This window comes from Endozoicomonas sp. ALB032 (genome assembly GCF_049310125.1).
GTDB lineage: Bacteria > Pseudomonadota > Gammaproteobacteria > Pseudomonadales > Endozoicomonadaceae > Endozoicomonas_A.
Genome location: NZ_JBLYNW010000001.1, coordinates 4,012,844 through 4,070,514, shown reverse-complemented (window position 1 = coordinate 4,070,514; position 57,671 = coordinate 4,012,844). Strand labels below are relative to the sequence as shown.

At 46.7% G+C, this 57,671-nt stretch carries 53 protein-coding genes and 2 pseudogenes (2 of these 55 running past the window's edge); 32 read left to right on the top strand and 23 right to left on the bottom strand.

Going from position 1 to position 57,671, the window contains the following annotated elements; translation table 11 throughout:
- Nucleotides 1-67 carry the beginning of a hypothetical protein gene (locus ACO6VG_RS15630; RefSeq protein ID WP_422410597.1) on the bottom strand. It extends 329 nt beyond the left edge of the window, so only the first 67 of its 396 coding nucleotides appear in the window; its start codon is at nucleotides 65-67; its stop codon lies beyond the left edge, outside the window.
- A 209-nt stretch (nucleotides 68-276) separates the two neighbouring features.
- Nucleotides 277-705 (bottom strand): hypothetical protein, encoded by a 429-nt coding sequence (locus ACO6VG_RS15625; protein ID WP_422410599.1) that lies wholly within the window; start codon nucleotides 703-705, stop codon nucleotides 277-279.
- A 308-nt stretch (nucleotides 706-1,013) separates the two neighbouring features.
- Here ACO6VG_RS15625 and napA point away from each other — a divergent pair.
- The 4 genes and pseudogenes from napA to ACO6VG_RS15605 all read left to right on the top strand — a co-directional run bounded on the left by napA (nucleotide 1,014) and on the right by ACO6VG_RS15605 (nucleotide 6,986).
- Nucleotides 1,014-3,158 (top strand): annotated as a pseudogene (napA, locus tag ACO6VG_RS15620) (nitrate reductase catalytic subunit NapA).
- Nucleotides 3,159-3,461: 303 nt separating this feature from the next.
- Nucleotides 3,462-4,352, top strand: a complete 891-nt coding sequence (locus ACO6VG_RS15615) for a hypothetical protein (RefSeq protein WP_422133147.1) — start codon at nucleotides 3,462-3,464, stop codon at nucleotides 4,350-4,352.
- A gap of 21 nt (nucleotides 4,353-4,373) precedes the next feature.
- Complete coding sequence (locus ACO6VG_RS15610; protein ID WP_422137087.1) at nucleotides 4,374-4,721, top strand: NapC/NirT family cytochrome c; 348 nt, start codon at nucleotides 4,374-4,376, stop codon at nucleotides 4,719-4,721.
- Nucleotides 4,722-4,988: 267 nt separating this feature from the next.
- Nucleotides 4,989-6,986, top strand: coding sequence for a hypothetical protein (locus tag ACO6VG_RS15605; RefSeq protein WP_422474638.1), 1,998 nt, complete (start codon nucleotides 4,989-4,991; stop codon nucleotides 6,984-6,986).
- 85 nt (nucleotides 6,987-7,071) lie between these two features.
- On the opposite strand, the gene ACO6VG_RS15600 is transcribed toward ACO6VG_RS15605, so the two are convergent.
- The 4 genes from ACO6VG_RS15600 to ACO6VG_RS15585 all read right to left on the bottom strand — a co-directional run bounded on the left by ACO6VG_RS15600 (nucleotide 7,072) and on the right by ACO6VG_RS15585 (nucleotide 11,588).
- Nucleotides 7,072-7,509, bottom strand: a complete 438-nt coding sequence (locus tag ACO6VG_RS15600) for a rhodanese-like domain-containing protein (protein ID WP_422137564.1) — start codon at nucleotides 7,507-7,509, stop codon at nucleotides 7,072-7,074.
- Nucleotides 7,510-7,857: 348 nt separating this feature from the next.
- Complete coding sequence (locus tag ACO6VG_RS15595) at nucleotides 7,858-8,604, bottom strand: RNA polymerase sigma factor FliA (protein WP_422133144.1); 747 nt, start codon at nucleotides 8,602-8,604, stop codon at nucleotides 7,858-7,860.
- Between the two features lie 2 nt (nucleotides 8,605-8,606).
- On the bottom strand, nucleotides 8,607-9,416 hold the full coding sequence (locus tag ACO6VG_RS15590) for a MinD/ParA family ATP-binding protein (RefSeq protein ID WP_422133143.1): 810 nt from the start codon (nucleotides 9,414-9,416) through the stop codon (nucleotides 8,607-8,609).
- Between the two features lie 714 nt (nucleotides 9,417-10,130).
- The gene (locus tag ACO6VG_RS15585) at nucleotides 10,131-11,588 is read right to left on the bottom strand and encodes a sigma-54 dependent transcriptional regulator (protein WP_422133141.1); all 1,458 of its coding nucleotides are present in this window, start codon (nucleotides 11,586-11,588) and stop codon (nucleotides 10,131-10,133) included.
- 365 nt (nucleotides 11,589-11,953) lie between these two features.
- On the opposite strand from ACO6VG_RS15585, the gene ACO6VG_RS15580 reads away from it, so the two are divergent.
- Complete coding sequence (locus ACO6VG_RS15580) at nucleotides 11,954-13,051, top strand: helix-turn-helix domain-containing protein (protein WP_422133140.1); 1,098 nt, start codon at nucleotides 11,954-11,956, stop codon at nucleotides 13,049-13,051.
- Between the two features lie 173 nt (nucleotides 13,052-13,224).
- Here ACO6VG_RS15580 and ACO6VG_RS15575 read toward each other — a convergent pair whose 3' ends face one another.
- Nucleotides 13,225-14,427 carry an OprO/OprP family phosphate-selective porin gene (locus ACO6VG_RS15575; RefSeq protein WP_422133139.1) on the bottom strand — a complete coding sequence of 401 codons (1,203 nt, stop codon included), beginning with the start codon at nucleotides 14,425-14,427 and terminating at the stop codon, nucleotides 13,225-13,227.
- Between the two features lie 287 nt (nucleotides 14,428-14,714).
- The gene (locus ACO6VG_RS15570; RefSeq protein WP_422474635.1) at nucleotides 14,715-15,491 is read right to left on the bottom strand and encodes a hypothetical protein; all 777 of its coding nucleotides are present in this window, start codon (nucleotides 15,489-15,491) and stop codon (nucleotides 14,715-14,717) included.
- Between the two features lie 614 nt (nucleotides 15,492-16,105).
- Between ACO6VG_RS15570 and ACO6VG_RS15565 the strand changes: the two genes are divergently transcribed.
- Nucleotides 16,106-17,275, top strand: coding sequence for a hypothetical protein (locus tag ACO6VG_RS15565; protein ID WP_422133137.1), 1,170 nt, complete (start codon nucleotides 16,106-16,108; stop codon nucleotides 17,273-17,275).
- Nucleotides 17,276-17,433: 158 nt separating this feature from the next.
- Nucleotides 17,434-18,573 (top strand): hypothetical protein, encoded by a 1,140-nt coding sequence (locus tag ACO6VG_RS15560; RefSeq protein ID WP_422474633.1) that lies wholly within the window; start codon nucleotides 17,434-17,436, stop codon nucleotides 18,571-18,573.
- A 37-nt stretch (nucleotides 18,574-18,610) separates the two neighbouring features.
- On the opposite strand, the gene ACO6VG_RS15555 is transcribed toward ACO6VG_RS15560, so the two are convergent.
- Both ACO6VG_RS15555 and hrpA read right to left on the bottom strand, forming a co-directional pair.
- On the bottom strand, nucleotides 18,611-18,919 hold the full coding sequence (locus tag ACO6VG_RS15555) for a hypothetical protein (RefSeq protein ID WP_422133135.1): 309 nt from the start codon (nucleotides 18,917-18,919) through the stop codon (nucleotides 18,611-18,613).
- A 60-nt stretch (nucleotides 18,920-18,979) separates the two neighbouring features.
- Nucleotides 18,980-22,999, bottom strand: a complete 4,020-nt coding sequence (gene hrpA, locus ACO6VG_RS15550; protein WP_422474631.1) for an ATP-dependent RNA helicase HrpA — start codon at nucleotides 22,997-22,999, stop codon at nucleotides 18,980-18,982.
- A gap of 344 nt (nucleotides 23,000-23,343) precedes the next feature.
- Here hrpA and ACO6VG_RS15545 point away from each other — a divergent pair, with 344 nt between their 5' ends.
- The 3 genes from ACO6VG_RS15545 to ACO6VG_RS15535 all read left to right on the top strand — a co-directional run bounded on the left by ACO6VG_RS15545 (nucleotide 23,344) and on the right by ACO6VG_RS15535 (nucleotide 26,865).
- Nucleotides 23,344-24,315: an alpha/beta hydrolase gene (locus ACO6VG_RS15545; RefSeq protein WP_422410617.1), complete on the top strand. Its 972-nt coding sequence runs from the start codon at nucleotides 23,344-23,346 to the stop codon at nucleotides 24,313-24,315.
- 94 nt (nucleotides 24,316-24,409) lie between these two features.
- Nucleotides 24,410-24,892 (top strand): MaoC family dehydratase, encoded by a 483-nt coding sequence (locus ACO6VG_RS15540; RefSeq protein ID WP_422133132.1) that lies wholly within the window; start codon nucleotides 24,410-24,412, stop codon nucleotides 24,890-24,892.
- 206 nt (nucleotides 24,893-25,098) lie between these two features.
- On the top strand, nucleotides 25,099-26,865 hold the full coding sequence (locus ACO6VG_RS15535) for a hypothetical protein (RefSeq protein WP_422410619.1): 1,767 nt from the start codon (nucleotides 25,099-25,101) through the stop codon (nucleotides 26,863-26,865).
- A 72-nt stretch (nucleotides 26,866-26,937) separates the two neighbouring features.
- On the opposite strand, the gene ACO6VG_RS15530 is transcribed toward ACO6VG_RS15535, so the two are convergent.
- Genes ACO6VG_RS15530 through ACO6VG_RS15520 form a run of 3 tightly spaced genes read right to left on the bottom strand, consistent with a single transcriptional unit; the run spans nucleotide 26,938 to nucleotide 29,464 of the window.
- The gene (locus ACO6VG_RS15530; protein ID WP_422137086.1) at nucleotides 26,938-27,660 is read right to left on the bottom strand and encodes an amino acid ABC transporter ATP-binding protein; all 723 of its coding nucleotides are present in this window, start codon (nucleotides 27,658-27,660) and stop codon (nucleotides 26,938-26,940) included.
- A 4-nt stretch (nucleotides 27,661-27,664) separates the two neighbouring features.
- Nucleotides 27,665-28,636, bottom strand: coding sequence for an amino acid ABC transporter permease (locus tag ACO6VG_RS15525; protein ID WP_422137554.1), 972 nt, complete (start codon nucleotides 28,634-28,636; stop codon nucleotides 27,665-27,667).
- Between the two features lie 18 nt (nucleotides 28,637-28,654).
- A complete protein-coding gene (locus ACO6VG_RS15520; protein WP_422133128.1) occupies nucleotides 28,655-29,464 on the bottom strand; it encodes a transporter substrate-binding domain-containing protein in 810 nt (269 codons plus the stop codon).
- A gap of 295 nt (nucleotides 29,465-29,759) precedes the next feature.
- On the opposite strand from ACO6VG_RS15520, the gene ACO6VG_RS15515 reads away from it, so the two are divergent.
- From ACO6VG_RS15515 to ACO6VG_RS15505, 3 genes are all read left to right on the top strand, one after another.
- Nucleotides 29,760-29,942: a hypothetical protein gene (locus ACO6VG_RS15515; protein ID WP_422474629.1), complete on the top strand. Its 183-nt coding sequence runs from the start codon at nucleotides 29,760-29,762 to the stop codon at nucleotides 29,940-29,942.
- 318 nt (nucleotides 29,943-30,260) lie between these two features.
- Nucleotides 30,261-30,614, top strand: coding sequence for a phage holin family protein (locus ACO6VG_RS15510; RefSeq protein WP_422137552.1), 354 nt, complete (start codon nucleotides 30,261-30,263; stop codon nucleotides 30,612-30,614).
- A gap of 92 nt (nucleotides 30,615-30,706) precedes the next feature.
- Nucleotides 30,707-31,105, top strand: coding sequence for a hypothetical protein (locus tag ACO6VG_RS15505; RefSeq protein ID WP_422133125.1), 399 nt, complete (start codon nucleotides 30,707-30,709; stop codon nucleotides 31,103-31,105).
- Between the two features lie 17 nt (nucleotides 31,106-31,122).
- Here ACO6VG_RS15505 and ACO6VG_RS15500 read toward each other — a convergent pair whose 3' ends face one another.
- Nucleotides 31,123-32,496, bottom strand: a complete 1,374-nt coding sequence (locus ACO6VG_RS15500; RefSeq protein ID WP_422411839.1) for a hypothetical protein — start codon at nucleotides 32,494-32,496, stop codon at nucleotides 31,123-31,125.
- Nucleotides 32,497-32,765: 269 nt separating this feature from the next.
- Here ACO6VG_RS15500 and ACO6VG_RS15495 point away from each other — a divergent pair, with 269 nt between their 5' ends.
- From ACO6VG_RS15495 to ACO6VG_RS15475, 5 genes are all read left to right on the top strand, one after another.
- Nucleotides 32,766-34,418: a hypothetical protein gene (locus ACO6VG_RS15495; protein WP_422411837.1), complete on the top strand. Its 1,653-nt coding sequence runs from the start codon at nucleotides 32,766-32,768 to the stop codon at nucleotides 34,416-34,418.
- 298 nt (nucleotides 34,419-34,716) lie between these two features.
- The gene (locus ACO6VG_RS15490; protein ID WP_422474627.1) at nucleotides 34,717-36,993 is read left to right on the top strand and encodes a hypothetical protein; all 2,277 of its coding nucleotides are present in this window, start codon (nucleotides 34,717-34,719) and stop codon (nucleotides 36,991-36,993) included.
- Nucleotides 36,994-37,322: 329 nt separating this feature from the next.
- Nucleotides 37,323-38,576: a valine--pyruvate transaminase gene (locus ACO6VG_RS15485; protein ID WP_422133121.1), complete on the top strand. Its 1,254-nt coding sequence runs from the start codon at nucleotides 37,323-37,325 to the stop codon at nucleotides 38,574-38,576.
- Between the two features lie 364 nt (nucleotides 38,577-38,940).
- Nucleotides 38,941-39,666, top strand: coding sequence for a PepSY domain-containing protein (locus tag ACO6VG_RS15480; RefSeq protein ID WP_422474625.1), 726 nt, complete (start codon nucleotides 38,941-38,943; stop codon nucleotides 39,664-39,666).
- 294 nt (nucleotides 39,667-39,960) lie between these two features.
- Nucleotides 39,961-40,947: a transposase gene (locus ACO6VG_RS15475; RefSeq protein WP_422474623.1), complete on the top strand. Its 987-nt coding sequence runs from the start codon at nucleotides 39,961-39,963 to the stop codon at nucleotides 40,945-40,947.
- 395 nt (nucleotides 40,948-41,342) lie between these two features.
- Here ACO6VG_RS15475 and ACO6VG_RS15470 read toward each other — a convergent pair whose 3' ends face one another.
- The 6 genes from ACO6VG_RS15470 to ACO6VG_RS15445 form a co-directional block, all read right to left on the bottom strand.
- Complete coding sequence (locus ACO6VG_RS15470; RefSeq protein WP_422474621.1) at nucleotides 41,343-41,636, bottom strand: hypothetical protein; 294 nt, start codon at nucleotides 41,634-41,636, stop codon at nucleotides 41,343-41,345.
- A 7-nt stretch (nucleotides 41,637-41,643) separates the two neighbouring features.
- The gene (locus ACO6VG_RS15465; RefSeq protein ID WP_422474619.1) at nucleotides 41,644-44,250 is read right to left on the bottom strand and encodes an RING finger domain-containing protein; all 2,607 of its coding nucleotides are present in this window, start codon (nucleotides 44,248-44,250) and stop codon (nucleotides 41,644-41,646) included.
- Nucleotides 44,251-44,279: 29 nt separating this feature from the next.
- Nucleotides 44,280-44,630, bottom strand: a complete 351-nt coding sequence (locus tag ACO6VG_RS15460; protein ID WP_422133116.1) for a hypothetical protein — start codon at nucleotides 44,628-44,630, stop codon at nucleotides 44,280-44,282.
- Nucleotides 44,631-44,694: 64 nt separating this feature from the next.
- Nucleotides 44,695-47,676, bottom strand: a complete 2,982-nt coding sequence (locus ACO6VG_RS15455) for an RING finger domain-containing protein (RefSeq protein ID WP_422474617.1) — start codon at nucleotides 47,674-47,676, stop codon at nucleotides 44,695-44,697.
- Between the two features lie 64 nt (nucleotides 47,677-47,740).
- The gene (locus ACO6VG_RS15450; RefSeq protein ID WP_422474615.1) at nucleotides 47,741-50,719 is read right to left on the bottom strand and encodes an RING finger domain-containing protein; all 2,979 of its coding nucleotides are present in this window, start codon (nucleotides 50,717-50,719) and stop codon (nucleotides 47,741-47,743) included.
- A gap of 63 nt (nucleotides 50,720-50,782) precedes the next feature.
- Nucleotides 50,783-50,962: a hypothetical protein gene (locus tag ACO6VG_RS15445; RefSeq protein WP_422474613.1), complete on the bottom strand. Its 180-nt coding sequence runs from the start codon at nucleotides 50,960-50,962 to the stop codon at nucleotides 50,783-50,785.
- Nucleotides 50,963-50,997: 35 nt separating this feature from the next.
- On the opposite strand from ACO6VG_RS15445, the gene ACO6VG_RS15440 reads away from it, so the two are divergent.
- The 11 genes and pseudogenes from ACO6VG_RS15440 to traN (ACO6VG_RS15390) all read left to right on the top strand — a co-directional run bounded on the left by ACO6VG_RS15440 (nucleotide 50,998) and on the right by traN (ACO6VG_RS15390) (nucleotide 55,712).
- Entirely contained in the window at nucleotides 50,998-51,405 is a 408-nt protein-coding gene (locus ACO6VG_RS15440) for a hypothetical protein (protein WP_422474611.1), read from the top strand.
- A 103-nt stretch (nucleotides 51,406-51,508) separates the two neighbouring features.
- Nucleotides 51,509-51,568: a hypothetical protein gene (locus tag ACO6VG_RS15435; protein ID WP_422137085.1), complete on the top strand. Its 60-nt coding sequence runs from the start codon at nucleotides 51,509-51,511 to the stop codon at nucleotides 51,566-51,568.
- A gap of 9 nt (nucleotides 51,569-51,577) precedes the next feature.
- Nucleotides 51,578-51,676 carry a hypothetical protein gene (locus ACO6VG_RS15430; protein WP_422474609.1) on the top strand — a complete coding sequence of 33 codons (99 nt, stop codon included), beginning with the start codon at nucleotides 51,578-51,580 and terminating at the stop codon, nucleotides 51,674-51,676.
- A gap of 99 nt (nucleotides 51,677-51,775) precedes the next feature.
- Nucleotides 51,776-52,212: pseudogene (locus tag ACO6VG_RS15425) on the top strand (IS1634 family transposase); the annotation flags it as partial.
- Complete coding sequence (gene traN, locus ACO6VG_RS15420) at nucleotides 52,161-52,550, top strand: conjugal transfer protein TraN (protein ID WP_422411824.1); 390 nt, start codon at nucleotides 52,161-52,163, stop codon at nucleotides 52,548-52,550. The pseudogene ACO6VG_RS15425 and the gene traN (ACO6VG_RS15420), both read left to right, overlap by 52 nt.
- 87 nt (nucleotides 52,551-52,637) lie before the next feature.
- The gene (locus tag ACO6VG_RS15415; RefSeq protein WP_422133109.1) at nucleotides 52,638-52,895 is read left to right on the top strand and encodes a hypothetical protein; all 258 of its coding nucleotides are present in this window, start codon (nucleotides 52,638-52,640) and stop codon (nucleotides 52,893-52,895) included.
- Nucleotides 52,896-53,021: 126 nt separating this feature from the next.
- On the top strand, nucleotides 53,022-53,321 hold the full coding sequence (locus ACO6VG_RS15410) for a winged helix-turn-helix domain-containing protein (protein WP_422133108.1): 300 nt from the start codon (nucleotides 53,022-53,024) through the stop codon (nucleotides 53,319-53,321).
- Nucleotides 53,322-53,336: 15 nt separating this feature from the next.
- Entirely contained in the window at nucleotides 53,337-53,942 is a 606-nt protein-coding gene (locus ACO6VG_RS15405) for a hypothetical protein (protein ID WP_422133107.1), read from the top strand.
- A 36-nt stretch (nucleotides 53,943-53,978) separates the two neighbouring features.
- The gene (traL, locus tag ACO6VG_RS15400) at nucleotides 53,979-54,380 is read left to right on the top strand and encodes a type IV conjugative transfer system protein TraL (protein WP_422133106.1); all 402 of its coding nucleotides are present in this window, start codon (nucleotides 53,979-53,981) and stop codon (nucleotides 54,378-54,380) included.
- Nucleotides 54,377-54,622, top strand: a complete 246-nt coding sequence (locus ACO6VG_RS15395) for a TraU family protein (RefSeq protein WP_422474606.1) — start codon at nucleotides 54,377-54,379, stop codon at nucleotides 54,620-54,622. The genes traL (ACO6VG_RS15400) and ACO6VG_RS15395 overlap by 4 nt, the downstream gene beginning before the upstream one ends.
- 391 nt (nucleotides 54,623-55,013) lie before the next feature.
- Nucleotides 55,014-55,712, top strand: coding sequence for a conjugal transfer protein TraN (gene traN, locus ACO6VG_RS15390; RefSeq protein WP_422474603.1), 699 nt, complete (start codon nucleotides 55,014-55,016; stop codon nucleotides 55,710-55,712).
- A gap of 17 nt (nucleotides 55,713-55,729) precedes the next feature.
- Here the strand turns inward: traN (ACO6VG_RS15390) and ACO6VG_RS15385 are convergent, their stop codons facing one another.
- Nucleotides 55,730-56,032 carry a type II toxin-antitoxin system RelE/ParE family toxin gene (locus tag ACO6VG_RS15385; RefSeq protein WP_422137538.1) on the bottom strand — a complete coding sequence of 101 codons (303 nt, stop codon included), beginning with the start codon at nucleotides 56,030-56,032 and terminating at the stop codon, nucleotides 55,730-55,732.
- Between the two features lie 5 nt (nucleotides 56,033-56,037).
- Nucleotides 56,038-56,280, bottom strand: a complete 243-nt coding sequence (locus ACO6VG_RS15380) for a type II toxin-antitoxin system ParD family antitoxin (protein ID WP_422133102.1) — start codon at nucleotides 56,278-56,280, stop codon at nucleotides 56,038-56,040.
- A 61-nt stretch (nucleotides 56,281-56,341) separates the two neighbouring features.
- Here ACO6VG_RS15380 and traL (ACO6VG_RS15375) point away from each other — a divergent pair, with 61 nt between their 5' ends.
- The 3 genes from traL (ACO6VG_RS15375) to ACO6VG_RS15365 are packed head-to-tail and all read left to right on the top strand — an operon-like array spanning nucleotide 56,342 to nucleotide 57,297.
- Nucleotides 56,342-56,623: a type IV conjugative transfer system protein TraL gene (traL, locus tag ACO6VG_RS15375; protein ID WP_422137537.1), complete on the top strand. Its 282-nt coding sequence runs from the start codon at nucleotides 56,342-56,344 to the stop codon at nucleotides 56,621-56,623.
- Entirely contained in the window at nucleotides 56,620-56,796 is a 177-nt protein-coding gene (locus tag ACO6VG_RS15370) for a hypothetical protein (RefSeq protein WP_422133100.1), read from the top strand. Before traL (ACO6VG_RS15375) ends, ACO6VG_RS15370 begins: the two co-directional genes overlap by 4 nt.
- 54 nt (nucleotides 56,797-56,850) lie before the next feature.
- On the top strand, nucleotides 56,851-57,297 hold the full coding sequence (locus ACO6VG_RS15365; RefSeq protein ID WP_422137536.1) for a hypothetical protein: 447 nt from the start codon (nucleotides 56,851-56,853) through the stop codon (nucleotides 57,295-57,297).
- Nucleotides 57,298-57,431: 134 nt separating this feature from the next.
- On the opposite strand, the gene ACO6VG_RS15360 is transcribed toward ACO6VG_RS15365, so the two are convergent.
- On the bottom strand, nucleotides 57,432-57,671 hold the end of the coding sequence (locus ACO6VG_RS15360) for a PIN domain-containing protein (RefSeq protein WP_422137535.1). The gene runs 333 nt beyond the window's last position; only the last 240 of its 573 coding nucleotides appear in the window; its start codon lies beyond the right edge, outside the window; the stop codon is at nucleotides 57,432-57,434.

The window sequence follows — 57,671 nt, the reverse complement described above, 5'->3', positions numbered from 1 at the left end:
GTGAACCAGCATAGCTTACATTGATAAAGCCAATGCAAAACAAAAAAAGCAGCTCGTACTTCTTCATCGTTTCCACCATTTCCTTTTCTGCCGGGTACCAAGTATAGCCCTACCCGTTCAGCTGTCTCTCAGTCACAAATTCCGGAAGGCCACAAAACCTTCCAATCCCTTTATTCCTATGGAGTAAGGGATTGCTCAGTATGTCGATTTAGTGATTTTTCATACTCAAATAATGACTCATATACGACAATGTATGCGAATACCCTGCCAGAGAAATTATTCAGTTAAACATTTTTGATAGACTCTCTTGAGCTCACCACTATTAACGTCATGGAAGAGCTCAGCTTTGGTTGAATACTGTTTATAAACTAACCAGCCTGCTTTATAGGTATTCACACCACCGAGATAATCTGTATCTGAAGTTTTGTTCGCTCCAGCTATGGTGAGACAACACCGATAATGCTTACCAGCAGGACAGCCCTGGTCACCCCACGTATGCAGAAGAGTACATTGAGCCCCAAGAGCACTGCTTGGATCACTGGCGGAGGTAAAGTCCCAAAATGTACCCGAAGGAGTATATAGACTTACGCAATCACCTTCGTTTAATTGTGAGCCCGCATAACCAACATTAACAAAACCGAGACAAATCAAAAAAAACAGCTGACACTTACTCATCATTAGCACCACTTTGTCTGCTTCAGCCATCGCTAAGTATGGCCCTATCCTCCTGCCCTGTGGTCGGGTAGCACTGACATTGAGTACCCCTAAATAACCGCTTGCTGCTGAAAACAGAGGTTACAAAAATCCGTACCGCATTGCTAAGCCAACGCTTTATCAAGCCTTCGCAGAACCACTACCTCCTAAGGGGTATGCCAGATTTACGTCTTGCTTACACAACATCTAAAAGGGCTTTTTTGTACGTCCATCCTTATTAAAATACGCTTCCGTAAAGCTTGAAACTTCAACCCGGATTCCATGCCAGAAAAGTCGTACAACACTAGAGTCACAGCATCGTGAGTCAAAAATTAGATCTTGATCGCCGTGGATTCTTGACTGGAAAAACGGTTTCAGCACCCATTGAGCCGCCTGCCCGCCCCCCCTGCAGGTTCTGTGGTACTGGCTGCTCGGTACTGGTGGGCACACAGCATGGTCGTGTAGTAGCCACTCAGGCGGACCCTCAGGCACCTGTGAACAAAGGCCTGAACTGCATCAAAGGTTACTTCCTGTCGAAAATCATGTACGGCAAGGATCGTCTTGAAACACCGCTGCTGAGAATGAAAAACGGCAAATTCGACAAAAATGGTGACTTCACTCCGATCTCCTGGGATCAGGCGTTCGATATCATGGCGGAAAAATGGAAGGCGGCCATAGCCAAAACCCGTAATTCCGATGAGATGCCCCCCGTGGGCATGTTCGGCTCTGGTCAATGGACTGTCTGGGAAGGTTACGCAGCCTCCAAGCTAATGAAAGCCGGTTTCCGTTCCAACCACATCGATCCTAATGCACGACACTGCATGGCTTCTGCGGTGGTAGGCTTTATGCGTACCTTTGGTATTGATGAGCCCATGGGTTGTTATGACGACTTTGAACATGCCGATGCGTTTGTACTCTGGGGCTCCAACATGGCCGAGATGCACCCGGTACTCTGGTCAAGGCTGGTTGACCGTCGTCTATCCAACCCCCATGTCAAAGTAGCGGTAATGTCCACTTTTAAGCACCGCTCCTTTGAACTGGCCGACCAGCCCATCATCTTCAACCCTCAGTCTGACCTGGCTATTTGTAACTACATCGCCAACTACATCATCCAGAACGGCAAGGTCAACCAGGACTTTGTTAAGAAGCATACCGTTTTCCGCAAAGGTGTAACGGATATTGGCTATGGCCTGCGCCCGGATCACGAGCTGGAAAAGAAAGCCAAAAACCCGGGAAATGGCGGCACAACACCTCTCGACTTTGATGGCTTTGCAGAGTTTGTCAGCGAATACACGGCTGAAAAAGTCTCAAAACTGTCTGGCGTCTCCGAAACACAGCTGGAAGAGCTGGCGAAACTCTATGCTGACCCCGACACCAGGGTGATGTCCCTCTGGACCATGGGCGTAAACCAGCATACCCGTGGTGTCTGGATGAACAACATCATCTACAACCTGCACCTGCTGACCGGAAAGATTTCCCAGCCGGGTAACAGTCCATTCTCTCTGACCGGCCAGCCATCTGCCTGCGGTACCGCCAGAGAAGTCGGTACTTTTGCTCATCGTCTGCCTGCGGACATGGTCGTAGTTAACAAAGCCCATAGAGACTAAGCCGAGAAAATCTGGAAACTGCCTGAAGGCACCCTTCCTGCCAAACCGGGTTTCCACGCCGTATTGCAAAACCGGATGCTCAAAGACGGCAAACTCAATGCTTATTGGGTCATGTGCAACAACAACGCCCAGACAGCTCCGAACCTGAACCATGAAACACTGCCCGGCTACAGAAATCCTGACAATTTCATCGTGGTTTCTGACCCTTACCCAACCCTGACCGGACAAATTGCCGATCTGATTCTGCCAACCGCCATGTGGGTCGAGAAAGAAGGTGCTTACGGAAACGCAGAACGTCGTACCCAGTTCTGGTATCAGCAGGTAAAAGCTCCTGCCGAAGCCAAATCCGACCTGTGGCAGCTGATGGAATTCTCCAGGCGTTTCAAGGTTGAGGAAGTCTGGTCAGACGCCCTGTTGGCAAAGCACCCACAATATCGTGGCAAGACCCTGTTTGATGTTCTGTATGCCAACGGACAGGTTGACCGGTTCAAACTGGATGAGATTCCTGAAGACCGATTGAACGACGACGCCCGAGCTTTGGGTTTTTATGCCCAGAAGGGTCTGTTTGAAGAATACGCCACCTTCGGTCGTGGCAAAGCTCACGATCTGGCGGACTTTGAGCGTTATCACCAGGAGCGAGGCTTGCGCTGGCCTGTAGTGGATGATCAGGAAACCCTCTGGCGTTTCAAGGAAGGCTCTGACCCTTATGCCAAAGCGGGCAGTGACTTCGACTTCTATGGCAAGCCCGATGGCAAAGCCTGGATTTTTGCCCTGCCCTACGAACCACCCAATGACGCTTCGGACGAAGAGTTCGACCTTTGGTTGTCCACCGGTCGTGTTTTGAAACAACGCTGCTGAGAGTGAAAGACAGCATGTTCGACAAGAACAGTAAATTCGGCCAGAAGTCTGATGCCTTACCGCAGGTTTGAAAGCAAAATACTCATGGAGGAGAGTTATCCGGCTCTGAAAAGAAAATTAATGGAACTTATTTATAGTTGAACGATCAAACAAGTAATAAACTTAACTCTATTATCAGACTCGGAGGCACATGCAATTAACCTCTGGAATTTTGCAAGCTATGCTAGCTCACACTCCATCTGATGAAAGAGCAATCAGGAAATCCAGTTCTGCCAATATTCATTGACCAATGGAGGTGTAACCATGCACATCAGTAACACAATTAAGACCAACCCACCCAGCTCTCCTGCAGACTGGCAAACTGCAACAACTGAAACAGTCAAAGCCTTTGCCCGGGAAGTTGCTGCATATCCAGGAAAAACCTACCTGCCAGAATCTAAAAATGGATCCTTCAGTCATAATCCATTCTGGCAACATAAGGGTCAATTCAGGTTTACTCCTACTCTGAAAACACCATCCCATATTGGAGTGGTATATAGGGGCGATTCGAGGCCTCCGGAAACCATTTTCAAAACGGGATTTAATCGAAAATCAGATGATTCGGACTCTATTAACGATAATGATTTCCTTGAAGCTCTGCTCAGTACAAAATTAAGTGGCCATAAACTAGCGTATCAACCAATCTTTAGTAACTACCAATTGGTGAATGACTCAGCAAACAAGATCATCTGCACTAGCCGCAACATCGCAGTTGCAACCTGGTTCCCAATGTTTTTATCGCAGAATCAGCCTGACTCGCCTGTGCTTTACATTCCTGAGCCTGGAGAGGAAGACAGCACCTATGTTTATCAGTGTTATGTCAATACCGGTATCGACATGTGCAAAACAGCTGCAGATCTGAAGGGACCTGGGCTACGCACTACTTCTATCAAATCTGCTGAAGAAGTAATCACGACACGCATACCACCTGAACATGTAGTGAGTGCATGGCCGGTTAAACGAACGGTATTTAATGCTGGGCCTTATTATATATTTGGTTTAAAAACCAGAATTCAGGAAAAAATAGTAAACCCTGACATTGATCAATGTGTAAAAACATATACAGCAGCATTTCTGCCACCTTTGGATCCAGTAAATCGCACCCATTCAATTTCATTAAACGCAAGTGCAATATTTAAAATAGCTCCTGACTGACAGGATGATGAGCCGAAAGGCATTCAGGGGCAGGTCTTTCTTCTTGATTCGACCCAGGAAGAAAGGCCCATCCCGGTTTTCTTTTCGTCGGTAGCCAGAGGCATCCAAACAGGCAAGGTAGACACCCCGGTGAAGTTTGAAGCCCATCGAAAGGCAATGGCTGAGCGGGAATGGGCTCGCATGGAAGCCAATGATTCTCAGGAGTGCCGTAACTGCCATACCCAGGAATCTATGGAACTGTCTGAACAATCACTTTTGGCGGTTAAAAACCATACCGCTGCAGAGAAAAACGGTGAAACCTGCATTCAGTGTCACAAGGGTATTGCCCATAAGCTACCTGACATGACCGGTGTGCCAGGTTGGGAGTAGCTACCCACTGGTACTGCCCTCACACAGGCTTCGGAGTTCCGTCAGGGAAATACCGGAGCCTGTCCACATGAAAACAATGAGCAGGTAATCGTTTGATTATCGGTGCAGGCTGACAGTCTCTGTTTTTTTATGAACTGACGTTCAGGATCATTCATTAAAAAAGAATCAAACAAAGGAACTTTTCTGAAATCAGCCAGTCTATATCTTCATTAGTCAAAACTCTCTTGTTTGGCCTGACCCGACATACACATATTAAGGAGAATTACGATGTCACTCCCTGTTTCCGGTCACAGCACCTTAATCCACGGAAGATTTGGCTATGCACCAGAACAATCCACAAAATCAGACAAGAAAAAACAATGGGGTCGCCGGAAAGTAAGAAAAAACACCCTTCCCAAAGAAACCACAAAGAAACAAACGGCTGCAGTCCGTGGTAAACATTTTTCTGATATGTCGATAACAGAGCGCTTCGTTTTTGCTCTTGGTCTTTTTTCAGGCTTGCAGTCAGTGCATGCACTAAGCAATGGAAGAAGTAACGTTTGTAGCATGGCTTCCCTGGCAAAAGCTGAACTCAACACTTGCCCAAAAGCTGGCCTTCCAGACTGGGTCACAAAGTTAGAGAAAACAAGCCGAAAAGATGATACTCAGGCAGTGTGCCTGGCAGATAAGTGCTCAGCCCCCACAGAAATAATTCACAAAAAAAGAACAGCGCCTAAAAGAGAAGTTCAGTCTCAGTCCTGTCACCAACCAAGCCTGATGGAGCAGATCGGTCCTGAGAATAGAATGACCGGGGTTTATAAAAAATCAGATGAGACCGGCATAGTGCTTGGTATTCAGAACCCTGAATCGGTTCCTGTAATGAAAAAATATAAAGACCTTGTCCGTTTGGAGTCCAAGACATTACAGTTAAAAAAGATTCTGGAACAGACTAACAACTACATCCATATACACAACAATGATTTCGGAATGCTTGTTTTTGATGAGAAGCAACTCACTGTTCTTAAGAAATATGAGTACTTCCCTCTAAGCCCCTGTATGAAAAATCTGCTCGATGAACTCGATAGCTACGATACGGCATTAAAACAAATTTTCATGTATCAGAAAGAATCCGGAGATTACAAAGCCTATGCTAGAGAACTGGACCACTTAATAAAAGGACGCAATACTGTATTTGTGAGCTTGTTACAATCATTAAAAAGCAAACTTGATGATTTAGAAAGACAGACATCAACTGCATTAAAAGTTAATAGTGATCACAAAAAAGAGGATATCCTGCAGCACAGAAAATACATTAATTCCCAGATTAGAAAATCTGCAGCCATTCTTAGCCCTGTAGAAATAAAAAAAATGTTCCAACAATGCATAAAGGATCGTCAAGCATGCCTCAACGAGCACAAGCGGACTGAAGCCAGGGAGCTTGCTGAAAGAGTAAGAGCCAGGAGAGAAGCAAACAACAACAGCTTTACTATGAAGCTCTTTAATTTAGCGTCTGTAGCTTCCTATACATTTTACCTTCTGTGCATGTTAGGTTCTACACTTGCATTGGTGCCTTTACCGAAAAAAATAACCCGTTACTTCGCCTACAGAAAGAAAATAGACACTAGTCGTTTGTTAGAAAAAATAATCAGAACCGAGAAAAAGAAGATGCCAGTGGACATCAAAAAATCTATGGATAAGTGCGACAACGCTCAAGACTTAGCGTTTTCAACCAAAACCAACGTCAATTACCCCGACGACTGGAAGCAGCCGTATTTACCCTTCTATCATGACTTAACACAGATCAAGAAAAAAAAACGCCCTAAAAAAAGTCGAAGTATTGGGGCAATAGCCAGGAAACTCAAGGATATCATTATGCCGAAGGACCAGTTGCCTGCGAGGCCGTGGAAAGAGGATATACCGATAGACAACCAATACATCAGACCTATTTACAGAAGAGGCTTTACCCCGTCAAGTAAAGATACGGGTAAAAAAAACATTGTTGCCTATGCCTATTTTGACCCTTCATCAGATGCAATCAAAAGCACAATATCCGATAATGCCCTTAAAAAAATGCAAAGCATTCACGAAACAGGCCGGTATGCAGCCCATGAAGAAGGCGCTACAGGCTACAAATGCTTTAAATATAAGAGCGAGCCATTATGGGAGTTTAAAGTGGCTGGAGATGAACGGGTTTACGGCTTAACGATTCAGGCAAATGAAGAAGGGAGACATGCGGGTGTCGCTCCACTGGTTATATTCGACACAATATTGAATAAAAAATTATAGGCATCAACTGGCTCTTGTATACCATGGGTTTCTGCAAGTTATAAAAAAAACGCCACATGACGCCTTTTTTATAACTTGAAATAACTTATTTCATCAACATGGACGAGAATGTCTGCGAATCACTCATATCATCTATCTTTTGCTTTCCTGGCTTCCAACTGATGACTTCTTCTGTTTCCAATTCTGAATAAAGTGTTACCGGATAATCAAATGCCAACCAGGAAAAGTAGCCGTCCCTGAAAAAGAACACTCTCTCGTAACCCCAGAGTGCGGCAAGGTAACTCGCTATCGCTCCCCTCATGTGATACGTGCTGTTTCCGTAGATGACAATAGGCGTCTTTTTATCCAAAGTGCCAGGCTTGAACAGCTGTCTGAAGCCCGCCCTTAAATCCAGACTTTGAGACCGGTCAATATGCCCCCATTCCCACTGCTGATATGGTCTCACATCTATAAATAAAGCCCCCAACTCATGAAGGCGCTTGGCCTGATGAGTGTTAATGGTAACAACGTTCTTGATATTCACTGGCGCTTCCTGTGCAGACAGGAAGCAGGAGGTAAGGGCCAGAAAGCACCCTGCGAGATAAGAATTCCATTTCATATTAATACAGGTCCGTTATAAGACTACTTAATAAAAACTACTTTATAAAAAAGTATATGGAGTAAGGACCTGCGTACTTGGAATAATAGGAAGCTAAAAGCTTGCTGCTCACTGCCAGAGAGCATATAGAGTGAAAAAATACCGTTTACTCTACAAATCATTCATTCCAGCCACAGGGTTTGGAGAAGCAATGACCCTGGATAGAAACAAAAAATGCTTGCTTTAGAGCTTGGGGACCCTATACCCACGAGTCCCCCCGGGTACACTGGTGGTTTAACCTAACCAGTTATGGAGCTTGGCTCTTAATCTGACGGCTGCCTGAGAGTGAATCTGGCTGACCCTGGACTCACTGACGCCCAGAACCTTACCAATTTCCTTGAGATTCATCTCCTCATCGTAATAAAGCATCAGGACCAGCTTTTCCCGCTCAGGTAACTTCTCTAAAGCTTCTACCAGGGCATACTTGAACTTCTCTTCCTGAATATCGGCTGATGGACCTCTATCTCCAGAGCGAGCCTGCATTCTGGACTCTTCGCTGTCGAACAGTTCTTCAAAACTGAACAGTCGGCAACCACGAAGGTCACTGAGAATGGTGTAGAACTCATCCAGATTGACTTCCAGCTCCTTAGCCACTTCGAAGTCTCTGGCATCTCTTCCAAGGCGGGCTTCAACCTTCTGAATCGCCTCAGTCACTCTGCGACTGTTTCTGTAAACGGATCTTGGCCCCCAGTCACCTTTCCGGATTTCATCCAGCATGGCACCACGGATACGAATGCCCGCAAATGTTTCGAAACTGGCACCTTTACTGGCATCGTACTTTGAGGCCGCTTCCAGCAGACCGATCATACCTGATTGAACCAGGTCATCGATCTGAACGCTGGCCGGCATCCTCGCGGCCAGATGATTCGCAATTCTTTTTACCAGAGCCTTATGAGTTTCAACCATTTCGGTCTGAATCAGTTTCTGACTCTTTTCCTGATTGGCTTGAGTTGCCTGCACTCCCTGTGCTGTAGCATCCATGCTTATACCCTCTCTTTTATTCTTGTTGGCAAGAAGAATTCGATACGACCTCTTGGCGGTGTTACTGGTATCGCCATCATCTGATGTGCAATACGCAAAATGGCTTTCGAAGCCCGGCAATCCGGATTTACCTGCAGAAGTGCCTGCTGACGGGTGAGTGATTCTGCGACAGCCTTGTCGAATGGAATCGCCCCCAGATAACGGAGAATAATTTCTACTTCATCATTCAGATAGGATTGCAACCTTTCAAACTGGTTCGATCCATACCGACGGTTATTAACGGCGTTGACAATCACTCCAAAACGACGGACACCGTATATTCGGTAAAGCACACGGATCATTCTCACAGCATCGAGCAGTGACACAACTTCCTGATTGATGACGATGAGAATTTCTCCCGCAGCCTGAATAAGAGCTACATTGTCCGGAGCTAATCCAGGTGCGGTATCAATGACCAGGGTATCAAGAGTTGGAGCCAGTGACTCCAGACTTTCTATCATTCGGACAGCATGACCGGTTTCTACGGTCTCCCTCCAGATAGGTTCCCCTTTTGGCGACAGCACCTTCAGACCCGAGGGCCCATCCTGAATAAAACTGGAAAAAGAGTCGTTGGCATCGAAGTGGGCCACATCCAGCTTCTTCTCGAGCCCAAGGCTTATTCCAACATCGGGGACAGCCAGGTTTCCATCCATTAAAACCACACGTCTTCCGTTGTTTGTGAGAGCCAGTGCGAGATTGACTGCAACTAATGTTTTACCTACTCCACCCTTACACCCCGCAACTGCAATAATCTGTTTTGTTGATGAGTTCATGGCTTTCAGCTTCTTTTCAGTGATTACTGCATAAAATCTGGAATCAAAAACGTTTTTTCTTTTTTTACTGCCTGTACTTTATTAATAACAAGAGCCGTGCCAATTTTTTAAAACGCCTGTTTTTCACTCATGGTCACATAGCTGACGTGACATCATTTTGACCAGCCCCAGCCTAAAGAACATAACCTGCTGTTTTTATTGAGATTTATTTTTACCGGTCGAATTTCCGTCATGTTACTTTTTTGACAGAGTCAAAATCGATCTCAAAAGAAGACATCAAACGTCGTTTCATTGAAAAATAAAAAGAAAGTTATTTGACAGTGTCATTTTATAGTGACGAATTACTGTCGCATAATATTTTCCAGAGGGATAAAAAGTGTTACTTAATTGACAAAATAAATTCCGAAACTGAGAGATTTAAAAAACGACAAAATAAAGTTAATTTCCAATGATGGATAAAAACACTTTATCCAGAGATAAAAAACGTCAAAAATTTTATCTTCCTACTTGTTTGATAATTGATAAAACCGACTTACTTTTAGATAAAAAAGACAGCTACCAGGTAAAAATTTTCGGGATTCTAAAAATACAAAAACGGCCTCGTCTACTTTTTTCAAAAGCAGACGAGGCCGTCATAAAATCGAACCTGGTAAGTTAAGACAAAAAAAATGGCTATCAGCTCACGCTGATAGCCATTTTTTTGAACCGATCTGATTAACGCATGGTCTCTTCATAACGATGAAGGCCATACTTTCTCATTTTCTCAACCAGTGTCGTCCGGCGAATCTGAAGTTTGTCAGCCGCTCTGGCCACAACGCTGTTGCAGTCACTCAGAGCTTGCTGGATCAGGCTTTTTTCCAGCCGTGTCAAAAATTCCTTCAGATTCAGGCCGCCCACAGGAAGAATCGCCAAATCATCGACTTTTCCGGTTCCTGCAGGTTGAATACTATCCGGGAACAGCTCGGCAACACCGTCATCATCAGTAATAGCTTCCATATGACGGAAATTCTGTGGCAGATCCTGAACACCTACGACACCGTAGGGATACATAATCGCCAGTCTTTCCAGCAAATTGGACATTTCCCTGACATTACCCGGCCAGTCATGACGGCATAGCGACATAATCGCAGCAGAACTCAGACGAATGGAGCCGCGACTCTGTTTTTCCATTGCACTGACCAGCTCGTTGAGAATCAGCGGAATATCTTCCGGACGATCCCTGAGAGCAGGCATTTCAATGGGGAATACATTCAGCCGGTAGTACAAGTCTTCCCTGAACTCACCGGACTCAATCATTTCAGAAAGGTTTTTATGAGTAGCCGCTATGATTCTGACATCCACAGGAATCTGTTCGGAACCCCCCACTCTTTCAATGGTGCGCTCCTGCAAAACCCTAAGCAACTTAACCTGCATGTGCAGCGGCATATCACCAATTTCATCAAGAAACAGAGTGCCACCCTGCGCCAGCTCAAACCGCCCTTTTCTTGAGCTGACCGCACCGGTAAAAGAACCCTTCTCATGCCCAAAAAGCTCACTTTCCAGCAATTCATTAGGAATAGCGCCACAGTTTACCGGCACAAAAGGCATATCCCGACGGTGGGAGTGATCGTGCAGATTCCTGGCCACCAGCTCCTTGCCTGTTCCTGACTCACCGGTCACCATAACATTGACGTCACGGTCAGCCACCTGTGCCATGGAAGCGCGAACTTTGCGAACTTTGTCACTTTTACCCACCAGCCCACGGAACAGCTCTACTTGCTGATTCATACCTGTCTGGTGAAGTTGACGCCATTGTTCGCGATACACCTGACCATAATGCAGGCAAGAGAGCAACTGTGAACGATTGCAAGGCCAGTCGATACGGGCAATGACCTGCCTGCGGAGTGAAGATTGGAGGTTTTCCGGAAGGGGTTCGGCTATGCGAATGACGGGAACCCCGCCACTCCAGTTCTGTATACGGGCGATCATGCCCTGCATTGAGCTTTCTGCCTGGAGAAAATCGCCAAGAAAAAGCGCACAGAATCCTTCTTTGTTGGACTCGCTGATAGCATCTTCCCAGTAGGCGGAACTGACGGCCCTAGTACGATACCCCATAAATTCGATAACGGTACTTAGATCATGTCGCCGCTGTTGAGCGTCTTCTATGATCAATACCTGATCTGCTGCATCCATTGTAACGACTTTCCTTGTCATCAACGCAATGTAACAAACAGCTCTGAATAATATGAATTGCAATAAGCAAACTCTTATTCATTCATTTAAGGTCTAAAATTCTATTTCGTCAAATTTCTCGGCCACTTTAATTCATTTTTTGACTTTTTTATAAAAAATGACGTGAAATAGCCCTGTTCATCGATCATTTGCTGGAATAAACGGAGCGTTCTCTCCGTAAAACAGATAGTCTCATTCTCCACTGATCGAGTTGGTATTAATGAGCTTTCAGAAGAAAATAATGAAATCATGGTTTACCTGTTACAAGAAGCTGCATAAACGGTAACATAACCACTGTCGGGTATGGGCAGCCATCAGGAATTTGAATGCTGATTATCGAAACGCTTGGAGATATTGCCGCCATGCGGGAAAGTGTGGACGTGGAGTGTAAACTGGCACAGGGGCGGGATGGCAAAGGTGCTATCCCGAAAGACATGTGGGAAACCTACAGTGCTTTTGCCAATACCCAGGGCGGCGATATTTTTCTGGGCCTTGAAGAAAAATCGGGTCACCGATTTGTTCTGGAAGGTATTACCGACACCCCGAAAGTTCTGAAAGAGTTTTGGGATACCCTGAACAATCCACAGAAAGTCAGCACTTGTATTATTCGAGATCGTTGGGTCAAGGTTCTGGAGATTGAGGGGAAATCTCTCATCCAAATTCATGTCCCTCCCGCCAATCGTAAGCAAAAGCCAGTCTACATCAAAGGTAACCCCATGATCGGCACCTATCGTCGCTTTAACAGTGGTGATATGCAGGTGAGTGAAGAGATGGTTCGCCGGATGATGGCTGAGCAGGTTGAGGAGAGCCGGGATGCCGAAACCCTGGGGGAAGTAGTTTTTGATAAATTAGGCAAGCAAGAGCAGCTTATCCTGATTACTGCTCATATTGAAAAGACAGTGGATCATGCCAGAATGATGTCTATTCTGGATATTCACCCTCGAGACCTCTCGGCCCTGCTTGCCTCTCTTGTTGACAAAAAGCTTCTATATCAAGATGGTAGTGGTCGTGGAACAATTTATTTCACCGCCCAGGCTATGGCAGAAGATACGATGCTAGAACGGATTTTCGAAGGTATGGAGATGGAAAGATCCTGGTCTGAAGGCGAAAGGTCCGGAGCTTGGCCCGAAAGGTCCGGACCTTTAGAGAACCAGCTTTCGACTCTGGCAGAGCCTGTCGCTACAAAAAAGCGAGCCCCCAGCGAAGAGGTGCGCCAAGCCATCCTTAACTTGTGTGCGCTGCGAACATTACAACTGGAAGAACTGGAAAAACTGCTGAATCGAAGTGGAGAATCTCTGCGCAAAAAATACCTGCAACCATTGATCAAAGAGCACAAACTCAGGCTGATGTACCCCACCAGGCTCAACCACCCTCAACAGGCGTATATTACCGTTGGGTCAGTGATCGATAAGGAGTACAAATGATCACAGAAGATCAATTGGAACAGCTCTGTCCGGGCTGGTTCCAGAATCTCAATTATGACCATATATGCGGATAAGATATCCCCCCGGAGAACCGGCTGCAGAACATTTTGGCTTAGCCAAAAAGGCCCCGCAAAAGCAGGGCCAGGCTCACACACTAAGGAACTGAATGGGTATCAGAACACGTATTGCAGGCGGGATACGATAGCGCTTCCCTTATCATTTTCTATGTTTTCGTTGGTTTTGCCTTGAACATAGTTCAGGCTGGCGCGGATATTCCTGGTCGCAAAGTAGTTTACGCCCAGAGTAGTGGTTTTCAGTTCAAGATCATCACTCGCACTATCCTGGTCGATAGTCGCCTGAGTATAACGTGCGAACACTTCCCACTGACCACCGGTTGGCTTACCAAAAGCACCTTCTTTATAAGAACGCTTGCCACCGTCCAGCAGGTAAGAAACCTGTCCGTAGTAGCCTGAGACTTTTGCGTCGCTGTTAGCGTCTTTAGACTTCAAGTCTCTAACCGCATACTCACCCTGAAGCTGGAATGATTGGAACTGACCCGCCAACTCCAAAACATATTCAGAATCTTTATCAACGTTTGTGACTGTTACAGCACGGTCTGCACCTTTTTTAACGCCTAAGGAGGACTCTAAATCAACATTAGAACCACCATCCGGATTCTTGTTGTAATAGTTCAGACCCAGATGAAGCAGCATGTCATCATTCATGATGGGAGCATAGGTAGCACGCACGATATAGCTGGCAGTCCGTTCTACTTCCGGCTTATCTTCTTCAGCCTGTCCATCATGGTGAATGCCAAACACTGCGGTATAGTTATCACCACCGGTCGCTACCTGAATACCGTAGTCATTACCTTCATCGCCCTGCAGTAAGTCGTAGATCATTGGACGCTCGATCGCCATGATCCAGGAAGAACTCACGGTATTTTCCAGTCCATAATCACGACCCCAGCGACCCAGAGTCACTTCTACAGGTTTGAAGCCAACATAAGTGATCTTGGCATCATCCAGTTCGATTGAGTCGTCGCTTTTGGTTTTCAGCTTGAGCTTGTATTTCCAGTCGGTGTAAGCCTTACCACTGAAACCAATCTCGGCACGGCGAATATAGCCTTTACGGGCTTCAGCGTCATTACCAGTGTCTGCGACATAGAGATCATCAAGGCTTGCGTAGTCCCACTGCAGCTTGCCGCTTACCTTAAAGGAAAAGGCGCCGTCATCTGTTTTCAGCTGAAGACCACCGTTCTTGGTGCTGACGATAATATCTTCGCCTTCCGTCTTAACAACACCAGCGTGGGCAGAAGACAGGGTCAGACCTGCAGCAACAGCGGCTACTGCCAAAGAAACAGGTTTAAGTTTCATTCAAAACTCCATTTATATCGTGCTTTTGTATTTATTACTTGGCTCTAAAGAGCGATGTGTTGGCATTTTTTGTTATTCGCAGCCTGATAAGCCCTACCGCCTCCCCAGATTCCGGAGCACGGCTGCAAGACTCTCATGGCTGTTTTTTTGTTAACTGCGGGTGAGTATATTGGGCTGGAAATATTTCTTGGAGGTGACAGCAAAAAGAAGGTTTTATGACAGTACTGCTCACCTCCCATAAAACGCAGGCATCACTATTCAAGAGCCTGGGACTATTCCTAAGCATGTCAGAATGCTCTTGCAGCAATAAGATACATTGAGACCAAAAAGGCAAATCCCGGCAGGTGATAGAGGGAGTTTGCTTCACTGATAAGGCGTTGCCTGAAGTTACCTGCATTGCCTACATTAACTGTCAGGGTCGATTTCCATGGCCTGACGCTGCCATACTCGGCTAATGCCTCAAACTGATAAACGTCACCATTTTGGTATTCGGGTTTGAGAATAACCAGGCGCTCGCCTGCATACTGACATAACCAGCTATCAACTATGGTTCCTTTATCGTTCAGCAGGCGGACCTTGCTGTTGGGCGCTTCACAAAGTGCCACCAGCGGGTGATTTGCTGCATCTGAAATATGTTCGGTTTGAGTCTGGTTGTAGCCGATCAGCCACACTAACTCAATGGATCGTGCCGGTGGATGATGATATCCGGCTGAAGTGGACTCAGCAGCCCCGGCAGTGGTCGCTTGAGTCACTGTTGTGGTATCAGCGACAGTGTCATCATAGGTCTCGGAAATAGTGGTAGGAACAGGAGTCGTCAACGGAGCAAGAGTCGTCACGCGACCAGGATCAGCAACAGGATCAGCAACAGGATCAGCAACAGGATCAGCAACAGGATTGGTTGCAGGACAAATATTTGACTTGGGATCATAGGGTCCACCGCAGTTGGGATCAGGATCAGCAAATGATTTACAGACATGAATCCTGATGCGCATATTATGTCTAAGACAGTTTCCACCTTCACGGCTATTGATTGAAGACTCAAGACCATTGGATGTGGATATCAAATAGTAATCTTTGCCCCCTTCAAATACCCCTGTAGAATCGAAATATTTTTCAAGAAAAAGCAGTGTCAAATAAGTCAAAGAATGAGGTTTATTACATAAAAAAAGCTCTGCCTTAGGATCATACTTTTTATCAACCCGACAGTTATCGTAGCTCGTTTTGTTCTCTACCAACCATATATTTTCGAACAGATTAGAGCTTTGTCGACTTTTAATACTTTTCCTTACAGCAATGTAAGAGTTTGGGCAAATAAACCTTATCTTTGAGTTTAAAGATACGTATAGAGTCGTATTCACCTCGTGCGAAAATAAATCCTTATAAAAAAAAATGCTTTCGTATTCATCTATCGCATAACACACCGGCAACAGGTTAAATAACAGTACGAACCCAAATAAAACAAGCTTCATGTTTTTTCCTCAATAAAGCTCAAGGACAAAAATAGCAGAAATTCTTGCATACCCATGTCTTTTATCTTTTCGCTAAACGTTTACGAGTTCACCGAGTCTTTGATGCCCTGAAGAGCCTGCTCTTACGGAGGTTTGGTTATTTATCATGGCGTACAAGCCAATGTAGTGCTATAGAGTCCGGTGTTTTCAAAAAAGGTCAGGTGCCTGTTATGATCCGTCAGTATTTCCGCATTTCATGGAGGAATTGCATTGCAGCAAATTTGTTTGGAGTCGCCTTACTGCTACTTCTGTTTAAGGCTCAGGCGACTGATCACTACCCTTCAATATTTTGGATGGCCAGTGATTTTTCAAAGAATGAGAATAAAACTCTATTCGTAATACCTGAAGCAATAGTCTATTTTATTTGTGACAATACTCATATCTTTCTGAAGCCAGCAGTGCATCCTAAAAGCAAAAACGAACTGTATGATAACCTGTGGCTAGTTGATAAAGCCGACTATGAGCAATGCAAAGTGAATGTCAGCAAGCCCACAAGCAGGCGTTTGGAGCTGTGTCGAAAACCTTTTGAATTAAATACATACAGAGTAATTTTTAGAGAATACGGTGCTGGCAATCTCCCAGTCTATTTACCGGGTCAATTCTACTATTATATATCCACAGCAAATGGGGCTGAATCTTCACTCGGTGACCTTGAAGGCGGTCACTGCAGATCTCATAACATGCGCCTTGCCGTATATGTCTGTGAAACCCATGATGACCCCAAATGCACTGATAAAAAAACTGAAACAACGACTCATCCTGTAATAACCACTTACCCTTATTCTGAGACAAGCAATTACACTGAAACAACAAACTACACTGAAACAACAAACCACACTGAGACAGCGAATGTCACTCAGACAGGAAACTATTCTGAAGCAACGACTTACCCCGTGACAACAACTTACCCAACAACCATTCCAACGACGTACAGTCATTCAATTAAACAACCTTTCGAAATCATTTGGAGTGTTCGCTATAACGAGAATCAGAATCTGTATATTCACAGCACATCAGAGTTTCCAATCGTTGCACTGTGCGAAACTAACAGTGTCATTTACCGGTTGGGCGATGAAGGCGAATACATCAAGAGCTGGCCATGTCAGAATGGGGACCAGCATTTAGTTATTTTACAACCAGAATATAATAATGGTGACGTTTATATCTTTGAAGCCCTACCCGAACAACGGAGCTTGCAGGTACGGAAATCATCCCTGACCGTGAATATAGGAAGTGCAGATAACGTCAAATATCTTGCAAGTGAAGCAACCCCGTCTCCCGGTAAGCCAGCATTTGCTTTTCTGATTTCATTGTATGTTTTAACGGCAAGCGCATGGTAAAACACCATGCACTTGCAGGATACTGAGTCCACATCCTTCGACTCCGCTCAGGATGAACAAGAATCCTGATTCGCATATTATGGGTAAGACGGTCATGGCGCACAAGCCAATGTAGTGCTATACAGTGCGGTGTTTTCAAAAAAGGTCAGGTACCTGTTATGATCCGTCAGTATTTCCACATTTCATGGAGCAATTGCATTGTAGTGAACTTGTTTGGACTCGCCTTGCTGCTACTTCTGTTTAAAGCTCAAGCATCTACTTTCAACCCTTCAATATTTTGGATGGCCAGTAGTTTCTCAAAGAATGAGAATAAAACCCTATTCGTAAGATCTGAATCAATAGTCTATTTTATTTGTGACAATACTCATCTCTTTCTGAAGCGGACAACGGGTTTTAAAACAGATAACGACCTATATGATAACCTGTGGCTAGTTGATAAAGCCGATTATGAGCAATGTAAAGTGGATGCCAGCAAGCCCACAAGCTGGCCCTTGAAGACATGTCGAAAACCCCTTCATTTCAGTTCACACAGGGAAGTTTTCAGGGAATACGGTACCGGTAAACCTGTCTATTTACCAGGTCATATCTACTATTATATATCCACAGCAAATGGGTCTGAATCTTCACTCAATAGCCTTGAAGGCGGTCATTGCAGATCTCATAACATGCGCCTTGCTGTGTATATCTGCAAAACCTATGGCCCCGAATGCATTAACGAAAAAACTGAAACAACCACTCATCCTGTAATAACCACTTACCCTGAACCAACGACTTATTCTGAGACAAGCAATTACACTGAAACAACAAACCACACTGAGACAGGGAACTATTCTGAAGCAACGACTTACCCCGTGGTAAAAACTTATCCAACAACCGTTCCAACGACGCATAGCCATTCAATTAAACAACCTTTTGAACTCGTTTGGAATGTTCGCTATAACGAGAGTCAGAATCTCTATATTTACAAGGAATCAGATTTTCCAATCGTTGCATTTTGCGAAGCCAACAGTGTCATTACCCGATTGGGTGACGAAGGTGAAGTCGTCAATAGCTGGCCATGTCAGAGTGGAGTTCATCATTTAGTTATTTTAAAACCAAAATATAATAACGGTGATGTTTATGTCTTTGAAGCATTTCCTGAGCAAGGAAGCGTGCAGGTATTGAAATCGATCCTGACCGTGAATATAGCAAGTGAGGGTAACCTTGAGTATCTTGTAAGTGACGCCATACCCTCTACTGGCAAGCCAGCATTCGCTTTTCTGATTTCAGTTTATCTTTTGACTGCAAGCGCATGGTGAAAACTATGCCCTTGCAGAATATTGACTGCAGAAGGTATTAATAGTCCTGCTCTGCGACGCTTTGATCATGATCAGAATCATCACTGTATTCGTCATCATCGTACTTGTCTTCATCGTACCTTTCTTCATCGAACCTTTCTTCATCAGCCTCATCCTCACCTTCTGAGTCAAAGTACGGGTCCGGATACTGAGTCGTTTCATTGTGATACAGATCTTCTGCGTCATAGCCGTGCTGCCCGGAGTCAGTATCATTTTGCTCTTCAAAAAGATCCATCTCATTGGCAACGGTAAAACCAAGCCCCAAAGCAGCCAGGATCAGAATAGCCCCCTTCAAAAGCTTTTTCATGGGTGTGGCCTCCCTGCCAAACTGTGTTTAACGACTTTCTCTGAAGGTTAACGACTTTTTTCAGACTTCCTGAACCTCCAGCCAGAGTTTCCTGAGGCGTTTGTCGGATACCGGGAAACGGGTTCCCAGTTTCTGGGCAAATAACGAGACGCGGTACTCCTCTAGCATCCAGCGATAAAGCATCAGGTTTTCATCAACAATTTTATGCTTCTCATGAATGGCTCTACGCTTTTCCCAGGCTTTGAAAAGGGTAGCCAGCTCCTCTGACCAGGCCCGGTCTTTATTGACCTGGGCAGGCAGTTTCTCCAGTCTTACCTCAATGCCTTCGAGGAACCTTGGATAGTGCCTGAGCCACTCAATGCCTGCATCACAGAGAAAACCGGGACAGATCAGCCGCCCCAGATGCTGTTTGATATCGGAAAGTGAAAATGCCCGATCAAAGGATATTTTGCCCTTCAGCTGCTTGCTGATGTTGTGAGTCTTCTGGAAAATCTCAAACAACAGGCCATCGACCTCTTCGGCAAAAGGCACCAGGTGACCTTTTCGATCTTCAATCAGAGCATTGAAAGCCGCTTCATCCCTCGGCCCATTATTCCCGGATAACAGGGCAGGATCTCGAACAAACACCTCCGAAATCACAAACGCCTGAAGGTCTTCCTCCAGTGCTCTGGCCTGCACGATGCCCGTGGTCAGCAGTTTCACCTGTTTCAGATGGTTCATTTTCGACAAGGCAAACTTCAGCTGTTTGGACAGCCTGAACTGAAGCAGACGAGTCACCCCCATACGGTGAGTCGCTTCAGCCATAGCTTTGTCTTCAAACAGTTTAACGGCCACAGAGCTGTTCTGATCCACCAGAGCCGGATAGCTTTTTAGCACCAGCCCCCCCACTTTGCGGGTTATCTCTTCCGGCAGTTCACCACAGCTCCAATCTTTCAAACCTTCCTGCTGTAATGAACTGTCCGTGAGTCTGCGCATACTGTCTTCAGACTCGCGACCAAACTTTTCTTTGAGCTTGATCAGATCACGGCCCTGCCCCAGCACCTTCCCGCTTTCATCCATCAGCCGAAAGTTCATCTGCAAATGATCGGGCAGATCATCAGTGTCCCAGTGCTCATCCAGAATGCGCATGCCGGACATACGATGCAGATGATGACCCAGAATATCGGTCAGTGGCTCATCGCAGATAGACATAGACTCCATAGCGCCCCGAACATAATCCGGTACCGGGACAAAGTTTTTGCGCACCGCCTTGGGCAAGGCTCGTACCAGGGCCACACACTTGTCGTAAAGCATACCGGGCACCAGCCATTCCAGCCGGTGTTTAGGCAATAGTCTCAGTGCCTGTACCGGTAATGTCAGCGTCACCCCATCATCCAGAGCACCTGGCTCAAAATGATACGACAGCGGCAATTCCAACCCTTCCCAGCGGAAAAGGTCGGGGTACTTGTTCTCGGTCACCTCATCAGCATCATGCCTCATCAGATACTCTTTGGTGAGGTACAACAGCTGAGCATCCTGTTTCTCAGCCTCTTTTCGCCACTTTTCAAAACCCGCTCCGTTGTGGAGATTGGCTGGCAGCTTCTCATCGTAGAATTGATAAAGAGTTTCCGGGTCGACCAGAATATCTCTGCGTCGAGACTTGGCTTCCAGTTCATCCACTTCCTGAATCAACGACAGGTTGTGAGACTGGAACTTGCCCTGTGAATGATAATGCCCCTCCACCAGAGCTTCCCGGATAAAAATCTCACGGGATACCACGGGATCAATGGCGCCATAACCGACCCGACGACGACCAACAATAATCAGGCCGTATAAAGTCACCTGCTCAAAAGCCACCACCTGGGCTCTTTTCTTCTCCCAGTGGGGCTCAAAATAATTTCTTTTGATCAGATGACCCGCCAGCGGCTCAATCCACTGGGGCTCCACTTTGGCATTAGTGCGGGCGAACAGCCTGGAGGTCTCCACCAGCTCCGCCGTCATCAACCACTTGGGCTTGCGCTTATAAAGCGTTGAAGACGGGAACACATAAAAACGACGGTTACGTGCTCCCATATAATCTGCGTCGTCATCTTTGCTACCCAGGTGAGACAGCAAACCCGCCAGCAGGGATTTATGAATATCGGCGTAACTGGCCTCGTCTTCATTGGTTTTCAGACCGACTTCTTTGCAGGCCAGCGCTAATTGTCGATGCAGGTCCCGCCACTCTCGCATTCTCATAAACGACAGGAACTGTTGTTTGCAATATTTACGCAACTGGTTCTGGGACAGCGTCTGACGCTGTTCTTCATAGGTATTCCAGAGCTGTACCAGGCTCATAAAGTCGGAGTCGTCGTGATAATGTTCACGGTGCCGCTGATCGGCAGCCTGCTTTTTCTCTGCCGGACGCTCTCTTGGGTCCTGAATGGCCAGGGCACTGGTGATGACGAGCAATTCGCCAAGAGCACGGTTTTTATCCGCTTCCACCAGCATTCGAGCCATTCGGGGATCTACCGGCAATCTGGAGATCTGCTGTCCGATTCGAGTCATACGTCGTTTATCACTGACGGCACCCAGCTCCTGCAACAGCTTGAAACCGTCGTTGATCGCCCTGGCATCAGGTGCATCAACAAAAGGAAAGGCCGCAATATCACCCAGACCCAACCGCAGCATCTGCAAAATAACCGCCGCCAGATTGGTTCTGACAATTTCGGCATCGGTAAATTCAGGACGCCCCAGAAAGTCTTCTTCAGAATAAAGTCGGTAGCAAACACCCTCTGCTACACGACCACATCGCCCTTTTCGCTGATTGGCAGAAGCCTGGGATATCGGTTCAACAGGTAGCCGCTGAACTTTTGAACGGACACTGTAACGGCTGATTCTTGCCGTACCCGGGTCTATAACGTAGCGAATACCCGGCACGGTCAGGGAGGTTTCCGCTACATTGGTAGACAGGATCACTCTTCGACCGCCACCATGAGGCTGAAAGATGCGGTTCTGTTCTGCTGCAGACAGGCGGGCATAAAGGGGAAGAATCTCGGTATGAGCCAGCCGCGCATCCTTGAGGAATTTATTGGTTTCCCGGATTTCCCGTTCACCGCTGAGAAAGACCAGCACATTCCCCAGACGTCCGCCTTTGCCGGAACGTTCCAGATGCTCAATCTCCCGCAGACAGGATAATATACCCTGTTGAACTCTCAGGTCGGCATCCCGACCTTCCAGCTCCAGATCTTCCATGGGGCGATAATTGACTTCCACGGGATAGGTTCGGCCAGAAACCTCAATAACAGGCGCATTATCAAAATGTTTGGAGAAACGCTCAACATCAATGGTGGCCGAAGTAATAATCAACTTCAGGTCAGGTCGTTTGGGTAACAGAATTTTCAGATAACCCAGCAGGAAATCAATATTCAGACTGCGCTCATGGGCTTCATCAATAATGAGGGTATCGTAGCGGTTCAGAAAACGATCATTCTGAATCTCTGCCAGCAGAATACCGTCGGTCATCAGTTTAATCAGGGTGTTCTCATTACCGTGATCGCTGAATCGAACCTGATAACCTACCTGCTCTCCCACAGGCACTTTCAGCTCCTGCGCTATCCGGCTGGCGACTGATCGCGCGGCCAGTCTTCTCGGCTGGGTGTGACCTATCTGGCCAACGATACCCCGGCCAGCTTCCAGACAGATTTTCGGAATCTGAGTGGTTTTACCGGAACCTGTTTCGCCAGCAATAACAACCACCTGATGTTTTTCAATCGCCTTACGGATCTCATCACGACGGGCTACGACGGGCAGCGCCTCATCGTATTCAATGTCAGGCACAGCCTGTCGCCTTTCCTGAACTCTGCAAGTGGATCGATTGATTCTTTCCTGCAGCTTATCCATCGCTGTCTGGTCGCCGGTTTTCAGTCTCTGAATCTGCCTGCGAACAGGAAAACGATCCCTGAGCATGCACTGCTCCAGAGCGTCGTATAATGCTTTCTTGTTTAGCTGGCCGCCCTTTGCAGGGTCGCGCTCTGGGGAATGTTCGCTGGGCGATGACCTTTCTTGACGCTGGGTGGGCTCAGGGCTCTGGATAGGCTCAGGGCTGTTTCGGCCGGACACTCATATCTCCCGGAAAATGCATTTCAATCAAAACGCCCAATTATACTCGGTCCGGGCTCTGATATCCGATTTTCTTTCATACGCTTGCAGGGAATGAAGCGGCTTCTGAGAGTCATTCGCCAGAAGCGACGGGGTGTCGAAGATGATCATTTTTTCTGTTTTCCCGGTAGTGAGCCGGTAGAAAAAATCGTTAAACCATTTACTAATTGTTTCATTTTTGCCATAAAGTGTCCTCTGACTTTATAAGTCTTGAGCCGCCCTGTCTCGCCTGTCTTATAGAGGTACTAACCTGTAGTCATGGCTAAAGAGCAAAAATTCAACAATAACGAGAGCAGCTCCACGGCATGAAAATCTACACACTGAAAAGCGACGACCACAGCATTCCTCTCTATTGCTGGAATAACCTGCCTGAATGTGTGGACCGCAAAGGCATTGTTCACATCAGCCATGGCATGGCGGAATATGGACAGCGTTACCGCTCTTTTGCCTCAGAACTGAATCAGGCAGGCTACCTTGTCTTCGCCCATGATCATAGAGGGCATGGCGCTTGTATTGAGCAAGAGGGTGCAGGCTATTTCGCCGGGCAACGAGGCTGGCATAAAGTAGTGGATGATCTGGCAACCGTTGTTGAGTTTATTCAGAAAAAGTTTCCCAACGCCCCGCTGGTTCTCATGGGTCACAGTATGGGGAGCTATATCTTGCAGAGCTACCTGATCCATCACACTCCCAGGCTGGCTGGAGCTATTCTCTCTGGCTCAAATTATGCCCCCAGGCTGTTACTGGAAGTCGGCCTGCTGGTCGCCAAACTGGAATGCCTGAGACAGGGCAAGAAAGGCATAAGCCCCCTGATCAAACAACTAACCTTCTCCAGTTATAACCGCCGATTCAAGCCAAACCGTACTGAGTTTGACTGGCTCAGCAGAGACCCACAAGCGGTGGATGATTATATCTCCGATGAGTTCTGTGGTTTCTCCTGCAGCAATCAATTGTGGCACGACCTTTTCCAGGGTTTACTTCATATCGGGGCCACCTACCATCTTAAACAAATCGAATCGAAGCTGCCTTTTCTGGTCATGGGCGGTGAAAAAGATCCAGTCAGCGCTCCCTTGGGGCAACAGAAACTTACCAAAGCATTACGGAAAGCCGGTTTAAGAAATGTCACACTGAGCCTGTATCCTGAAGGCCGTCACGAAATGTTGAACGAAACGAATTCTCAGCAAGTAATAAAACGCTTGTTACAATGGATCAATCAAACAGTCATGAGTCAGGAATATTGCTCAGTGAATAATTCCGCCCCGGAGCTCACAGAGTCATGATCGTAAAAAGCTTTTCGCGGCATTAATGGATTTGTCAGCCGGTAGTGTTTACTGCCGCCCTTTCTTGTTATGTTGCCTTTAAGGGCCAATGATAATGCGCAAACTGGAAAACACCCCGTTTGATGAGCTAAAAATCGGGGATAAAGATACTCTGACCCGGACACTGACCGAGCAGGATCTGCTGCTGTTCGCCAAGGTTTCCGGCGATACCAATCCTGTGCATCTGGACAAGGATTATGCCGCCAAGACTCAGTTTGAGGGTCGTATTGCTCATGGAATGTGGACGTCATCCCTGATCTCCTGTGCCCTCGCCACCCGACTGCCCGGTCCCGGCGGCATTTACCTGTCACAGGAAGTGAAATTCATGCGTCCTGTCAAAATCGGTGACACGGTAACCGTTGAATTGGAAGTGATTGAGATTAATGAACGTCGCAAACGCGCCACTATCTCCACGAACGTAGTGAACCAGAACGGCAAAACGGTGGTCAAAGGCAAAGCGGAAGTCATGCCCGCTGTCGACAAAGTGGTGGTGGATGAATATCCATTACCCGATGTGGAGCTGATCAACAGAGCCTGATTATCCTGGAGCCGGGCAGCCCTGGCTGAACGCTTCGACTGTCTGTCTACAACTCTGGAAATGCCTTTCAAGGACAACGTGGACTCGCCGGATGAGTACCAGGGCTGGATCCCCCGGGGTTTTATGGATTTACTGGAAACTGCCCCGAAGCAAGCTACTTTGAATGAGCACCTCAGAAACTAAACCTTTTTAGAGAAGTGTGCTCTATGAATTTCAAAAATTGTAACTTCTTCAAACCAGACTCAGTGACGCGACGACAGTTGTTTTTTCTCACCCTGGCGATTCTGCCATTGTCGATGAATGCAACACCGGCCAGGTCTCAGTCTGCTGATTGTTCTCTCATTGTTAAACCCGGCGGAGCATCGGCAGGATATGGTCGATGTCCTGTCGATAAACGCTGCAAACCTTCTGATGATGAAAAGGATTGTATACCGGAGTTTGGACCCAGACTAAAAAATGGCCATTTCGGCCCATCAATTCGTCAATGGGGTAGTTCCAGAATCGGAGGCCTGAACAAGCCTGTAGCAGTGGCAGAGAACCCCAATGCAAGAGGTCAGTTCTTTGTGCTGAACAGCGGCGATGACAGCATAAGTATTTTTTACTGTCCCGGTGTAAAGTCCGCTTCTTCATACAAACCGGAACATCGTCGTGACCTGGCTTCCTGTCATTTCATGCACCGACCCACTGATATCGCCTTTGGTGGCTCACCCACCCTGGGTGATGTCCCGCAATTCGAAGGGCAGGAGGTTCATAATATAAGCCAGACCGGAACATTTGCTACCACGGGTGGTAGCTGTAACGATTACACGGCATCTGCCTTTATGGGATACGATTTCACTCAGCGAACCTGCTCGGACTTTATGGGACCGACTCTTTGGGAAAACAACCTTAAAACCTTTGCGATTAAAAACAATGATTTTTTTCCGGATGATCTCGCCACAAAACCTTTTGGTTCCCATATCGACATGCTTCATCAGGAACCCTACGCAATGGGTATCACCTGGGAAGGCAGGCAAGCGGGTTACTGGTCGTGGGACGCAGGCCCCGACTCTAAATATGGAAGTATTGTGTACAGCAATATTACCCGCTCCCATGGCTATGGTGGACATGAACATACCCATGCCTTTCTGTATCGGTACGCCAATACAACCATGAACTTAAAGCCCGGAAGCAATATTGTCCCCGGACAAATGGCCAGGTACGAGAAGTATTTGTTTGTAGCCAATCCAGCAAAAGGCGTAATTAACGTTCTTGATACTGAAAGCGGAACCGAAGAGGGGGATGTAAAGCCCGAAAATGAATGGCGTGAAAAATATGCCGCCTATACCAGAATAGTAGGTGCCAGCTTCACCGAACTCAGTGTCGCCGGACTTGAACTAAAAAGCCCCAGCGGTCTGGTTATTTCTAACAAGAGGCTGTTTGTCAGCGATTCTGAGACCGGAAAGATCCACGCCATAAGTCTCGACACTACAGGAAACCATACCTACATAGGCTGCATTCAAACGCCCGCAGGCCAGATTGCAGGTCTTGAGGTCGATCAAAAAACCGGACGCCTCTGGTTTGTTGACGCTACCTGGCACACACTGAATGTTGTTGAACCTCTGTGTCCGAGCCGCGATGACTGTGTATCTGATTCACCCTGGGGTCAGCAATGTGCTCCCGACACCGATGAAAATGGCAAGACTGTCTGGCAAGTGCATCTGGAAGAATCGAACAATTATGATAATTTTCAAGGGTGTGCCAGGTATTACTTTCTTGCTTGTCCGGGAGGCGATTCACACAAGAACAGTAAGCTTCCCGTTTGCAAGGCACAGGGTGGCACATGGCGGGATGCAAAAGTCAGCTGGATTGACGGACAGAGTACCTGCAAATGCATACCCCCTGAATTAAGACTGTCCTCCGAATCCAATCGGGTCGCTTCTGCCTGGCTGCCACTGGGCATTTTGCCATTACTGGCCCTGTATTACCGCTAAAGGGAGTCATGCTGCACTGGAAGGCATGGCCCTGAATCCACAAAGCCATATCTTCCAGAACCCAGTGATGACTCAGATGACCTGACTCAGAAAAGCCTGCAGGCGTTCACTGTCAGGACTCCCAAAAAAGCTATCAGGAACACTGTCTTCCAACAGCTCACCGGACTCCATAAACAGAACCCGGTCGGCCACTTCACGGGCAAAGCCCATTTCGTGAGTGACCACAACCATCGTCATACCTGAGCGAGCCAGTTGTTTCATCACCTCCAGAACCTCACCGACCATTTCCGGGTCCAGTGCTGAAGTCGGCTCATCAAACAACATGATCTTCGGCTGCATGGCCAGTGCCCGGGCTATGGCTACACGCTGCTGCTGACCACCCGATAATTGAGGTGGAAAACTCCTGGCTTTGTCAGACAAACCGACTTTGGCCAACAATGCTAAGGCCCTGTCTTCAGCGTCGCTTCTGGAGATACCACGCACTTTCATCGGTGCAAGACAGATGTTGTCCAGTACGCTCAGGTGAGGAAACAGGTTGAAGGACTGGAACACCATGCCCACTTCTTCCCTCAACTTATTGACATCACCGGGCGTGGTCAGGGAGATTCCGTCCACGACAATTTCACCGGCATTGATAGTTTCCAGCTGATTCAGGGTACGCAGAAAAGTCGACTTGCCCGAGCCACTGGGCCCAACCACAACCACCACCTCTCCTTCCCTGATGGTCTGACTGACATTTTTCAGGGCATGAACCCCATTGGGGTAGACCTTGTGAATGCTCGTCACGGAAATGATAGCGTCAGTTTCTTGCAGCATACTTCACCTCCATTCTTCTGACGACAAACGACAGGATACCGGTCAGTACCAGGTAAAGTACCGCAACCGTGAACCAGACTTCAAAGGGACTGAAGGTACTGCTCACCGTTTCCCGACCGGCTTTGGTCAGATCGGTCAGGGAAATCACCGAAACCAGTGAAGAGTCCTTGATCAGGTTAATAAACTGACCAGCCAGCGGTGGCAGAACACGTTTAAAAGCCTGGGGCAGAATGATATAGCGCAGGGTTGCACCACGACTCATTCCAAGACTGCGCCCAGCCTCCATCTGACCTTTGTGAATCGACTCAATACCGGCTCGAATAATCTCTGCAATGTAGGCGCCGGTGAAGATCGACAGTGCTGCAACACCGGCTGTAAAGCGATCCAGATGAAGAACCGTACCAATAAAGAAATAAACAATGAAAATCTGCACCAGCAACGGGGTGCCACGAATCACCTCGATATAGAGTATCGAGAGATTTCTCAACGCCGGATTGGGAGAAATTCTCGCCAACCCTGAAATCACTCCCAGGAGAATGGCAAAGACAATAGAGACCAGCGACAGCTTTATGGTCATCACCAAACCATTGGCTATGGGTCCGGCCTTCCATTCATAATTGACAGCCAGCAAATCCCCTTCAAAGACCAGATCACCGTCATAAACCTGAACGTCGGCAAAGCCTTTAATGACCGTCTGCTCTGAGTCATCAAAGTCATTCACCAGAACAAGTTGTCCACTGTCGTTGGTTTTAACAGTGCCGTCGTATTCAGCCCTGAGTGGATTTTCTGCCTTGAAGAAAACGTACTGAGGAATGCGCTCCCAGCGCCAGATATACTCAATCGATTGGCTTGACTTATAGATACCCACGCCCATCAGCAGCAATAACGCACCGAAAACCAGGTTCCACAAAACCTGGTTCGGTTGTTTTTCCATTTGCAGCGGACGGCCGGTCAAGGGTTTACTGCTCAGCACTTAGTTCAGAGTCTTCTGCCATTCGGAGCTTTGGAACCACTTGGCATAAATCTTATCGTAGGTGCCATCGGCCTTGATCTGACTCATAAAGTTATTCAGCCAGTTTTCAAAATCAGGATCACCTTTACGAATACCCCAGGCCAGAGGCTCATGAGTGAAGGCGGTGTCCAGATGAGTCAGCTTTCCTTCGTTCTGGCTGGAGTAAATCGCATTGAAAGGAAAGTCATAAACGAAAGCATCTGCCTTGCCGTTAGCAACTTCCAGAGCACCATCGGCTTCTGTTTCAAACAGGCGAATATTGGCTTTACTCAGGTAACGTTTGGTCGCCTGTTCACCGGTAGTACCCAATTTGGTAGCAACAGTGTACTTCTTGTTATTCAGATCCTTGTAGCTCTTGATTTCACCTTCCAGCCCCTTGCGCAGCAGGATACTTTGACCGACGACAATGTAAGGCTGGGCAAAGTTGATCTGCAGGTTACGCTGAGGAGTCAGGGTCATGCCGGACATAATAATATCAAACTTGCCGGTCAGCAGGGCAGGAATGATTCCATCCCAAGCAGTGTTGACCAGTTCCAGCTCAACACCCATGGCTTTGGCCATCTGACGGGCAATGTCTACATCAAAGCCGACAATATCACCGCGTTTATTGGTCATTTCAAAAGGCATGTAGCCCGCTTCCATGCCAACACGGAGGGTTTTGCGCTCAATGATTTCATTCAGGGTAGACTCTTGCCAAAGCTCTGTGTCAGAAGCAAAAAGGCTGGTGCTAAAGGCCAGCATAAACGTCAGAAATACCATTATTTTTTGCATTATGTTTCACTCCAGGGTCCCGGTTTGGCCGGAACTCAGTCACTACCAGTTTTTTATAATGTGAAATATGCTGTCAGAGACAGCACAGTATCTCGCTTATTTGTCGTTTTGTTTGGCCTTCAACAGAAGGTCAAATGCGCACAAGACCAGGGTATTCTACATAGACATGTCGATTTGAACAGTACTTTAGTACTATTCAATACTGAACCAAAGCATTTCGCTAAAGAGGGTGTCGCAAAACTCTGGTTCACATCTTCAGAGGGTGTCGCAAAACTCTCTCCAGCGTGGGAACGATTTGACTCCCGTCATTCCCGGCTTCATTCTCGTCATTCCCGGCTTCATTCTCGTCATTCCCGCGAAGGCGGGAATCCACACTGACTCACCACCAGAACCATACTGCCCGGTGCCCCTGGCCTTGTCATCCCCGAGAAGGCAGAGATCCACTGTTGGCGCTGGATTCCCGCCTTCGCGGGAATGACGACCTAAGAGCATGGGAACGAGCTGTTGGAGTTTTGCGACACCCTCCTTCAGCGTGGGAACGATAAATTCAGGACTAAGTACCTGGCCAGTTGGTTTCGCATATTCTGGCGAGTGGATTTTTTCATCCTTCAAGGCGCAACGACGGGCGCGTAGCCATAGCTACGCAACCAGAGTTGGAACGCAGAAGGATGGAAAAAGCCGCCGTCCAGAATATGCGAAACCAACTGGTTAGGTACTTACCACCTGTTTTTCTGTCTTTGACTTCAGGATGGTGTAAAGTGCACAAGCCATTGATGCCATCTGGAGAACATTTGCCATGCTGAGCCTGATTTTATACTTCCTGATCAATGGTCTGGCTGTTTTTATCACCGCCAGAATCCTTAAAGGCGTAGAGATTGAAAACTACGGAAGTGCGATATTAGTATCTATCCTGCTGGCTGTGGTGAATACCTTTGTCAAACCGATTCTGTTTTTCCTGACCCTGCCCATCACCATCCTGACTCTGGGTTTATTTATCCTGATACTCAATGCCTTTATGTTGATGATCGTTAATTACTTTATGGACAGTTTTCATGTGAAAAATTTTGGCTGGGCACTGATCATGAGTATTGTACTTTCTATCATCAATTCAGCGCTGTTCCTAGTGATACCCGGCGTAATGATTCCTTAGCATCATGCCGACTGTTCAAATTGGAGAGGATGTCAAGTTTTAAACCTTACAGTCGAGACATATTTGCAGAGACTCTGACGAAAGGAACACTGATGAAAAGGATCACTCTGGTACTGGCCAGCCTCTGCGTCCTGCTTATTTCGCCAATGACCCAGGCCAGCGCCCAGGAAGCGGCCCTGAACTTTTATTTTCAAAAAGATCCGGGCACCAGGGGGTACGCTGTCACGCTGCCACTGATGCTGAGTCCTACTTCCAGAGATCAGCCCATGGAAATCAATGAATTCCCAGCTTTCAAAGTGTCTGTTCAGCAGGGTATACGGGGGCTGGACATCCTCTTCTTCGACAAACTTTCCGGCAAGTTACTGGCCAAGATGCGCTACCCAATGTTGAATCGTCTGAAGAATACTTTTCAGACACAGGGATTTACCGGGCTTCAATATATCCATCACCCCAATGGAGCTGTGCTCCAGTTTATTGGAATGGTGAAATAGACAACAGTGACTGAATATTACTCTGGACTATCCCCATCCTCAAACTCGTAATCAGTATTTAAGCCTCCCCGATTCTGATCTGACCCGGAGAGACGCTCAACTCTTGAACAGGTATTATCAATATGCTCCTGGACGACCACACTATCACAACCCTGCAGTGCCCGAGAGCATATCGGACAACTGATCTGACAATGGAAAAACGCCCAGTGATTAACCACTGCCATTTCTGACATCAGTGGCAGATCAACCGTATAATCCGCATTGTCGAACTGTTGCAGATGACCTCCCATCAGAAGCACTCGAAGCAGGGACTCAGCCCCCTCATCACCCTGGCATGAACCACAACGGTATGACTCGATATGACGGGGCAGATGAGCTTGCAGGACTTGCTGGTTGTTGAAAGTTACAGCACAAAAACAACAGCTGTATTGCAAATGGCTATTCATGTGGAAAGCGGAAGGCTGGTGAATGCGCCCGAACTGATTAAGAGTGCAGCCTGATACCGGACATTCCGCCTGCCCCTGATGTGAGGACTCAAAATGAGCAGTGTTGTCTGTTTCTGCTGTTAAAACACTCTCACATCGGGGAAAAATACAGGCGGTAAAACAGTGTTGCAGCAAAGCATTCATGAGCTGTTGCCGGGGAAGATTTAATTCCAGGTTCTCGCTACAATGCCGACACATTGCATGGACTCTTCCTCTGGACCACTGTTGCAAATGCTCCGAAAAAAAATGAGCCCTGCCCCCCCCCTGATCAAGTACAATAGTTCTATGCTCAGGAGGGCAAAGATTACAGTGAACCCTGGGCCTTCTGCTCTTGCCACAGCATGGACACCTGGCAGGTGAGGCTCCAAAGAACCGATAGCAGTCTTCACAAAGACATTTGCCACAACAGGAGTATTTCCAGCGAATCGCCTTTTTCTGGCAATACCAGCACAGATGAGAAATCTTTTTATCTCCAGGTCCCGAGCTTCGTCCATCGCTATTATCCTCCTTGTGATCCTCCCCCCCGGTCGCAACAAGCCTATCTGGCTCAGACGACGCCTCTTTCGTACCTGTGCCTTTTCTGTTACCCCCCCCGCTATTCTCATCAGTTGAGCTCTTATCACTGCACCGGCTCACATCGGCGCCGAACTGCAGAATTCCGTTCAAGGCACCATAAAAAGAGTTCAGATTACTGGCCGCCTCAAAAACCCTATCCTGAGAGCTGCCGCCTATCGCCCGGATCGTATTTGGCATCAGGCCGTTATAAACAGGAATATGGGCGCTAAACAAGGGAGTCAGAAAAATCAGCAACAAGGCTTCATGACAAAAAGCCACTCCCGGCTGTCCTTCCCCTGAAGCTTGAGCAGGGCCCCACCAGACCAGAAAAACCAGCGGCAGAAATATCAATATCTTCAAGACTCTTCGTGCCATCAAAAAGGTGAATGGTTTTAATAGGACAGTCAGTTTCAGTCGGCCAATAAAACCTTTTGCAAAATAATGATTTTTATCAGCCTTATTTCTGCCTGCTACCTATACTCCTCTGTTGAATAAAAAGCGCTGTCCAGTAAAAACGATATTACCTGGTTGAGATTAAACCAGTAGTCCTGACAGGGCATGAATGATTGTCTGTAGAAAACGCTTTTACTCTACGAGCAATGTTGTCTAACGAGGAAACGATGAAGCTTTTACTGTCTCTTGGCATTCTCGCTCTTATAACGGTCCTGTCTGCTGAATCTTGTCCGGCTTTGCCGACAATACCAACAAGTCAAACCACTGCCGCAACAAGTGAACTTAGGCTTTACGAGCTCTGCTCAGGAAATATCGAGAATCAGGAACTGCTCAGCACTGTGGCCATGAAAAGGGCAACGGTAAAGGCTCTGGAACAGGTCCTGGCCAGGTCTACACAGCCCATCGACCGTTGTGTTATCGAGACCCCGACCAAGGGAAACTATCTTGATGAAAGCATCAATGGATTCAATACCAACAAATCAAGAGAAGACACCGCCAATACCGCTTTCCTGCTGGTAGGTGTCGGCATAAAATCAGAACCTGTCAGAGCAGCAGAGGACTGCGCTTCGACGAAACCGGTCATTGCCGGAAAACAGAAGGGGCAGCCTTCGGTTTTACCCAGGGACTGGCTTGAACAGTTTCAGCTCAGAAAAACCATTTATTTAAAACCGGGACAGATGCTGATCGGGGTGCCACTGGACAGCAGCAACGGTGCATTTGCAAAGGGTTATTTTGCAGGTCTAAAGAGAAAAATTGACCCGGCAAATAACTGCTCCAAACACTTATACAACCTCAGAAGTCTTTTTTACAAAGGGGAGATGATTCATTTTAGTGGTACAAACATCCTGATTACTGGTTTAACCACGTTACCATCATTCACTGGTACTTATCAGGCTGACCTCCAAACAAAAACTCTTTGCGATCGGGATTGGCTTAATACACTTAGAGCCGCTCCAGGCCACGAAATGCACACTGAAATACTGAAAGGAGAGCTGGACCTGAAATCGCCGGAAGTTCCGGATGAAGGCGACATAGTCAATATTTTCGGGAATGAGCTCTTTCAAATCCTTCAGCCCGCCGTTAGCATTTCTCTGGCGGATGAATCCCGAGACGTAGATTCAAGGTTATTTAACAACAGAACCCTGATTGATTTTTCGAACAATCAGGTCTATTCCTGCTACCCGGGGCAGGTTGAAACGGCCGTGAATATTAACATTGCCTATCAGAATGCCTCACCAGAGTCCGGGGTCATTCAGGCTCTGGAATTTAATGACAATCACATCCTGGGAAATGCAGCGCAAGCCATAAACCTTGTGCTTCCGGAACAGGTTAAAGCCAGCATTATCAACAATCTTTTTGTGACGACAAAAGTCAGTGACAAGGATACAAAAGGTATCAGTATCAATGGCCCGGACCAGAGCAGCAAGAACTGGCAAGCCTCATTAACCCTTAATGTAACCGGAAAACTTATAAAAGGTTATCAGGCTGCATTGTCTCTGGCAGGTCATCAAAAGCGGGGGTTGTATCCTGATCCATCATCCAGCAGTAAATCAACCCCCGCTTTACTCAGCGCCGTGACTGAAATACAGGCAGCATTCAGCGATGCAACAGAGAGCACTTATTTTCAGTTCTCTGCTTATACAGAAAGTAACAACCCGGAAGACTCCAACGCCTGGCCACTCACAGCAATGGTCATTGGCGGAGTTTCGATTGCGACCCTGGGTGTTATTGGCGGATACCTTAAGTACAAAATAAGAAACTATTACTTGGCGAGATTTGGTTCTGAAATGGCACTATCAGGACCAAAATCCAAGTTCTGAGCAATGCAAACAGGTCACCGGAATACCCTGCCTCCAGTCAAATCATGAGGCAGGATACAGGCGAGGTTTCGCTGTAAATCACTCACCCCTGAAGAAAATGTTTTTGCGCCAGTATTTCGATCAATTCTCAAAAAAACCTACCAATGGATAACACCGTCTATACTCCCTTAGCAAATAAAAACATTATCTAACAAAAACAACAGTACCTGCTTGATATTGAGCAGCCATTTTTCGGCATGAATGATTGTCTGTACTAACCGTTTTTGTTTTACGACACTTATTGTGTAATGAGGACGCCATGAAATACTTACTGTCTCTCTGCATTATTATTTTTATAACGGCCTTATTGGCTGAATCTTCCCCAGCTTTCCCCACCACTGCAACAACCGCGAGCCCCACTTACAGTGCCAGCCAACCTCAAACCACTGTCGCAACAGGCAGACTGGAACTTTCCGAGTTGTGCTCAGGGAGAGTCGTGAACCTCGACCTGCTCACCTCAGAAGCCATGAAACAGGCAACTGTAAAAGCACTCAGGCAAGTCTCTGCCAGGACCAGACAATCCATTGACCGATGTGTTATCAATACCCCGACCAGAAGCAGCTATCTCGACGAAGACATTGATGAGTTCAATAGTGACAAACCATGGGAAGAGACCACCAACACCGCGTTTATTCTGGTGGGTGTCGGCATGAAGTCAGAAGCTGTTTCCGCTGGTGAAGACTGCGCTTCGAAACGGCCGGTCATTGCCGGTAAACACGACGATCTGCCTTCGGTCCTGCCCGGTAACTGGCTTGAACACTTTCAGGTCAGAAAAACCATCAATTTAAAAGCAGGGCAGATGCTCATCGGGGTGCCGCTGGACAGCCGTGATGGTTCATTGGCAGACGACTATTTTGCTGCCCTGAAGAGAAAAGTTAAGTTCGAACATACATGCGATGGATATTACTATCGCTCCCACAAAAGCAGCAAAATAGATCCTAAAATAAGTCCTTTAGTTGAGCTGATTCACTTTGACGGTGCCGGCATCCTGATTACGGGTTTGACCACGTTACCTGCACTAGAGGGCTTTAAGGATGATGGTGGCAAATTCTGCGGAACTAGTTCGAAGATCGTCACTGCTCCCAGCCACGAAGCGCAAGCTGAGATGCTGAAAGGAGAGTTGAACCTGAAGTCCGTGGAAGTCCCGGACAATGGCTACATGGCCAATATTTTCAGGAATGAGTTCTTTCAGATCCTCAACCCGGCTATCAGCCTTTCTCTTGCCGATGAATCGGAAAACGTCTATTCAGCACTTTTCAGGAACAGAACCCTGATTAGCTTTTCGAACAATAAGGTCTATTCCTGCTACGACAAGGGAAATCCCGTTGAAACGGCTGTGGATATTGACCTTACCTACCGGGATGCCACACCCAAACCTGAATTTATTCAGGCTCTGGAATTCAAGGATAATTACATCCTGGGGAATGCGCCAAAGGCTATGAGCCTGGCTCTTCCCGAACACGTTAAAGTCAGCATTGCCAACAATGAGTTTGTGACAACAGAAGTGGATGACGGGGATACAAGAGGCATCAGCATTGATGGCCCGAACCAGAGCAGCGTAGAATGGCAAGCCCCGTTGACTGTGGATATGACGGGCAATCTTATCCAGGGTTATCAGGCAGCACTGTCTTTGACCGGTTATCAAAAACTGGTGTTGAAATCAAACCAGCTTCTTGGCAAGCGGGTGTCCATAGAACGTCGGAGCGATCTGACACTGCCTGTCACACTCTCAGGCGACAGAAACAACCAGTTTAATACCTTAGGTAATGATCCCTGCCACCAGCTTGAACATACTACCATCATCGGTGGCTTTGTATTTTCTGACGGGACGACTTCCTGCCCGGGAGGGTTTGTCATTCCAACAACAGGACTCCCCCCGTCTGAGCTGTCAGACTCCGACAAGCGCAGGAATCACTTTCCTGGAACACCCTCTTCAGACAGCCGTCGCTTTTCAGAAAAGCCAACAGAAACAAGCTATGAGAGCAGTTTCAGAGAGTCTGCAACGCATTCTGTCACAACACCCGATCTGAGCTCCCGGGCAGAGAAACCAGTGACCTCTGGCTTATCCCTCAGAAGTAAATCTGATTTAGAGTCGATAACGGCAAGTTCACACAAAAATTTCAATGGCACATCACCGCCGGCTTCGCCAACCCCACTAAAGTCTACCGATAAACGCAGCAACAGTAGCAAGGATAAAATTTCCGAACATATAAATACCAGGGGTAACAGCACCAGAGAACATCCAGATTCATCACCAGCCAGCAGCCTGCCCACCCATTCACAAAGCCTCGTGACACAAATACAGCCAACCAACAACAATTCAACTCCGGCAGGTCTTGAGTTTTCGGACGACAGGAAAAGACTCGACTCGTCAGGTATGCACGACTGGCAAACCGTTCTGATAACCACTGGCGTAGTTGCCCTTGTTGGTGCGGGCATTGTAATCAGCTACATGAGGTACAAAAGTAAACGTTCTCTCCAAAGGGAGCCTCTTATCAAAATGAATGCTATTGCAGAAGATCCTATACCCGAGTAGCTTGCAAAGAGTTCGCCGGAACCCCGCCCCGCTGCAAACGATGAGCAGGGCGGCGGCGGGGCTGCATAAAATATCTTATGCACAAAAGCACAATCTCAGTTAAACTGCCCAGTTATTTCCTGGTATAAGAGCGCTGCGATTCAAACGACTCGAGTGTCCGCAAGCACCGGGACTAGCGCACAAGTAGCGGGCAAAGCGAAGCACTTTTGCGACAGTCTTGCACCCTGACGGCAATCTTCACTCAATACAGCCTTCAGCAGGATAACCCTTTCCGGGCTTTACTGCGAATGAGCAAAAGCCTTTCGATTTTATGTTGACCTGAGACAAGCATGAAGCTTTCCACATTTGGCACGAAATTTACCAGTCATTCGGGCATTCTCCAACTTATGGATGACCTGGGAAATGCACTGGCCGGCGGCCAGGATATGATCATGATGGGTGGAGGCAATCCGGCCCATATTCCTGAAGTGGAAGAGGCTTTTCGTCAGCGACTTCGGAAAATTCTGGATAGTCAATCTGAGTTCACCCGTCTGATCGGGACCTATGACCCCCCCCAGGGAGAAAAAGAATTTATTCATGAGACGGCTCGCTTTCTGAACCGTCAGTTTGGCTGGCAGCTGGGGCCGGAAAACATTGCTCTGAGCAACGGCAGTCAGGCGGCATTTTTCATGCTCTTCAATATGTTTGCTGGTGATTATGATGATGGCAGTCATCGTTGTATTCAGTTACCACTGGCGCCTGAATATATTGGCTACGGTGATGCAGGTCTGAGTGAAAATTTCTTCATCGCTAACAAGCCTGAAATCAGGATCATTGATAAATACATGTTCAAATACCATGTTGATTTCAGCAGCCTGAAAGTCGATGAACGGACCGGTGCACTCTGCGCTTCCCGCCCGACCAACCCAACCGGCAATGTCCTGACCGACTCGGAAGTCAGCCGGCTGGACGAAATAGCCAGAGCCCATAACATTCCTCTGATCATTGACGGCGCCTACGGCACCCCGTTCCCGAATCTGATCTTCAGTAATGCCAACCCGGAATGGAATGAGAACACCATTCTCTGTCTTAGCCTTTCCAAGCTTGGGCTGCCCGCTGCCAGAACCGGCATCGTCATTGCCAACGAACAGGTTATCAAAGCATTGTCTGGTATTAACGCCATCATGAATCTGGCTCCCAACAGCTTTGGTAGCCTGATTGTGCTGGATATGATCCGTGATGACAGCATCATAGATCTTAGTAAAAATGTGATTCGTCCTTACTATGAAGACAAGGTCAGATTTGCCGTTTCTCTATTACATAAGTATCTCAATGGCGTGAACTGGAAAATACACAAACCGGAAGGTGCCATGTTCCTGTGGCTCTGGTTTGAAGGACTGCCCATCAGCAGTCAGGAACTTTACGAGCGACTGAAAAAACGTAACGTTCTGGTCGTCTCCGGCCACTATTTCTTCCCGGGCATGGATGATGACTGGCAACACAAGCATGAATGTCTGAGGATGACTTACTCACGCGATAATGAAACGGTAGAGCGTGGTATCCATGTTATTGCCGAAGAAGTCCGCAAAGCTTATCAAGATTGACTCTGCTCGCCCTGTCAAGGCTGTCGCAAAACACGGACTCCCATAAGCTGTCTTTGTTATCAAAGTCCGGTTCCCGGCCCTTATGCGCTCTCACGCGGAGCGAAGGGACGAGTTGTTAGAGTTTTGGACAGCCTTTATCGGGCGATGGTCAGTTAATATTGGAGAAGACTCAGGCTTGCATTCCAACCATTCAAATCTACATTAACAGCTAGTATATGGCTTCAATGAGTTTGACTGAAAACAAAACCATTCAGCCGGAAGCCTGTCGGAAAGATGTAAATTCATAATTCGGTTTTATGTTCCAGTTTGCATAAGACCTCTTCTGCGGCTTCGCATCTGCAATATAAAACGCAGGTACTGTGTTATGTACAGACAATTCCTGTCCTGTTTCTCTCGAGCCTTGATCCTGTCACTGATCATGTCGTTATTATTAGTGACTGACGGCAAGGCCGAATCGCCAACACCTGTGGAAGCTAACCACCTGTGGCCATTGGAACAGATCATCATTCAGATTCGAAAGAAGTACGGTGAGGTCATCATTCAGAGTGTACGTATGACTGAAGAAGACAAACGTAAGGTCAGGGTCATAGACTTCACTGACAGTATGAACAGAAACCAGCGTGCAGTGGTTGATGCCCGATCAGGCAGGATCATTGAAGTTGCTCAATTACAGTCGCCCATGCCGCTGGAAAAAATCATAGCCAAAGTCAAAAGTAAACATTCTGTTGTAGCCATACTGAAAACAAGGACCGACATGCAAAATGGCCAGCTGGTTCAAATCGTTGACTTTATAGACAAGAAACACAAGCGCTGGTATACGACGCTTGATGCCTATACTGGCATGATCATTGACGAATACAACTACACAATGAAACCTCAGGGTAAACTGCTGTCCCTGAATCAGGTCATAACAAAGGCCAGGGATACTCACAAGAGCATGGTGATCCTGAAAACCCGTCTGGCTCGCTGGAAAAAACAGCCAGTCCGGGAAATTTATTATCTGGACGAAAGCCGCTATAAGAAAAGATTGGTCGTAAATGCCTCTACCGGAGATATCATTGAAGACCGCCTCTACCCATCGCCGCTGTAACCGTCTCTATTGAAAGCCTGGTGTTACCGGCTTCTGACTTATTGTAATCACAATAATTTCTGCTACTGATCCCGATCAACCCAAACAAAGTGGCTGTTGTTCAGGATGGACTCTCCCTGCCAGCGGTATGCAGCCAGCAAAAATAATAGGAAGCAAAAATAATAGCAAAAGTGAAATAAAGAAATAATAGAAAGAAATAATAGGAAAAAAATAATAGGACACCCTTATATTTGACAAAAAAATCAGTTCGTCTATCTTTTCCGTTGCTGAGTTTTAGTTCCTGCAGGAGAGGTTATGACCCGTGCACGAAGTTCTTTGATCGACCCAGGTTCCACGCCTTATTATCACTGCATAGCTCGATGCGTACGCAGAGCGTATTTGTGTGGAGAGGATTATTTAACAGGCAAAAACTACGAGCACCGTCGGCAGTGGATTGTAGATAAACTCAGAGAACTGGTTTCAATCTTTTCTATAGAAGTCTGCGCCTATGCTGTCATGTCGAATCACTATCATGTGGTTTTGCATATTAATCAAAAACCTGCCAGAGAGTGGACAAGAGACGAAATTTTGAGTCGATGGACAAGGCTTTTCACAGGGCCGCTTCTGGTTCAGAGGTATCTTGCTGCTAACCAGCTGAGTCATTCGGAACTGGCTCGCGTGGACGAATTTGTTGAAGAGTATCGAAATCGTTTAACGAACATCAGCTGGTTCATGCGTTGCCTGAACGAATATCTTGCCCGTGAGGCTAACCAGGAAGATGGCTGTAAAGGTCGCTTCTGGGAAGGGCGGTTTAAAAGTCAGGCGTTGTTGGATGAGGCAGCGTTGTTGACCTGCATGGCCTATGTTGACCTGAATCCGCTCCGTGCTGAAATGGCGGAAACTCCAGAAGGATCAGACTACACGTCGATACAAGAACGAATAGAAAATTTGGAAGGTTCTGATACCCGAAAGCAGCCAATCACCCTCATGCCTTTTCGATCACGGGGGCAAAATCCGGATAAGGCATTACCTTATATTCTTCACGATTATCTTGAGCTGCTTGACTGGAGTGGCCGTGCAGTCCGATCTGATAAGAAAGGTTCAATCCCTTCAGATATCCCGCCCATTCTGACCCGATTGGAAATTGATTCAAATGAATGGCTCAAAACCATGAGATGGAATAATCGCTTCTATCGGGCATTGGGCAGGCTGGAAGCCATGAAAACTTTTGCTCGGGAAATGGGGCAGCAATGGGTAAAGGGATTGTTTACCTGTAGTCGTTTATTTCGTTGCATAATTTGATTGCCTAATTTTCCCGTTGTTATTTGCTTCTCCTGTCATCTGGGGAGCTCTGCTATTTCTGACTTCCCCCCCCCCTTTTGAGTGATTCGCTTGTTGTTTGTTATGATAAACGATTAATATCCTCTTTTGAGTGGCTGTCAGGGCTTAATGGACTTCTGGGCTCTCGGTTTTTGAACCGTATTTATTAGTTTATATTTTATATGGATTTATATGGATGTCCTTTTCTTTTTTCTCCTGTCACCTGGGGAGCTCTGCTATTTCTGACTTCCCCCCCTTTTGAGTGATTCGCTTGTTGTTTGTTATGATAAACGATTAATATCCTCCTTTGAGTGGCTGTCAGGGCTTAATGGACTTCTGGGCTCTCGGTTTTTGAACCGTATTTATTAGTTTATATTTTATATGGATGTCCTTTTCTTTTTTTTTCTTTTGATGTCCTTTTCTTTTCTTTTTCTACCTCCCCAGGGATGAGGAGGCGAATAAAAGAAGCCTCCGTTGCCGACATCGGGAAAATCGGCGTTGCCAGCGGGCTTGCCTCTCGTCAATGTCAGGGTGCTATTGCGTGTTCTCCCATCATTGATTTCAATCCGAACCCTGTGACCATCGGGATGATGACGATCAATAAGGGTTGAGGAATAGCATAAGGGCACAACCATCATAGCCAGCATTGAAAGAACAAAAATACCAACCATGCCCTTCTCAATCATTCTTCCATAGTTCAGTAATCTTCACAATGCTGGCGGGACCATCAGATACTGGCAACAAACTTTGGGTCAGCACAAAGCGGCTATCGGCACTGAAGCTGGCTGAGGGGATTGCAAAGGGGTGGCGGATAGTGAATTGGATAGCGCCCTTCAGGTAATTGATTTTCGCGGTACCATCAACACCAAAGGTCATCACAAAGCGGCCATCGGCACTAAAGATGGCTGAAGCAACCCAACCCGTATGACGGATAGTGCGCCCTTCTTCCCATGATCCATCATTCTTGTGGCTATGGATTTTTGCCGTTCCATCATAACTGCTGGTTACTGCATGTTGGCTATCGGGACTGAAGGTGGCTGAGCTGACCCAATGATTGTGGTGGATAGTGATTTCTTCTTCCCATAATACATCGGTCTTTTCGCCGTAGATTTTTGCCTCTTTGTCGTAACTGGCGGTCACCACATGGCGGCTATCGGGACTGAAGGTGGCTGTGTTGATGCCATCACTATGGGAAATGATGGCTTTTTCCAGCCATGATCCATCGGCCCACTTGCCAACGATTTTAACAAGGTTATCCTTGCCGACAGTCAGCACATGTCGGCTATCGGGGCTGAAGGCGGCTGATGCGATCGGGCCATCGGTGCTAATGTGACCCATGGTAAATTCTTCTTCCCATAACTTGTCGTCTTTCTGGCCAATGATTTTTGCCATGCCATCGTTACTGGCGGTCAACACATAGCGGTTATCGGGGCTAAAGATGGCTGAGTTGACAGAGCCCTCATGGTGAACGATAAGTTTTACTTGCCATGATCCATTGGCGGATTTGCCTGTGATTTTTACCAGGTTATCTTTGTCGGCAGTTACCACATGGCTACCATCAGCACTGAAGCTGGCTAAGTGGATCAGACCATCATGGTTGATGGTCACTTCTTCTTCCCATGATCCTCCCTCCTTTTGAACATGGATTTTTGCTGTCCCATCGTCACTGGCGGTCAACGCGCGGCTGCTATCGGTGCTGAAGCTGGCTGAATTAATGGGCCCGTCGTGGCGGATAGTGATTTCTTCTTGCCATGATCCACCCTCCTTCTGAACATAGATTTTTGCTGTCCCATCGTCACTGCCGGTCAACACACGGCGACTATCGGCGCTGAAGCTGGCTAATTTGACCGGACCATCGTGGCGGACAGTGAGTTCTTCCTTCCATGATCCATCGGACTGATAAACATAGATTTTCGCAGTGCCATCGTCACTGGCGGTCACCACACGGTGGTTATTGGCGCTGAAGGTGGCTGAGTTGGCCTCACCTTTATGGTAAATCTTGGCTTTTGTCACGGGATGAAGGATGCGTCGCAAGAGTTTTACAAACTGTGAATCATCAGATGCCCTGCTGCTATGTCGGCAAAACTGGACAAAATGGTATAGGGTTTCATAACTTGTTTTTGCTTTATTCCATTCCTCAACTGCTCTTTCTGCAATAGCTAAAGAATGACAGCCGTCGTATTTTCTTAATAGTTCGTTAAATTCGGAAAGGTTTTTAGTTAAGGCATTTAATTCTGTCCGACATGAAGGACAATTTCTAATTGAACAATCGTGCTTCCTTTTTTTCAGCCACTGATTTAAACAACCTGCGTGATAAAGATGATTGCAGGGTGTTTTTACTATAACCATATTTGATGATCGTACAAACTGCTCCTGACATACCGTGCACTCTGCATCAATAATGTCTGCAGGTTCTTCTTTATCCACACGCAGTGCATTATCGTCGAAAGAATTGACAGCGATGTAATTATTTTGTATACGCAGTTCATTTGATAAGCACATTAATTCATGGAACGATGAGTGCTGGTTAAATTGTTTCAAGGTATCCAGAAAAGAGGTGGGGAGTGTTAATGATTGTGCATTATTTATAATCTCATTCTTTATGGCTAAATCCGATATTTTTTCTAACAGATTGCGAATACGCTCAACCGGGTTTGAATGAAGCAGGAACAATTGAATAAAGTAATCAGTAAAGCAACATTTTTCAAAATCCCCTATCTGTGGTTGTTGGTCGGATTGGTTGAGCTTGTGGATTATGTCCAGAACAATCTCAGACAAAATTATCTGGCGGTTGTTGCCAGCGGCTTCTATCAGCTGCCCGATAAATCGGTTGCGTGTTGAGTGTTCATGGGAAGAACGCGGCAGTGCCAATATCGCCTCTAGAGGAGTAACGGTATTGCCGCTGATGTTTGTGCCTTTTGTTTCCAGAACCTGCAAACGCTGAGGCATGTCCAGCTTCTCTAACATTTCCCTGAATTTAAAAGCGGCGTTGGGTTCGTCGCTTTCAATGATGGCTAAAAGCTGGTTGGCAAGTAGCTCAAGGTCCTGAGTCGAAGCATTATTTTTACTCTGCTCTCCATTGTCGTCTTTTCTGTTATTGCCATCGCCGCTGCTACCATTACCTTCTCCCGGTGATTTGTTCTCCCGATTTTCAGGTGCTTCTCTTTTTTCCTGTTGATGGTGTTGGTTAGTTGCGTCATTTGATCCCGCGTTGGGTTTGTTGCCAGAGGGTTGACCATCCTCCGGGCAAGTCGTGGCGGCACCAGAATCCTTACCTATGGACATCAGCCAGTTGATGACGGGTTGCAGAATAGTCAGGTCAATTTCGAATAATCCCGATGGCCTGCCGCCTCCACCTCCCCAGGGAGGAGGAGGCGAATAAAAAAAAATCCGCTGGCGACACCGGGAAAATCGGCATTGCCAGCGCGCTGGCCTCCTGTCACTGTCAGTGTGCTATTGCGTGTTTTCCCATCGTTGATTTCAATCCGAAACTTGCGCCCATCGGGATGATGACGGTCAATAAGGGTTGAGGAATAGCATAACGGCACAACTAACATAGCCAGCAGGGAAAAAACAAAAATACCCATCTCGCCCTTCTTGTTTGTCAGAAAATGCCAGAACAATCCGTGTTGGATGTTTGTTTTGGAAAAATAAAGGAACGCCATGGGTGAATCTCATTATTGGTAGTGCATCAGAGAATAGCCAAGAATTTCCGGGGTGCTACTGGAGTTACTCTTCTTTCCATAGTTCAATGATTTTCGCAATGTTTTCGGTACCTCTATCAAGTGACACTAAACCGGTGGTCACCACAAAGCGGCTATTGGCGCTGAAGGTGGCTGAGGATATCGGACCAGAGTTGAAGATAAAGAGTTCTTTTTTCCGTGCATTGTCCAGGATATTGATTTTCGCCGTAAGATATTCACCAAAGGTCATCAAATAGAAGTTATCGGCACTTAAGGTGGCTAAAGTGAAACCACCACCATGATGAAGGACAGTGATTCCTTCTTTCCATGATCCATCATTCTGGTGGCTATGGGTTTTTGCCGTTCCATCCAGACTGGTGGTTACTACACGTCGGCTATTGGCACTGAAGATGGCTGAGGAGACCCTATGATTGTGGTGGATCGTGATTTCTTCTTCCCATAATACATCGGTTTTTTCGCCGTAGATTTTTGCCTGTTTGTCGAAACTGGCGGTCACCACATGGCGGCTATTGGGACTGAAAGTGGCTGTGCTGATAAGATCACTATGGGAAATGATGACTTTTTCCAGCCATGATCCATCGGCCTGTTCGCCAATGATTTTAACCAGGTTATCCTTGCCGATAGTCAGCACATGTCGGCTATCGGGGCTGAAGGTGGCTGATAGGATCGAACCACCGGTACTCATGTGGTTAATGGTGAATTCTTCTTCCCATGATTCGTCGTCTTTCCGGCCAATGATTTTTGCCGTGCCATCGTTACTGGCGGTAACGACATAGCAGTTATTGGGGCTAAAGATGGCTGAGTTAACATGGTTCCTGTGGAGAACGATAAATTTTACTTGCCATGATCCATCGGCGGATTTGCCCTTGATTTTCACCACGTTATCTTTGCCAACAGTCACCACATGGCTACCATCAGGACTGAAGCTGGCTAAATGGATCGGATCATCATGGTTGATGCTCCCTTCTTCTTCCCATGATCCACTCTCCTTCAGAACATAAATTTTTGCTGCACCGTCACTGGCGGTCAAAACACGGCAATTATCGGCGCTGAAGCTGGCTGAATGAATGGACCCACGGTGGCGGATAGTGATTTCTTCTTGCCATGATCCATCCTCCTTCCACACATGGATTTTTGCTGTCCCATCGTCACTGGCAGTCAACACACGGCGACTATCGGCGCTGAAGCTGGCTGATTTGACCGGACCATCGTGACGAATAGTGAATTCTTCCTTCCAGGATCCATCGGACTGAAAGACATAGATTTTGGCAGTGCCACCGTCACTGGCAGTCACCACACGTTGGTTATTGGCGCTGAAGGTGGCTGAGTTGACTTTACCGTCATGGCGGATCTCGACTTTTACCTCGGGACGAATGAAACTTCGCAAGATAGTTAGAAACTTTGAATCATCAGATGCCTGGCTGCTATGTCGGCAATATTGGATAAAATGGTAAAAGGTTGCAAAATTTGTTTCTTCTGTATTTAATTCATTCGCTGCCCTTCTTGCAGTAGCTAAAGAATGATAACCGTCGTATTTTCTCAATAGTTTGTTAAAGTGGTAAAGTTTTGTTGTTAAGCCAATTATTCGTGTTCGACATGTAGGACAATCTTGAATTGCACGACTCTGATACCTATTTTGGAGCCACTGACTTAAACAATCAACGTGATAAAGGTGATTACAGGGCGTTTTCACTATATTTGACGAGCGTTCAAACTGCTCCTTACATACCGCGCACTCTGCACCAATAATTTGACTGGATTCATGTTTATCCAAAAACAGTACATTATTGCCCGAAGCAGTGATCGCTATGTAATCATTTTGCATACGCAATTCATTTGATAAGCGTATTAATTCATGGAACGATGAGTGCTGGTTAAATTGTTTCAAGGTATCCAGAAAAGAGGTGGGGAATGTCAATGATTGCGCATTATTTATAATCTCATTCCTTATGGCTAAATCTGATATTTTTTCTAATAGATTTCGAATACGCTCAACCGGGTTTGAATGAAGCAGGAACAATTGAATAAAGTAATCAGTAAAGCAACATTTTTCAAAATCCCCTATCTGTGGTTGTTGGTCGGATCGGTTGAGCTTGTGGATTATGTCCAGAACAATCTCAGACAAAATTATCTGGCGGTTGTTGCCAGCGGCTTCTATCAGCTGCCCGATAAATCGGTTGCGTGTTGAGTGTTCATGGGAAGAACGCGGCAGTGCCAATATCGCCTCTAGAGGAGTAACGGTATTGCCGCTGATGTTTGTGCCTTTTGTTTCCAGAACCTGCAAACGCTGAGGCATGTCCAGCTTCTCTAACATTTCCCTGAATTTAAAAGCGGCATTGGGTTCGTCGCTTTCAATGATGGCTAAAAGCTGGCTGGCAAGTAGCTCAAGGTCCTGAGGCGAAGCATTATTTTTACCCTCCTCTCCATTGTCGTCTTTTCTGTTATTGCCATCGCCGCTGCTACCATTAGCTTCTCCCGGTGATGTGTTCTCCCGATTTTCAGGTGCTTCTCTTTTTTCCTGTTGATGGTGTTGGTTAGTTGCGTCATTTGATCCCACATTGGGTTTGTTGCCAGAGGGTTGGCCATCCTCCGGGCAAGTCGTGGCGGTACCAGAATCCTTACCTATGGACATCAGCCAGTTGATGACGGGTTGCAGAATAGTCAGGTCAATTTCGAATAATCCCGATGGTCTTCCACCTCCCCAGGGAGGAGGAGGCAAATAAAAGAAGCCTCCGCTCCCGACACCGGGAAAGTCGGCGTTGCCAGCGGGCTGGCCTCCTGTCAATGTCAGTGTGTTATTACGTGTTCTCCAATCATTGATCTCAATCCGAACCTTGCGCCCATCGGGATAATGACGATCAATAAGCGTTGAGGAATAGCATAACGGCACAACCATCATAGCCAGCAGGGAAAGAACCAAAATATCAATCACGCCCTTCTTGTTTGCCAGAAAATAACAAGACAATCCGTGTTGAATGTCTGTTCTGGAAAAATAAAGGAACGACATAGGTGAATCTCATTATTGGTGGTGCATCAGAGAATAGCCCAGAATTTCCAGAACGCTGGTGGGGTTACTCTTCCTTCCATAGTTCAATGATTTTCGCAATGTTTTCGGTACCTCTATCAAGTGACACTAAACCGGTGGTCACCACAAAGCGGCTATTGGCGCTGAAGGTGGCTGAGGATATCGGACCAGAGTTGTGGATAAGGAGTTCTTTTTTCCGTGAATTGCCCAGGATATTGATTTTCGCCGTAGGATCTTCACCAAAGGTCATCAAAAGGCAGTTATCGGCACTGAAGGTGGCCGAAGTGAAACCACCATGATGAAGGATAGTGAATCCTTCTTCCCCATTCTTACGGCTACGGGTTTTTGCCGTTCCATCCAGACTGGTGCTTACTGCTCTTAGGCTATTGGGACTGAAGGTAGCTGAGGAGACCCTATGATTGTGGTGGTTAGTGATTTCTTCTTCCCATAATACATCGGTCTTTTTGCTGTAGATTTTTGCCTGTTTGTCGAAACTGGCGGTTATCACATGGTGGCTATTGGGACTGAAAGTGGCTGAGTTGATATGATCACTATGGGAAATGATGGCTTTTTCCAGCCATGATCCATCGGCCTGTTTGCCAATGATTTTAACCAGATTATCCTTGCCAACAGTCAGCACATGTCGGCTATTGGGGCTGAAGGCGGCTGATAGGATCGAACCATTGGTACCAATGTGGCTAATGGTGAATTCTTCTTCCCAAGACTGATCGCCTTTCTGGCCAATGATTTTTGCCGTGCCATCGTTACTGGCGGTCACCACATAGCGGTTATTGGGGCTAAAGATGGCTGAGTTGACATGGTCCCTATGGAGAAAGATAAATTTTACTTGCCATGATCCATTAGCTGATTTGCCTGTGATTTTTACCAGGTTATCTTTGCCGACAGTTAACACATGGCTACCATCAGGACTGAAGCTGGCTAAATGGATCGAACCATCATGGTGGGTGGTTCCTTCTTCTTCCCATGATCCACTCTCCTTCAGAACATAAATTTTTGCTGCCCCATCGTCACTGGCGGTCAACACACGGCTACCATCGGCGCTGCAGCTGGCTGAATTAATGGGCCCAGGGTGTTGGATAGTGAGTTCTTCTTGCCATGATCCACCCTCCTTCAGAACATGGATTTTTGCTGTCCCGTCTTCACTGGCGGTCAACACACGGTTACTATCGGCGCTGAAGCTGGCCAATTTGACCGGACCATCGTGACGAATAGTGAATTCTTCCTTCCAGGATCCATCGGACTGAAAGACATAGATTTTCGCAGTGCCATCGTCACTGGCGGTCACCACACGGTGGTTATTGGCGCTGAAGGTGGCTGAGTTGACTTTACCGTCATGGTGGATCTCGGCTTTTATCACGGGACGAATGAAGCTTCGCAAGATATTTTTAAACTTTGAATCATCAGATGTCTGGCTGCTATGTCGGCAATATTGGAGAAAATGGTAAAAGGTTGCAAAACTTGTTTCTGCTATATTCAATTCCTTAAATGCTCTTTTTGCAGTAGCTAAAGAATGACAACCGTCGTATTTTCTCAATAGTTTGTTAAAGTCGTTAAGTTTTTTTCTTAAGCCATATAATTGTGTACGACATGTAGGGCAATCTTGAATTGCACGATCCTGCTTCCTTTTTTTGAGCCACTGATTTAAACAATCGACGTGATAAAGGTGATTACAGGGCGTTTTCACTATATTTGATGAGCGTTCAAACTGCTCCTTACATATCGCGCACTCTGCACCAATAATTTGTCTGGATTCATGTTTATCTACACGCAGTCCATTATTGACCGAAGTAGTGATCGCTATGTAATCATTTTGCATACGCAGTTCATTTGACAAGCGCATTAATTCATGGAACGATGAGTGCTGGTTAAATTGTTTCAAGGTATCCAGAAAAGAGGTGGGGAGTGTTAATGATTGTGCATTATTTATAATCTCATTCCTTATGGCTAAATCTGATATTTCTTCTAATAGATTGCGAATACGCTCAACCGGGTTTGAATGAAGCAGGAACAATTGAATAAAGTACTCAGTAAAGCAACCTTTTTCAAAATCCCCTATCTGTGGTTGTTGGTGAGATTGATTGACCTTGTGGATTATGTCCAAAACAATATCAGACAAAATCATCTGGCGTTTGTTGCCAGCGGCTTCTATCAGCTGCCCGATAAATCGGTTGCGTGTTGAGTGTTCATGGGAAGAACGCGGCAGTGCCAATATCGCCTCTAGAGGAGTAACGGTATTGCCGCTGATGTTTGTGCCTTTTGTTTCCAGAACCTGCAAACGCTGAGGCATGTCCAGCTTCTCTAACATTTCCCTGAATTTAAAAGCGGCGTTGGGTTCGTCGCTTTCAATGATGGCTAAAAGCTGGTTGGCAAGTAGCTCAAGGTCCTGAGTCGAAGCATTATTTTTACCCTCCTCTCCATTGTCGTCTTTTCTGTTATTGCCATCGCCGCTGCTACCATTACCTTCTCCCGGTGATTTGTTCTCCCGATTTTCAGGTGCTTCTCTTTTTTCCTGTTGATGGTGTTGGTTAGTTGCGTCATTTGATCCCGCGTTAAGTTTGTTGCCAGAGGGTTGACCATCCTCCGGGCAAGTCGTGGCGGCACCAGAATCCTTACCTATGGACATCAGCCAGTTGATGACGGGTTGCAGAATAGTTAGGTCAATTTCGAATAATCCCGATGGCCTGCCGCCTCCACCTCCCCAGGGAGGAGGAGGCGAATAAAAAAAAACTCCGCTGGCGACACCGGGAAAATCGGCATTGCCAGCACGCTGGCCTCCTGTCACTGTCAGTGTGCTATTGCGTGTTTTCCCATCGTTGATTTCAATCCGAAACTTGCGCCCATCGGGATGATGACGATCAATAAGGGTTGAGGAATAACATAACGGCACAACTAGCATAGCCAGCAGGGAAAGAACCAAAATACCCATCACGCCCTTCTTGTTTGCCAGAAAATAACAAGACAATCCGTGTTGAATGTCTGTTCTGGAAAAATAAAGGAACGACATAGGTGAATCTCATTATTGGTGGTGCATCAGAGAATAGCCCAGAATTTCCTGAACCTGGTGGGGTTACTCTTCCTTCCATAGCTCAATGATTTTTGCAATGTTTTCGGTACCTCTATCAAGTAACACTAAACCGTTGGTCACCACATAGCGGCTATTCAAAGCGGCCTTAAAACATGACAAATGATTTTTGATAATTTCCTGAAAACAGGTTTTGTCGTTTACATTACCACTGGCAGGAGCCATAAACACAGGGACACCATAGGCTCAAAAGAGCTGGTTTGCTGGTTATGGGGGAGTATGGGTTTAACGAGCTTGATTCAGAGGTATTGCAGGCTCTGTTAAGGCGGAATCATCCATCGGAGCGGATTTTCTTTGTTCGCAACCAGTTTGGCGAACCATTGAAAAAAAGACTTCAACGAGAAGCGCCAATTGAGGTGGGCACCCCTGAAGCGCTAGACTGTGAAAAGAAACTAAAAGATGAGCTTCAGCAAAGCCATAAAAAAATCCTGAAAATCTATAAAATTCCTGAAGCCTACCAACACCCACTTTTATTCACTACAGCGAAAGATATCCGCAACCTGCAAGGTCACCCAGAGCTGTTTTTAGAAATCCACTTACTCTGGTGGTCTTTGTGGTATAGAAAGCCGACCGAGAGTAGCGCAACCAGCCCCCCAGAAACTTTCTAAAATCTCAAGATGAGTAACCGCCTTCCACCACCCCGGTTGATATTTACCTAAAATCTGTTGTCAAAGAAATGGTGACTTGGGCTTTAAGGGACAGACACTGTACATGTACCCTGAGTTTTTTGATGGTAAGCCGACTGACCGCCTTATCAGGAAAGTTATATAAGCCGACCACTTGAACGACAAGGTACTTAGTCGGACTCTCGATAGTCTGCACGACGCTGGTTTTAATGACTTGTATCGCAATCTGGCCGTCAAGGTCGTCATTATCTGAAACTTCCTTGCAAGGCATTAAATCTGGATGGCACGAGCTTTCATGTGGATGGAGTCTATGAAAGTCATGACAATCCAGACGACTTGAACTGTATTCATATTGGGTTGTTTTATCCTTAGCACCAATGAACTGGATCAAGATAGTTTGAATGCCACTGGGCTGCTGTCTACCTATAAGTCACAACAACAGGTTGGAGGTAGCTTTCGGTTCCTGAAGAGCCCGGACTTTCTGGTCACTTCACTCTATCTGAAGAAAGCGGAACTTGAATCCCTGTTAATGGTGATGACTCTGTGCCTGATGGTCTACACTGCTATCCAGCACAGAGTAAGGCAGGAACTGAAAAAGCAGAGTCGTGTATTACCAGAGCAGAAAAAAAGCCCTGCCAGAATCCAACAGCGAGACAGGTATTCTTCTGTTTCCAGGGGATTAGTGTATTAACGGTCAATAATCAGGAGAAACATGTGGTTAGCTTGAAGGAAAGGCAGTGGACGATCATTCAAATTTTGGGCATTTTTTACGAGTTTATGTATTCCTGACGGTGGTGAAAGGCGCCACCAATCTACTGTTCAGAACAGTTGGTGACAACCTGGCTTCTCAGGGCGGTCAGCTGAGCCAACAAACCCTGATTATGAACCTGGCCATCACCTCAGCGATCAGCGTCGTCACCACGATCTATACGGCATACACCATGACCAAACTAATTATCCAGATCACCAACAAATGTGAAGCCGAAGAATTTGAATTGGCCGCCAAACGGGAGATGAAAACCTGCCATCAAGTCGGCGGTTACAGGAAAAGCAAGTTTTTGGGATTGAGCAGCATGGAGTACAACAGCTATTGCTGTTTCAGTTTACCCCTCTCCCGCATCTTGTAAGTACAGACCAGGAAGCTGCCGAACACTGGATGTGGCTCTGCCGAACTCCCCGATTGCCAGGGTATAACGCCTGAAACTCTGCAAGCTGTGAACTGGAACCAGATTGACCTTAGCGAGTGGCTGGCATTGTTAAAATTGCAAAACAAACTGCCAGAGTTGAATGCTGATACATTGAAACAGTTGAATCTGGAAACTCTGACGGGCAAAGGGTCAAGGCTGGATTTCGACCAGCAGCGGGAGGACAGTCGAAAACGATTGGAAACCCGATTTCATGGGTTTCGACCTGAACAACTCAACTTGTATCAAGAACAAAAAACCAGCTCTAACCGCCACTCAAAACCATAGATTGATTTATAAATATCATGAAATGGTATATATTTACCACATATTGGTAACATAATATATTACATCATGTTCATTTTGAAAGGCATTCTACGAGCGGAAAGTCAGGAAAAAATCCTGATATATCTAATGCTTCGCAGCTCCGGTTATGGCAAGGCCATTGCCGAATTTTACGGAATTTCCTCAAACTCCGTGCAAAAGCAGCTTGCCCGGCTCGAAGAAGATGGTGTTTTGGTGAGCTACCTGATTGGCAAGCTCAGAGAATATCAGTTTAACCCCCGATATCCTTTCCTGTCGCCATTGAAAGAACTGCTTAAGTCGGCCCTGTCGGCCTATCCGGACTCCATGATCCAGAACCTCACCATGACCAGAACCCGTCCCAGAGCAGCAGGCAAACCAACTATTGCTATCCGACCAAGGGATCATTAATTTCAGAATTAAATCATGACAGATTTTAGTAGCACGCCCATTGTTGAACTGGCAGCCATTGTCGCCAATCATCTTAAGCAGCATGGCATTCGGGTGGTTTTGGTGGGTGGTTTAGCCGTTGAAATTTACAGTGAAAACCTATACCTGACCAAAGATATTGATATGGTTAACACCAGCTACGACGCCTCAGAATCGCTGAAAACCGCAATGGCTGAATTAGGATTTTTTAAACAAGGCCGCGTGTTTGTCAATGAGTCAACGCAGATTTGTGTTGAGTTTCCTTCTGCACCTCTCGCTATTGGAAACCAGATTATTGAAGAAACCACTGTCGCTCATTCAAAACAAGGCGACATACCCATTTTGCATGCCTCCGATGTAATTAAAGATCGACTTCTGGCTTATTTTCACTGGCAAGACCGCCCCTCTCTGGTACAGGCACTGGCCATTATGATTAACTATGAAATTATTCCGGATGAACTCAAAGTTTTCTGTGACGCAGAAGGTGAGCCGGATCAATATGAAGTTATTGTCCAGCTTCATGAAACTGCCAAAAAGCAACAATTAAGCTCCATGCTGGAACTGGAATCTCTGGTGCAAGAGGAATTCCTGAAGCACCTGTAGCACAAGACCTTTCCCAATCCTGACAGGAAGAACCAGATGGAAATCCCCTCCACCATCAACGACCCCATCCAGTTCCTGTTCTGGTCTCTGGATGAAATCTACCCCGTAGCCATGGGCCTGATTTGGGGTATCTGGTTTGACCAGCTGCTTCTGGGCTGGATGGCGATTCGTGTTTATCGACGGTTTCGGGATCGTCACCCTGACGGTCACCTGAGCCATCGACTTTACTGGCTGGGCTTTTATTTTGTAGAAGCCAGAACCTTGCCCAACCCTTATGTTCGGGTCTTTACCCTTCCCGAAAATGACCATTCAAGACTCTCTGCGTCGTTTGAAGCAATAGCGTCAGCAGCTCTGTGTGGACAGGCTGATGCTGCTGGTACTGGTGCTGACGAATGCACTGCTGCTGATCGACTGCCTGAGTCGCAAACCGGCTGTTGAAGACTGGTCTTGGCAGAAAAACCATAGGAGAAGAGGTCCAGTGCCACAGCCTTATCATTCCCTGGTTCCTCAAAAGCGAGTATAAAATGAGCATGTTCTGGCCTGAGCCGGAAAAGCAGAAAGCACACTGGATCGGAGCTTCAGCCGCAGCATGGGGAATGCATCGTCACCCATTGGCTAAAGACGACGCTATGTATCTGCTTTGGCAGTATCGGGATTGTTGCCAGACCGTCAGCCAATGACAATACGTGCCTGCTACAAGCTGCTGGGTCGATTGTTAGCTTTCTGCTTTCACACTGCAATGGCAGAAACCAACTCAGGAAGCCATTCATATTTGAGCAACATACCCGCTCAACCTGGCTCCATCAGATCGACCAGCAATATGATGCTATAACACGAAACCCTCAATCTGTTACCAACCAGCTACCAAATCTGATGATGGAAAAACCTTCAGATGCTCCGATTTAGGCAAAAGCTGGGACAAGCTCACAGAAAAGCTATGGTCGACACCGGCTGAAGTTCACACTCAGACTGCCACTGCCAGACCCATCACCGGTGAGCTGTCACAGGAAGCGCGCTCTTTATCTCAGGACACGATGCTCGGAAATATGCAGCAACAACTGATGCAAAAAAATGACGGAAGTCGTCTATAAAATTCTGGGCGAGGATGCCATCAATCTACTGTTCCGAACGGTTGGTGACAACCCGGCTTCTCAGGACGGTCAGCTGAGCCAACAAACCCTGATTATGAACCCGGCCATCACCTCAGCGATCAGCGTCGTCACCATAATCTACACAGCTTACACCATGACCAAACTGATTATTCAGATCACCAATAAATGTGAAACCGAAGAATTTGAATTGGCCATTAAAAGTGAGATGAAAACCTGCCATAAAGTCGGCATTTACAGGGAAAGCAAATTCCTGGGATTGAGCAGCATGGAGTACAACAGCTATTGCTGTTTCAGTTCACCCCTTTCCCGCATCATGCAAGTACAGATCAGAAAGCAGCTGAACACTGGATGGGGCTCTGCCAAACATCCCGATTGCTCGGGTATAACGCCTGAAACTCTGCATTCAGTGGACTGGAACCAGATTGATCTTAGCGAGTGGCTGGCATTGTTAAAATTGCAAAACAAACTGCCAGAGTTGAATGCTGATAAATTGAAACAGTTGAATCTGGAAACTCTGACGGGCAAAGGGTCAAGGCTGGATTTCGACCAGCACCAGGAGGACAGTCGAAAACGATTGGAAGCCCGATACGACAGTATTACCCCATCAGAACTCAACCACTATCAAAACACCAAAACTATAAATCTTCGACAACAGTGAGCATTTCCCAGGATCGATCAGTACTTTTGTGATTGAAAATCCATCGATTGGTGAAGCACTCTGATAATTAATACGCCATTCACCGTTTCTCTGAAGAAAACGATATGAGCCTTCACAGGGTATGATTTGAGCCCTTTTCTGAGGTCATCCCGGCATCGAGCAAAGCCCGGTGTTTCAGCCAGTCGTTGAAAGGTATCAAAAAGATTTCGGATATACAGATCAGCCTGCTCTTCTCCAAACTCACTCACGGTATAGTCATATATGCCCTCCAAATCCTGTCGTGCACGGGGCTTGAACAAGTACTGCTTGGATGGGGGCATAAGGGTTACCGTTTTTTCATTTGGGAAAGGAACTTTTCAACTTCAAGATCAACCGGTTCACCACTGTTGTCACCTTCGTCAATCATTGCCCTCAATTGCTCCAGGCTTGAGGAAGCTTTCTGTTCTCTCAGGTTTCTTAACGCCTCACGCACCACTTCACTGACGGATGAGTATGCACCGGAATCGACCAGCTGTTGAGCATAGCCCTGAAGTTCATCTCCAAGGCTGATGGTTAATGTTCGAGCCATATTGCACCTCCTGTAAGAATATGTCTTACAGAGTATAGACGGTAAATGAGTCGAAAGCATCATGGAAACCCCCCGCACCATCAACGACCCCATCCAGTTCCTGTTCTGGTCTCTGGATGAAATCTACCCCGTAGCCGTGGGCCTGATCTGGGGTATCTGGTTTGACCAGCTGCTACTGGGCATGTTTCTGGGCTGGATGGCGATCCGTGTCTATCGACGGTTCCGGGACCGTCACCCTGACGGCCACCTGAGCCACCGGCTTTACTGGCTGGGCTTTTATTTTGTGAAAGCCAGAACCTTGCCCAACCCTTATGTTCGGGTCTTTTACCCTTCCCGAAAATGACCATTCAAGACTATCTGGGTCGTTTGAAGCAATGCCGTCAGCAGCTCTGTGTGGACAGGCTGATGTTGCTGGTACTGGTGCTGACGAATGCACTGCTGCTGATCCACTGCCTGAGTCGCAAACCGGCTGTTGAGTTGAGCTTGCCGTTTATGGATGGACAGGTTGGAATTTAGTCCAGAGCAGCTTCTCGGGTTTATTACGAGTGGTGGGGGCTGTCTCTGGCTGAATTGCTAGGCGCTCAAAAAGGACAACCGGGTAATGCATTTACCCAGTTCATCCTGAATCACATGGTCGCAGGAATAGTTGAAATTGATTCACCCTCAATGCCACATAGCCAGACTGTCATTACTCTGCTCAGAGCCCTGCAAAAAGAGTTGCGCAAAAAATATCTGTTGAATATTGCCAGCTATCTTATTCTGCTTGTCCCAAAGGGAACAGCAAAGCTAAAGACTCAGGTTATCCACTGCGGTGACTGTCGTCTGGGTACCCGGCATGATGATGGAAACATTATCTGGCAAACCAGTGTGCATACTGATGCCAACTCTGAAGGTCTCTGGTTTTCAGAAAGTAGCTGTTCAAAACCCGAACGACATATCCTGACTCGTAGTCTGAATGCACGACACTTTCACACGCCTGAGATGATGCAAGCTGTCTTGAAATTTCAAAGCAGATAAACTTTTCTACGCAGAACAGTGATTGTCAAAACCTTTGGGTTATGTGAAAGCTATAAACCCATCTGGCTCCAATGTACTGATCACTCCCACAGTGCTGGCTCCATCAGTAATCTTGTGAGTTTACTGTTTTCCTCTTACAGAACGAGCTTCATTGACTCTAGCCAGGTGACCGTTTCCGGCAACCTTTGCTTTCTTAGCCTGCTCAGATATTCATCAACCGTCAATGATGGTTTTTTTAAAGCACCTCTCGCCGAGCGGATCACGCCAATGACTTCTGCCGGATGCAGATCAATCAGATCATGAATAAAGCTGTCAGGATGAATAGCCTGAAGTTCATATGGGGTAAGGGCTTCATCAGGAAAGTCTTTCAGGTT

Coding starts and splice junctions, on each gene's coding strand:
- ACO6VG_RS15455 (WP_422474617.1), bottom strand. CDS start 47,676: ATGTCGTTCCTTTATTTTTCCAGAACAGACATTCAACACGGATTGTCT.
- ACO6VG_RS15410 (WP_422133108.1), top strand. CDS start 53,022: ATGCTTCGCAGCTCCGGTTATGGCAAGGCCATTGCCGAATTTTACGGA.
- ACO6VG_RS15405 (WP_422133107.1), top strand. CDS start 53,337: ATGACAGATTTTAGTAGCACGCCCATTGTTGAACTGGCAGCCATTGTC.
- ACO6VG_RS15470 (WP_422474621.1), bottom strand. CDS start 41,636: ATGGTTGGTATTTTTGTTCTTTCAATGCTGGCTATGATGGTTGTGCCC.
- ACO6VG_RS15510 (WP_422137552.1), top strand. CDS start 30,261: ATGCTGAGCCTGATTTTATACTTCCTGATCAATGGTCTGGCTGTTTTT.
- ACO6VG_RS15615 (WP_422133147.1), top strand. CDS start 3,462: ATGCACATCAGTAACACAATTAAGACCAACCCACCCAGCTCTCCTGCA.
- ACO6VG_RS15540 (WP_422133132.1), top strand. CDS start 24,410: ATGCGCAAACTGGAAAACACCCCGTTTGATGAGCTAAAAATCGGGGAT.
- ACO6VG_RS15450 (WP_422474615.1), bottom strand. CDS start 50,719: ATGTCGTTCCTTTATTTTTCCAGAACAGACATTCAACACGGATTGTCT.
- ACO6VG_RS15555 (WP_422133135.1), bottom strand. CDS start 18,919: ATGAAAAAGCTTTTGAAGGGGGCTATTCTGATCCTGGCTGCTTTGGGG.
- ACO6VG_RS15465 (WP_422474619.1), bottom strand. CDS start 44,250: ATGTCCATAGGTAAGGATTCTGGTGCCGCCACGACTTGCCCGGAGGAT.
- ACO6VG_RS15480 (WP_422474625.1), top strand. CDS start 38,941: ATGTACAGACAATTCCTGTCCTGTTTCTCTCGAGCCTTGATCCTGTCA.
- ACO6VG_RS15535 (WP_422410619.1), top strand. CDS start 25,099: ATGAATTTCAAAAATTGTAACTTCTTCAAACCAGACTCAGTGACGCGA.
- traL (WP_422137537.1), top strand. CDS start 56,342: ATGGAAACCCCCCGCACCATCAACGACCCCATCCAGTTCCTGTTCTGG.
- ACO6VG_RS15475 (WP_422474623.1), top strand. CDS start 39,961: ATGACCCGTGCACGAAGTTCTTTGATCGACCCAGGTTCCACGCCTTAT.
- ACO6VG_RS15485 (WP_422133121.1), top strand. CDS start 37,323: ATGAAGCTTTCCACATTTGGCACGAAATTTACCAGTCATTCGGGCATT.
- ACO6VG_RS15460 (WP_422133116.1), bottom strand. CDS start 44,630: ATGGCGTTCCTTTATTTTTCCAAAACAAACATCCAACACGGATTGTTC.
- ACO6VG_RS15495 (WP_422411837.1), top strand. CDS start 32,766: ATGAAGCTTTTACTGTCTCTTGGCATTCTCGCTCTTATAACGGTCCTG.
- ACO6VG_RS15505 (WP_422133125.1), top strand. CDS start 30,707: ATGAAAAGGATCACTCTGGTACTGGCCAGCCTCTGCGTCCTGCTTATT.
- ACO6VG_RS15445 (WP_422474613.1), bottom strand. CDS start 50,962: ATGGCTCCTGCCAGTGGTAATGTAAACGACAAAACCTGTTTTCAGGAA.
- ACO6VG_RS15385 (WP_422137538.1), bottom strand. CDS start 56,032: ATGCCCCCATCCAAGCAGTACTTGTTCAAGCCCCGTGCACGACAGGAT.
- ACO6VG_RS15580 (WP_422133140.1), top strand. CDS start 11,954: ATGCTGATTATCGAAACGCTTGGAGATATTGCCGCCATGCGGGAAAGT.
- ACO6VG_RS15585 (WP_422133141.1), bottom strand. CDS start 11,588: ATGGATGCAGCAGATCAGGTATTGATCATAGAAGACGCTCAACAGCGG.
- ACO6VG_RS15605 (WP_422474638.1), top strand. CDS start 4,989: ATGTCACTCCCTGTTTCCGGTCACAGCACCTTAATCCACGGAAGATTT.
- ACO6VG_RS15575 (WP_422133139.1), bottom strand. CDS start 14,427: ATGAAACTTAAACCTGTTTCTTTGGCAGTAGCCGCTGTTGCTGCAGGT.
- ACO6VG_RS15545 (WP_422410617.1), top strand. CDS start 23,344: ATGAAAATCTACACACTGAAAAGCGACGACCACAGCATTCCTCTCTAT.
- ACO6VG_RS15590 (WP_422133143.1), bottom strand. CDS start 9,416: ATGAACTCATCAACAAAACAGATTATTGCAGTTGCGGGGTGTAAGGGT.
- ACO6VG_RS15560 (WP_422474633.1), top strand. CDS start 17,434: ATGATCCGTCAGTATTTCCACATTTCATGGAGCAATTGCATTGTAGTG.
- ACO6VG_RS15520 (WP_422133128.1), bottom strand. CDS start 29,464: ATGCAAAAAATAATGGTATTTCTGACGTTTATGCTGGCCTTTAGCACC.
- ACO6VG_RS15625 (WP_422410599.1), bottom strand. CDS start 705: ATGGCTGAAGCAGACAAAGTGGTGCTAATGATGAGTAAGTGTCAGCTG.
- traN (WP_422474603.1), top strand. CDS start 55,014: ATGACGGAAGTCGTCTATAAAATTCTGGGCGAGGATGCCATCAATCTA.
- traL (WP_422133106.1), top strand. CDS start 53,979: ATGGAAATCCCCTCCACCATCAACGACCCCATCCAGTTCCTGTTCTGG.
- ACO6VG_RS15565 (WP_422133137.1), top strand. CDS start 16,106: ATGATCCGTCAGTATTTCCGCATTTCATGGAGGAATTGCATTGCAGCA.
- ACO6VG_RS15380 (WP_422133102.1), bottom strand. CDS start 56,280: ATGGCTCGAACATTAACCATCAGCCTTGGAGATGAACTTCAGGGCTAT.
- ACO6VG_RS15370 (WP_422133100.1), top strand. CDS start 56,620: ATGACCATTCAAGACTATCTGGGTCGTTTGAAGCAATGCCGTCAGCAG.
- ACO6VG_RS15595 (WP_422133144.1), bottom strand. CDS start 8,604: ATGGATGCTACAGCACAGGGAGTGCAGGCAACTCAAGCCAATCAGGAA.
- ACO6VG_RS15490 (WP_422474627.1), top strand. CDS start 34,717: ATGAAATACTTACTGTCTCTCTGCATTATTATTTTTATAACGGCCTTA.